This window comes from Thermaurantimonas aggregans (assembly GCF_003851885.1).
Taxonomy (GTDB): Bacteria; Bacteroidota; Bacteroidia; order Flavobacteriales; family Schleiferiaceae; genus Thermaurantimonas; species Thermaurantimonas aggregans.
Genome location: NZ_BHZE01000019.1, coordinates 1 through 54,687 on the forward strand (window position 1 = coordinate 1; position 54,687 = coordinate 54,687).

Annotated in this window: 47 protein-coding genes and 2 tRNA genes; 18 read left to right on the forward strand and 31 right to left on the reverse strand. The window is 44.7% G+C overall.

Going from position 1 to position 54,687, the window contains the following annotated elements; genetic code table 11:
* Positions 1-147: 147 nt before the first annotated feature.
* From efp to EIP89_RS08800, 15 genes are all read right to left on the reverse strand, one after another.
* The gene (efp, locus tag EIP89_RS08730; protein WP_124398298.1) at positions 148-711 is read right to left on the reverse strand and encodes an elongation factor P; all 564 of its coding nucleotides are present in this window, start codon (positions 709-711) and stop codon (positions 148-150) included.
* Between the two features lie 56 nt (positions 712-767).
* Positions 768-3,563 (reverse strand): M16 family metallopeptidase, encoded by a 2,796-nt coding sequence (locus EIP89_RS08735; RefSeq protein ID WP_124398299.1) that lies wholly within the window; start codon positions 3,561-3,563, stop codon positions 768-770.
* 108 nt (positions 3,564-3,671) lie between these two features.
* On the reverse strand, positions 3,672-4,064 hold the full coding sequence (gene mnhG / locus EIP89_RS08740) for a monovalent cation/H(+) antiporter subunit G (protein ID WP_124398300.1): 393 nt from the start codon (positions 4,062-4,064) through the stop codon (positions 3,672-3,674).
* Positions 4,061-4,336: a monovalent cation/H+ antiporter complex subunit F gene (locus EIP89_RS08745; protein ID WP_124398301.1), complete on the reverse strand. Its 276-nt coding sequence runs from the start codon at positions 4,334-4,336 to the stop codon at positions 4,061-4,063. The genes mnhG and EIP89_RS08745 overlap by 4 nt, the downstream gene beginning before the upstream one ends.
* A complete protein-coding gene (locus EIP89_RS08750) occupies positions 4,333-4,797 on the reverse strand; it encodes a Na+/H+ antiporter subunit E (protein WP_307718670.1) in 465 nt (154 codons plus the stop codon). Before EIP89_RS08750 ends, EIP89_RS08745 begins: the two co-directional genes overlap by 4 nt.
* Positions 4,798-4,820: 23 nt before the next feature.
* The gene (locus EIP89_RS08755) at positions 4,821-6,347 is read right to left on the reverse strand and encodes a proton-conducting transporter transmembrane domain-containing protein (protein WP_124398303.1); all 1,527 of its coding nucleotides are present in this window, start codon (positions 6,345-6,347) and stop codon (positions 4,821-4,823) included.
* Positions 6,344-6,697 (reverse strand): Na+/H+ antiporter subunit C, encoded by a 354-nt coding sequence (locus EIP89_RS08760; protein ID WP_124398304.1) that lies wholly within the window; start codon positions 6,695-6,697, stop codon positions 6,344-6,346. Before EIP89_RS08760 ends, EIP89_RS08755 begins: the two co-directional genes overlap by 4 nt.
* Before the next feature lie 3 nt (positions 6,698-6,700).
* Positions 6,701-7,114, reverse strand: coding sequence for a Na+/H+ antiporter subunit B (locus EIP89_RS08765; RefSeq protein WP_124398305.1), 414 nt, complete (start codon positions 7,112-7,114; stop codon positions 6,701-6,703).
* A gap of 4 nt (positions 7,115-7,118) precedes the next feature.
* Entirely contained in the window at positions 7,119-9,419 is a 2,301-nt protein-coding gene (gene mbhE, locus EIP89_RS08770) for a hydrogen gas-evolving membrane-bound hydrogenase subunit E (protein WP_124398306.1), read from the reverse strand.
* A 66-nt stretch (positions 9,420-9,485) separates the two neighbouring features.
* The gene (locus tag EIP89_RS08775) at positions 9,486-10,976 is read right to left on the reverse strand and encodes an oligosaccharide flippase family protein (protein WP_124398307.1); all 1,491 of its coding nucleotides are present in this window, start codon (positions 10,974-10,976) and stop codon (positions 9,486-9,488) included.
* A gap of 21 nt (positions 10,977-10,997) precedes the next feature.
* On the reverse strand, positions 10,998-11,768 hold the full coding sequence (locus tag EIP89_RS08780) for an AMP nucleosidase (RefSeq protein ID WP_124398308.1): 771 nt from the start codon (positions 11,766-11,768) through the stop codon (positions 10,998-11,000).
* Between the two features lie 2 nt (positions 11,769-11,770).
* Entirely contained in the window at positions 11,771-12,622 is an 852-nt protein-coding gene (locus EIP89_RS08785; protein WP_124398309.1) for an MORN repeat-containing protein, read from the reverse strand.
* Positions 12,622-13,419, reverse strand: a complete 798-nt coding sequence (locus tag EIP89_RS08790) for a DUF2490 domain-containing protein (RefSeq protein WP_218019358.1) — start codon at positions 13,417-13,419, stop codon at positions 12,622-12,624. Before EIP89_RS08790 ends, EIP89_RS08785 begins: the two co-directional genes overlap by 1 nt.
* A 4-nt stretch (positions 13,420-13,423) precedes the next feature.
* Positions 13,424-14,104: a toxin-antitoxin system YwqK family antitoxin gene (locus EIP89_RS08795; RefSeq protein WP_124398310.1), complete on the reverse strand. Its 681-nt coding sequence runs from the start codon at positions 14,102-14,104 to the stop codon at positions 13,424-13,426.
* A gap of 135 nt (positions 14,105-14,239) precedes the next feature.
* The gene (locus tag EIP89_RS08800) at positions 14,240-16,792 is read right to left on the reverse strand and encodes an ATP-dependent Clp protease ATP-binding subunit (RefSeq protein WP_124398311.1); all 2,553 of its coding nucleotides are present in this window, start codon (positions 16,790-16,792) and stop codon (positions 14,240-14,242) included.
* Between the two features lie 221 nt (positions 16,793-17,013).
* Between EIP89_RS08800 and gyrA the strand changes: the two genes are divergently transcribed.
* Entirely contained in the window at positions 17,014-19,527 is a 2,514-nt protein-coding gene (gyrA, locus tag EIP89_RS08805; protein WP_124398312.1) for a DNA gyrase subunit A, read from the forward strand.
* A gap of 67 nt (positions 19,528-19,594) precedes the next feature.
* The gene (locus EIP89_RS08810) at positions 19,595-20,911 is read left to right on the forward strand and encodes a tetratricopeptide repeat protein (protein WP_124398313.1); all 1,317 of its coding nucleotides are present in this window, start codon (positions 19,595-19,597) and stop codon (positions 20,909-20,911) included.
* 60 nt (positions 20,912-20,971) lie between these two features.
* Here EIP89_RS08810 and EIP89_RS08815 read toward each other — a convergent pair whose 3' ends face one another.
* From EIP89_RS08815 to EIP89_RS08830, 4 genes are all read right to left on the reverse strand, one after another.
* Positions 20,972-21,340 (reverse strand): translation initiation factor, encoded by a 369-nt coding sequence (locus tag EIP89_RS08815; protein WP_124398314.1) that lies wholly within the window; start codon positions 21,338-21,340, stop codon positions 20,972-20,974.
* A 77-nt stretch (positions 21,341-21,417) separates the two neighbouring features.
* Complete coding sequence (gene rpsT, locus EIP89_RS08820; RefSeq protein WP_124398315.1) at positions 21,418-21,684, reverse strand: 30S ribosomal protein S20; 267 nt, start codon at positions 21,682-21,684, stop codon at positions 21,418-21,420.
* 25 nt (positions 21,685-21,709) lie between these two features.
* A tRNA-Glu gene (locus EIP89_RS08825) sits at positions 21,710-21,781 on the reverse strand.
* Positions 21,782-21,789: 8 nt separating this feature from the next.
* Positions 21,790-21,864: transfer RNA gene (locus tag EIP89_RS08830), tRNA-Glu, on the reverse strand.
* 251 nt (positions 21,865-22,115) lie between these two features.
* On the opposite strand from EIP89_RS08830, the gene mfd reads away from it, so the two are divergent.
* The 5 genes from mfd to purS all read left to right on the forward strand — a co-directional run bounded on the left by mfd (position 22,116) and on the right by purS (position 29,289).
* A complete protein-coding gene (gene mfd / locus EIP89_RS08835; RefSeq protein WP_124398316.1) occupies positions 22,116-25,490 on the forward strand; it encodes a transcription-repair coupling factor in 3,375 nt (1,124 codons plus the stop codon).
* A gap of 193 nt (positions 25,491-25,683) precedes the next feature.
* On the forward strand, positions 25,684-26,670 hold the full coding sequence (locus tag EIP89_RS08840; RefSeq protein WP_124398317.1) for a PorP/SprF family type IX secretion system membrane protein: 987 nt from the start codon (positions 25,684-25,686) through the stop codon (positions 26,668-26,670).
* A 27-nt stretch (positions 26,671-26,697) separates the two neighbouring features.
* A complete protein-coding gene (gldJ, locus tag EIP89_RS08845; protein ID WP_124398318.1) occupies positions 26,698-28,272 on the forward strand; it encodes a gliding motility lipoprotein GldJ in 1,575 nt (524 codons plus the stop codon).
* A 68-nt stretch (positions 28,273-28,340) separates the two neighbouring features.
* Positions 28,341-29,051, forward strand: a complete 711-nt coding sequence (locus EIP89_RS08850; protein ID WP_124398319.1) for a CDP-alcohol phosphatidyltransferase family protein — start codon at positions 28,341-28,343, stop codon at positions 29,049-29,051.
* Positions 29,035-29,289: a phosphoribosylformylglycinamidine synthase subunit PurS gene (gene purS / locus EIP89_RS08855; RefSeq protein WP_124398320.1), complete on the forward strand. Its 255-nt coding sequence runs from the start codon at positions 29,035-29,037 to the stop codon at positions 29,287-29,289. Before EIP89_RS08850 ends, purS begins: the two co-directional genes overlap by 17 nt.
* A 173-nt stretch (positions 29,290-29,462) precedes the next feature.
* Here the strand turns inward: purS and porD are convergent, their stop codons facing one another.
* From porD to EIP89_RS08890, 7 genes are all read right to left on the reverse strand, one after another.
* Complete coding sequence (gene porD, locus EIP89_RS08860) at positions 29,463-30,380, reverse strand: type IX secretion system protein PorD (protein WP_124398321.1); 918 nt, start codon at positions 30,378-30,380, stop codon at positions 29,463-29,465.
* On the reverse strand, positions 30,347-31,546 hold the full coding sequence (gene coaBC, locus EIP89_RS08865) for a bifunctional phosphopantothenoylcysteine decarboxylase/phosphopantothenate--cysteine ligase CoaBC (RefSeq protein ID WP_124398322.1): 1,200 nt from the start codon (positions 31,544-31,546) through the stop codon (positions 30,347-30,349). Before coaBC ends, porD begins: the two co-directional genes overlap by 34 nt.
* On the reverse strand, positions 31,546-31,881 hold the full coding sequence (locus tag EIP89_RS08870) for a DNA-directed RNA polymerase subunit omega (protein WP_124398323.1): 336 nt from the start codon (positions 31,879-31,881) through the stop codon (positions 31,546-31,548). The genes coaBC and EIP89_RS08870 overlap by 1 nt, the downstream gene beginning before the upstream one ends.
* Positions 31,871-32,695: an outer membrane protein assembly factor BamD gene (locus tag EIP89_RS08875; RefSeq protein WP_124398324.1), complete on the reverse strand. Its 825-nt coding sequence runs from the start codon at positions 32,693-32,695 to the stop codon at positions 31,871-31,873. The genes EIP89_RS08870 and EIP89_RS08875 overlap by 11 nt, the downstream gene beginning before the upstream one ends.
* Before the next feature lie 109 nt (positions 32,696-32,804).
* Positions 32,805-34,001 carry a thioredoxin family protein gene (locus tag EIP89_RS08880; RefSeq protein WP_124398325.1) on the reverse strand — a complete coding sequence of 399 codons (1,197 nt, stop codon included), beginning with the start codon at positions 33,999-34,001 and terminating at the stop codon, positions 32,805-32,807.
* 8 nt (positions 34,002-34,009) lie between these two features.
* A complete protein-coding gene (locus tag EIP89_RS08885; protein WP_124398326.1) occupies positions 34,010-34,240 on the reverse strand; it encodes a PspC domain-containing protein in 231 nt (76 codons plus the stop codon).
* Positions 34,237-35,508, reverse strand: a complete 1,272-nt coding sequence (locus tag EIP89_RS08890; protein ID WP_124398327.1) for a DUF2851 family protein — start codon at positions 35,506-35,508, stop codon at positions 34,237-34,239. The genes EIP89_RS08885 and EIP89_RS08890 overlap by 4 nt, the downstream gene beginning before the upstream one ends.
* A gap of 130 nt (positions 35,509-35,638) precedes the next feature.
* Here EIP89_RS08890 and EIP89_RS08895 point away from each other — a divergent pair, with 130 nt between their 5' ends.
* On the forward strand, positions 35,639-36,412 hold the full coding sequence (locus EIP89_RS08895) for a prohibitin family protein (RefSeq protein WP_124398328.1): 774 nt from the start codon (positions 35,639-35,641) through the stop codon (positions 36,410-36,412).
* Between the two features lie 55 nt (positions 36,413-36,467).
* Here EIP89_RS08895 and EIP89_RS08900 read toward each other — a convergent pair whose 3' ends face one another.
* From EIP89_RS08900 to EIP89_RS08910, 3 genes are read right to left on the reverse strand one after another with little or no spacing between them, the layout of a single operon-like run.
* Complete coding sequence (locus EIP89_RS08900; RefSeq protein WP_245966132.1) at positions 36,468-37,415, reverse strand: NAD(P)-dependent oxidoreductase; 948 nt, start codon at positions 37,413-37,415, stop codon at positions 36,468-36,470.
* A complete protein-coding gene (locus EIP89_RS08905; protein WP_262607432.1) occupies positions 37,412-37,720 on the reverse strand; it encodes a TIGR03643 family protein in 309 nt (102 codons plus the stop codon). Before EIP89_RS08905 ends, EIP89_RS08900 begins: the two co-directional genes overlap by 4 nt.
* Positions 37,698-40,151: a glycosyltransferase family protein gene (locus tag EIP89_RS08910; protein ID WP_124398330.1), complete on the reverse strand. Its 2,454-nt coding sequence runs from the start codon at positions 40,149-40,151 to the stop codon at positions 37,698-37,700. The genes EIP89_RS08905 and EIP89_RS08910 overlap by 23 nt, the downstream gene beginning before the upstream one ends.
* A 451-nt stretch (positions 40,152-40,602) precedes the next feature.
* Between EIP89_RS08910 and porZ the strand changes: the two genes are divergently transcribed.
* The 3 genes from porZ (at position 40,603) to EIP89_RS08925 (ending at position 44,343) form a co-directional block, all read left to right on the forward strand.
* Positions 40,603-42,942 (forward strand): type IX secretion system anionic LPS delivery protein PorZ, encoded by a 2,340-nt coding sequence (gene porZ / locus EIP89_RS08915; RefSeq protein ID WP_124398331.1) that lies wholly within the window; start codon positions 40,603-40,605, stop codon positions 42,940-42,942.
* Positions 42,943-43,018: 76 nt separating this feature from the next.
* Positions 43,019-43,342 (forward strand): DUF8820 family protein, encoded by a 324-nt coding sequence (locus tag EIP89_RS08920; protein ID WP_124398332.1) that lies wholly within the window; start codon positions 43,019-43,021, stop codon positions 43,340-43,342.
* A gap of 8 nt (positions 43,343-43,350) precedes the next feature.
* Positions 43,351-44,343: a DUF6745 domain-containing protein gene (locus EIP89_RS08925; RefSeq protein ID WP_124398333.1), complete on the forward strand. Its 993-nt coding sequence runs from the start codon at positions 43,351-43,353 to the stop codon at positions 44,341-44,343.
* A 28-nt stretch (positions 44,344-44,371) separates the two neighbouring features.
* On the opposite strand, the gene EIP89_RS08930 is transcribed toward EIP89_RS08925, so the two are convergent.
* Together EIP89_RS08930 and EIP89_RS08935 are read right to left on the reverse strand one after the other, a co-directional pair.
* Positions 44,372-45,622: an ABC transporter permease gene (locus tag EIP89_RS08930; RefSeq protein ID WP_245966133.1), complete on the reverse strand. Its 1,251-nt coding sequence runs from the start codon at positions 45,620-45,622 to the stop codon at positions 44,372-44,374.
* Between the two features lie 12 nt (positions 45,623-45,634).
* Positions 45,635-47,500, reverse strand: coding sequence for an alpha-amylase family glycosyl hydrolase (locus EIP89_RS08935; protein ID WP_124398334.1), 1,866 nt, complete (start codon positions 47,498-47,500; stop codon positions 45,635-45,637).
* Between the two features lie 199 nt (positions 47,501-47,699).
* Between EIP89_RS08935 and purL the strand changes: the two genes are divergently transcribed.
* From purL to EIP89_RS08970, 7 genes are all read left to right on the forward strand, one after another.
* The gene (gene purL, locus EIP89_RS08940) at positions 47,700-49,937 is read left to right on the forward strand and encodes a phosphoribosylformylglycinamidine synthase subunit PurL (RefSeq protein WP_124398335.1); all 2,238 of its coding nucleotides are present in this window, start codon (positions 47,700-47,702) and stop codon (positions 49,935-49,937) included.
* 10 nt (positions 49,938-49,947) lie between these two features.
* Positions 49,948-50,352 (forward strand): DUF3299 domain-containing protein, encoded by a 405-nt coding sequence (locus EIP89_RS08945; protein WP_160160572.1) that lies wholly within the window; start codon positions 49,948-49,950, stop codon positions 50,350-50,352.
* Entirely contained in the window at positions 50,345-50,824 is a 480-nt protein-coding gene (locus EIP89_RS08950) for a DUF3299 domain-containing protein (protein ID WP_124398337.1), read from the forward strand. Before EIP89_RS08945 ends, EIP89_RS08950 begins: the two co-directional genes overlap by 8 nt.
* Positions 50,825-50,830: 6 nt before the next feature.
* Complete coding sequence (locus EIP89_RS08955; protein ID WP_245966134.1) at positions 50,831-52,075, forward strand: RsmB/NOP family class I SAM-dependent RNA methyltransferase; 1,245 nt, start codon at positions 50,831-50,833, stop codon at positions 52,073-52,075.
* Complete coding sequence (gene murQ / locus EIP89_RS08960) at positions 52,068-52,892, forward strand: N-acetylmuramic acid 6-phosphate etherase (RefSeq protein ID WP_124398338.1); 825 nt, start codon at positions 52,068-52,070, stop codon at positions 52,890-52,892. The genes EIP89_RS08955 and murQ overlap by 8 nt, the downstream gene beginning before the upstream one ends.
* Positions 52,889-53,137: a DUF6095 family protein gene (locus EIP89_RS08965; RefSeq protein ID WP_124398339.1), complete on the forward strand. Its 249-nt coding sequence runs from the start codon at positions 52,889-52,891 to the stop codon at positions 53,135-53,137. The genes murQ and EIP89_RS08965 overlap by 4 nt, the downstream gene beginning before the upstream one ends.
* A 291-nt stretch (positions 53,138-53,428) precedes the next feature.
* Positions 53,429-54,502 carry a class I fructose-bisphosphate aldolase gene (locus EIP89_RS08970; protein WP_124398340.1) on the forward strand — a complete coding sequence of 358 codons (1,074 nt, stop codon included), beginning with the start codon at positions 53,429-53,431 and terminating at the stop codon, positions 54,500-54,502.
* Positions 54,503-54,687 lie beyond the last annotated feature (185 nt).

The following is a 54,687-nucleotide window of genomic DNA, read 5'->3' on the forward strand; positions in this document are numbered from 1 at the left end:
TGCCGGGTTGCTGTTTAAAGACTACTCGCCTCACTTAAAATGTCTATGATGGCTCTAATTTACTTCAATTAAGGGTTTTATCAAAATAAAAAAGAAGGCGTCCTTTACTTTTTGGACACCTTCTTTTAAGGGTTATTATGGATAGTATTAGTTTGCTCGTCCTTTGTATTCGCCGGTTTCAGGGTTGATGATGATGCGTTCGCCTTGTTCGATGAAAAGGGGCACTTTCACCTCGGCGCCTGATTCTACTTTCACGATTTTTGTGGCGTTGGTGGCGGTGTTTCCTTTTACAGCAGGTTCTGCATAGATTACCTCCATTGTGACACTCGAAGGCAGATTGCACGCAAGAGGGCGATCTTCGTCGGCGTGGTACATCACGATACACTCCATGCCATCCATCAAGAACTCAGGGGCGTTGATCACTTCTTTGGGGAGGGTGATTTGATTAAAATCATTCATATCCATGAAGTGATAGCCATCGGCGTCTTGATAGAGAAACTGGAAGTTTCTGTATTCGATGCGAATTACATCGATCTTAGCTCCTGAAGGGAAAGTGTGTTCCAAAATGCGGCCATTGTTGAGGTTGCGCAGTTTGGTGCGCACAAAGGCGTTGCCTTTTCCGGGTTTTACATGAAGGAATTCGATGATTTGGAAGGGTTCGCCATTAAGGTCAATACAAAGACCATTTTTGATATCAGCAGTTGTAGCCATTTGATATTGAATGAATTAAGTTGTTTTAAAATTTGGCGCAAATATAGACATAGCTGTTATTGCGATGCAGTTTCAGGGTCGAGCACCAAAACGATAGGACGCCCCCCAGCATATCGCATAATCCATAGGCTTACTTGATCGGCCGTAAGAGCATCAATTTGAGTTCGTTGGTAAGCAATATCTGCTGAAGATTCCGGCTTTGAGAATTTGATATACCCTTGCATGAGGTTGTGCCAAAATTGAGCTGTAGTACGGCCTTTTTCAATGTCTTGGCGAAGGAGCTCTTGCACTTTGCGAAGGGTTTCCGCGTCGATTTGCTGGGCGTTTCTCGCTAAAACCTCTTTCGCTGCGAGGGTGAGCTCTTTGCGACGAGCTGGTTCAGTGTTAAAGGCGATAACGATGGTGTATTCGTCGTTGAAGGGGCTATTGACGTTGTAAAATACACTAACGCCATACACACCGCTTTTTTCTTCGCGCAGCTCCTCACGTAGTTTAATTTTCAAAACTTCAATAGCAGCTTTGAGTTGAAATTCGTCAGCTGGACTATCAAGTTTACCGTGATAGACGAGTCGCACTTGCGAACGAGGATTCTCCCCTTTGCGAAGCTCATATAATGTATCGCGCGCGCTGATGCGAAGATTTCGATCGACTAGCTCCACAGGGGAAGTTTTGTTATTAAGATCAGATAAATATTTAATGGCAAGTGCTTTTACCTTTTCTTCGTCCACATCGCCTGTGATGATCCAACGCAGGCGTGCCGGTGCTCCGAAAAGCGCTTGCCACAGCTGGCGTTGAGCAGCGATTGTTATTTTTTCTACTTGTTCCACAGTTGGGGTAGTCGCTCGGGGATTATTGTTGTAGAGGATTCTGTTCAGTTCGCGGCCAAAGTAGGTGTCTGGATTGTTGTATAGACCCTTTAAAAGATTGATCTCACGTGTCTTGACACGGCCGAGGGCTTCTTCATCGATGCGCGTTTCGGTGAGGTAAAGGCGAGCCAATTGAAAGGCAGTTTCGAGCTCATCGGGTGAGCAGAATCCGTTGATACCGTGATAATAGTTGCTCAAATAGGGATAAATATTTACGCGTTTGCCAGCCAGCAGCTTGCGCAATTCTGTGATGTCGTGCTGACCTACGCCAGACTCATAAACCGTCTGCATCAAGTAATTAGCTGCAGGCAATAGCGAGTCAGCAAAAGGTGAGTTACCACCAAATAGAAATCCGTCGATGATGATGCGGTCTTTCTCTTCAGGCACACGGCGTATGTAGAATTCAATACCATTGGCCAGTGCAAATCCCTTATAACCCGCCCGATTTTCTGGAAGGATTGTAATCGTCTCATCGGGATACGTAGCAGAGGTAACTTGCAGCTTAGGAGCAGGGGGCGTAAAGATGTAAGGGAAAGTCTTGTTTGAAAGAAAATAATATACAGCCGACATCAACTGGGCATTGTTAGGCACGTGTTCTTTGTCAGATTCAGGTGCTACGGCTGTGGCTGCCCAGGTTTCGGAATAGAAATAATGAGCGATTAGTTTGCGAATAGATTCAGCACTAAGCGACTGAGCCCAACTGTCAAAACGCTTTAATCGCTCTTCTGGGTCAATAAAAGGCGATTGACGAAGCGCGTGACTTACCAAGTTGGCAGTCCATTCGCTTGAGGGAGTTTTTTCCTTGACCTTTACAGCAGATTCTAATCGCTGGCGATATATGCGCTTTACGTGTTCGAGCTCAGCATCGTTGGCCTGATGGTCAGCAGCTGTTTTTACAATGTTGAAAATCTGTGCTGATGCCTCGTACCATTGTTGATTTTTAGGCAATACTGAAAATGTAAGCGCTGAAGCCGTGCCAAGTGTATTTCCAATAAAAGCATTGGCATTGATAACCTTGCTCTGGGAATTGGCTAAAAAATCCTGAATCCGCGTTCCCATCAGCACATTAGCTACGCCAATGAGAAAATTTTGTTCCACTCCCCCATCGGCAAAGTAGTCGATTTCAGGCTTCATGAAGCGAAAAGAGAGATTGTAGGTCTGAATTTCAGGATCTGTAGCTGTAGTAACGCGCGCTCCGGGAGTAAGAGGAACCTCTTGTGAATAGTGTGGTCGCGGACGCTTTACGCGTTTTAGTTTAGAAAAACGACGTCGGATGATCTTTTCAACTTTCTGCACATCCACATCACCTACCACCACTACGGTCATAAGATCGGGTCGGTACCAATCGCGGTAATAGCGGGTAAAAGCTTCATAGGGAGCATTTTGGATGACATCCGTCTTCCCGATTGGGAAACGTTCGGGATATCTACTACCTTTAAACACCACAGGAAAAGTAAGCTTGCTGATGCGCTCACTGCCACCCGTACGCGTGCGCCATTCACTCAATATGACACCTCTTTCTTTGTCAATTTCTTCGGGCTCAAAAGTCACGTAACCGGCCCAATCTTCCAGTATAAGTAATCCCCTCTCGAGCAAGCCGGCTGTATCGGTGCGTACTTGCAATATATACACAGTCTCGTCAAACGAAGTATAGGCATTTAGATCAGGGCCAAATCGCGTACCTGTGCTTTCGAGAAAATCGACGAGCGAGGTTTTGCTAAAATTTCTGGTGCCATTAAAGCACATATGCTCCACAAAGTGCGCAAGGCCCTGCTGATCGTCGTCCTCATTTAAGCTGCCGGATCGCACTACTAAACGAAGTTCGGCGCGATTTTCCGGGGTCTTGTTTTGCATGATTAAGTAGGAAAGGCCATTGCGCAGCTTACCTGACTTTACATACGGGGGTAACTCAATAGAATTTTTCTGTTTTTGAGCGTGTAAAACACCAATAAAAAGGCATAAAAATGCGGAGAGCGTGAATCTCATACAGTTTTTTACGTGCGAATGTAAAGGATGGGACTTAAAAATCCTTATTAGTTTCAGAGATCGTAACCGCTTTTCAACAAGGTACGCTCAATACCGCAACCTGAAAGATTACTTCTGTTTTGACTCTTGAGCCTCTTCTGAAGGAATTTCTTGACCTTTAAGCTTATGTGAGATGGGGTTGTACTTGCCTTTTAAATCGTCATAAAGGGAATTTTTCCATAGAGGTATTCCAATGAAGTACGAAACTCTACCAATCAGATGTGCTCCTACAGGCGAAGTGAGAAATACAAAAAATATGATAGCTAAAACCCTGGAGGCGATTGACTCAGTGCCGAAGTGCACCGCAGCCGAAGCAAGCATCAAGCCAATGCCGAGCGTTACAGCTTTAGTCGTAACCGAAATGCGCAGATATATATCAGGCATTTTAACAAAGCCTATTGCAGCTAGAAGAATAAATGTAGCACCAAGCGTAGCCAACGCTGCTATTATGAAATTGGTCATTCGTTTTTGTTTTTCTTTTCCAGATAATAACTAAATGCTACAGTACTCAAAAAGGCTATGAGCGCCAAAATCATAGCAATGTCGAGAAAGGGCGCCCTGCTGCTCACAATGCTGTAGATGGCAATAATCCCAATGGCGATGGTAATGAGCAAATCGACAGAAACAATGCGATCGGGCATATCAGGCCCTTTTAAAAACCGATAAAAAACCAGCAGCATGCTGATTACCAATATCGGTAGAATGATGTAATACAAATAGTCCTGTAATGTCATCGGGTAAGTTCTAACAATCGACGTTCGAAACCATTTTTTATGGAATGCACAAAAGCTTCTTTGTCTTTGATAAACATGCCGTGCACATAGAGCACACTTCGGTCGTCACTCACATCGAGGCTCAAAGTACCGGGCGTTAGAGAAATAAGATTAGCCAAAAGGGTGATTTCTAAATTGGTTTTAGCATCTAAAGGAATCATTACAATGCCAGGTGCCATGTGATTTTTAAGCGTGATCACATCGTAGGCGACCTGAATGTTTGCTTTTAAAAGTTCATACAAAAAGTAAAAAATAAATCCGATTACCTTCGGAACTATGATAAAGTACTTTCGACTTGGATCTCCTTTGCTACCAATACCCCGGCTTATCAACCAAAGAATAAAGTAGCTCAGTGCAAAGCCAAAGAGGAAGTTTTTTAAAGCAAAGGTACCGGTGAGTGCAATCCATATGAATGCGAGCATGTTATTCATCAAAAACTGCGATCTCATGGGCGTGCTACGAGTTTATCGGGTAGTACTGTGTGAATGTAATCAACAGGATTCATTAGTTCGGAAGCAATTTTTTGAGAAATGGTGTGGATGTCGCCGGCTCTGAAGGCTATAGCCAGTGAGATGATGGATAACAGAGCAATAGGCAGTACGTATTGAATCTTTTCAGCCCGATCAAGCAAATGCCAAAAACGGAAGTTCGGTCTGTCCGGCAAATTTTCAGCCGGCCTCCAAAAGACCTCAGCCCAAACTCGCGCAATCACTAAAAGGGTAATAATGGTGCCAAAAGCCAAGCTGAAAGTAATGAAGGTTCCGCCTTCGTCCCAAGCAGAGCGAAATAGATCAATTTTTGGCCAAAATCCAGACAACGGAGGCACTCCAACCAACGAAAAGAGTGGAATTGACAGTAAAAGTGAAAGTCGAGGAAAATTTTTAAAAAATCCACCCAACCGATCGATGTGATGTGTGCCCTGAACGCGGTAGAGCAAGCCACTGACCATAAAGAGATTGGTTTTTACAATAATATCGTGAATCATGTAAAAAACCGCACCAGTGATGGCGAGCTCTGAGTGAATGCCCAGTGCAATAACCATATATCCAATATGGCTAATAATGAGATAACTAAAAATTTTGCGGATATTCGTTTGCACCATAGCTCCCAGTGAACCAGTAATGATGGTGATACCTGCCAGCACAATCATGATGCGGTCAATGATGGGATCTTCAAAAAAGACCAATGTAAACACCCTCAGCAGAGCATAGACACCCAGCTTGGTAAGCAACCCGCCGAAGATGGCCGCAATAGCAGCTGGTGGAGTGTGATACGAAGCCGGTAGCCAGAAGTACAGCGGAAAAATGGCTGATTTAATCCCAAAACCCACCAAAAACAAAATTGCCGTGACTTCTACTAAGCCTTTGTTTGGAAGATTTTTAACATGAATAGCCAAATCTGCCATGTTAAGTGTACCTGCTAAGCCATAGAGGACTCCGATGGCCGTCAAGAAAATAGTAGATGCTAAAATATTGAGCGTAAAGTACTTCACTGCACCTTCAAGTTGAGGCTTTTCACCACCAATGGTGAGCAGCACAAAGGAGGAGATAATGATGATCTCAAACCACACATATAGGTTGAAAATATCGCCAGTGAGAAAAGCTCCATTTAAACCAGCAAACAAAAGATGCATGATCGGGAAATAACCAAAGCGCATGCGCGCCTCCACAATGTTTGCTAAAGAAAAAAGCGTAACAGCAAAGCCTGAAATAGAAGTAGCAATAACCAATACGGTGGCAAAAGTGTCAGCCACAAACACAATCCCAAAGGGAGCCGGCCATTTGCCAGCACTCATAGTAAGAATCCCTTTTTGCTGAACTTCGTGAAAGAGAAAAATGGCAAGACCTATTTGTATCGAGTTGCCCACGATGCTGATTACTCGCTGAATTCGCGGCTGAAACCAAGAAAACATTTGGGCAATGGCTATGATAAACTGCCAAACGACAGGTAAAATGACTACATTAGAACTCATAAATCGTCGTCGATGGTATTTACGGTGTCGAGATCGTCGGTATGAATGGTTTGATATACGCGCTTAAAAAGAACAATAGCAAATGCTTGTAAGCCAAAACTGATCACTATTGCGGTCAAAATCAACGCCTGTGGAACTGGATCAGCATAAATATCTGTCAATACCTTAGCATCAGCCGGTATTATGGGGGGTTTTCCTTTTGCTACTCGCCCAAGCAAAAAAATGAGAATATTGGCACCATTGCCCAATAAGATCAGTCCGATGATCAACTTCACCATGCTTCGGCGCAGCATCATAAACAACCCTGCACCATAAAGCAATCCAGTAACTATTGCAAGAAGTATTTCCATCTTTTATGCAGCTTCAGCTAGAGTAAAAATGATTGTAAGACTCACCCCCACTACCACGAGATACACACCAATATCGAAAAAAAGCGGTGTGCCTACCATACCAACCACATCCAAGGGTTCTTTGTGCCATTTAGCCGTCATAAAGGGTTCACCACTTACAAGCATAGGGAACAATCCACTGCCTAAAGAAGTTAGAAGCCCAATGGGCATAAGAAATCCCGGATGTATGCGCAGCAAGTCGCGCGTTTGCTGAAGTCCATTGGCAAAGCTGTGCAACACAAATGCGATGGAAGCGATTAATCCACCCACAAACCCCCCTCCCGGCAAATAGTGCCCTCTGAACAAAATGAAAACCGAAAACAGCAGCAACAATGGCAGCAGATAATCAGAAGCTTTTTTTAAGATGATACTTTTCATAAGCTTATTCCCAAGTTTTTTCGTTGTCCTTTAGTCTCAACTTCATCAGGCCAAATACACCAAGAGCGGCAATCGTCAGAACAGTGATCTCTACCATGGTATCCGCTCCTCTGAAGTCCACAAGTATTACATTCACCACATTCTTTCCCTTAGCGAGCAAGTAAGAGTTTTGCACGTAGTACTCTGATGTTTCGCGATTTACAGGTTCATTTAATACTTCTAAGGCCAGCATGGTAATCATCACCCCAAAAAGGGCAGAAACAATTACATCGCGCACCTTAATAGCTATCGATGAAGCATTGATGTACTTCGGAAGTTTATATAAAACTAAAACAAAGAGAATTACAGTTAGCGTATCTATTGAAAACTGAGTCATGGCCAAATCGGGAGCACTGTAAAAAACAAACATCAAACTGATCGATATACCTAGCACTCCCATAGCAGCCACAGCTGCCAGTCTCGACTTGGCCAACAAAATAAACAATGTACTGAATATTAAGAGAAAAACGATGGTAGCTTCATAAAAAGTAACTTCAGAAATTTTTCGAAAATCAATGTAAATGTGCACGCCCCTAAAAAGTGAATAACCTACCAGCATCATCAAGAATATCATGATCATAAGTACGTACAAGCGCAGATAACCATTCTGTAACAGATTCGTATACAGCTGACTTAAAAATTTGATGGTTTTTTGGATTTTATCGTAGATCGAAACCGATGAAAAGGAGAGGCTCTCAACCGACTTGCGATAGAGCTCACCGGGTTTCGTTAAGAAAAAGATTGCCCCCCCTAAAGCCACCGTAGCTAGTGATAAGAAAAACACAGGAGTAAATCCATGCCAAAGCGCAACATGAAAGTGTTCACTCTCAAATCCATTGACCCTCAAAACTCCCTCTATTAGTTTCGTCATTAATCCCGGAAACAAACCAAAAACCATAGAAAGCGCGGCCAGAATGTAAACTGGCAAAGACATCCACAAGGAAACGTGAAATCTATCTGTTGCCATTGAACTTTGAGTTCCAAAAAACGGCTTTACTCCAACCCATAATCCCGCAACAAACAAAAAACAGCCTGCAACAAATGCAGATAAAATCGGCAAATAGGATTGCGATATCCATCCGTAAGCAGCCTCGTACAAAAATTCTTTTCCCACGAAACCAAAAGTGAGTGGAACCCCTCCATGACTAAGCGCAGCGATTAATGCTGCCACGCCAATTCCAGGCATCGACCTAATTAGCCCACTGAGTTGAGTAATGTCGCGCGTGTGCGTTTCGTGATCTACAATACCAGTTACGAGAAATAATGCTGCCTTGTAAAAGGCATGAACCGCAATAAATACAATGGCTGCTGAAATGCCCTGCTCACCGCCAATGCCCGTTAAAAACACCAAAATTCCCAATGCGCTCAAAGTCGTGTAAGCTAAAATGCTCTTCATATCGCGAAACAGAAGAGCCTGTACAGCGCTGTACAGCATCGTAATCCCGCCAACACTCATTAAAACAGGTTGCCAGTAGGCATAATGAGCATAAACCGGATAAAATCTCAACAATAAAAAAACGCCTGCTTTTACCATAGTGGCCGAGTGCAAATACGTACTTACAGGTGTGGGTGCCTTCATAGCCCCAGGAAGCCAAAAGTGAAAAGGAAATTGAGCGGACTTTGTGAATGCAGCAATTAAAATCAACCAAAAAGCAATCTGCCCTGCTTTCGACTCAAGAAGCATATCTCTGTTAGCTAATAATGCTGAAAACGAAAAATTACCAGTAACTGAAGATATCAGTATGGCTGCCAGCAACAGAGCAACCCCCCCCATGCCAGTGATGGTGAGCGCTCTCAAAGCAGCATCTCTTGAAGCTTTTTCCTCGTAATGAAACCCGATGAGAAAAAACGAAGATATGCTTGTAAGCTCCCAAAACATAAACATCATCGCCAAATTGTCGCTCACCACCAAGCCAAGCATGGCAGTCATAAAAAGCGAGAGAAAACCGTAAAAACGAAACTTTTCTGGATGACCTTTTAAATAATAATGTGAATAAGCAAAAACCAACGTTCCTATACCGCTTATTAAGAGCAAAAACAAAAGCGATAATCCATCAATCCTCCACTCAAAGTGAACTCCCAGTCCATCTTGCCAGCGGATAACACCTGTAAATGGCTCTTTTACATTTAAATACGTTGTGAAATAAATAAAAATAGCTACCGGTACAACGAAGAAAACCGCCGAAAAGTGTTCTTTCAAATAATCCCTAAAAAGCACTAATAGACTCGAAAGCAGTACCCCTGCTAGTACAAAAAAAAGTACCATCCCCCAGTTTTCCGTTTAATAAGGGCAATACTAAAAAAAGATTTTGTGAAACTTAAATATTCTAGGTTACTTTTTGGTGAAATTCCTAAAAATCTCTAAACTGCTTTTCACAAGAAGCCATAAATCAGGTGATAACCGATAATAAATAATACCAATCAGGAGTAAAGCCGAAGCGAGTATCACTTTTAAAATTGAAAGCAAAAGAACAGGTATGTCAATACGGAAAAATTGTATTACTAAAAATACGATCACCAAAAGGACCATGGCCTTAGCCGAGGCAGACGTAAAGGGTGTAATTCCGTAATCTCTCTTCAATAAATAATATGACAGTATATTGTATACCAAATACGATATAAAAGTGGCTAAACCTGCACCCGTGATGCCGTAGAGCGGAATCAGGAAGTAATTTGTAATTACTGCTATACCCGCGAGAAAGAGCAATAAATATAGATTGTATCGGTACTTAGGTGAAAAGGAGATGATCTCAGCCGTTAATCCAAAGGTCAGATCCGTGAGTTTTGCTAAGCCAATAAAAAGTACCACCCATTTGCCAACGGCATAGGTTTCACCATTGGGCATGATGTAAAAAATGCCATCAATTCCTGCCCATATCAACAAGAGCATTCCTCCGCCAAACAAAAGTTGATTGATTGAGCTACGAGCATGCAACTCATTAATTTTCTGTATGTCTTGATTTTTCCAACTTTCTGATAATACTGGTCCGGCTATGGCATTCAGCGAACGCTTTGGCATCTCTATTACTAAGCCTATGTACGAGGCTATTACATAAATACCCGCGTTGCCAAGGTTTATCATCCCGCCAATCATTAAACTATCAATTGTCGTTACTAGGATACTGGCCGTAGAGGTAAGCACCGAAAAAAGTCCAAACGAAACCACACCTTTTAAAAAAGGTTTTAATCGCTCAAACCGGATAGAAGGACGAAAGGGAGCCAAACGATGATTATACCACAATACGCCAAGCAAAGCCAGTCCGTAAATTACAATTTGTAAATTGAGAAAAATTGTAAAATCAAACCAATGAAAAATAATCCCCAAGAAAAACAGAATAGTTAATATCCGTATTCCAACATCCTTAATGGCTGAGGGTACGACAATGCGATTGTTCATCCGTGCATACGAGGCTGCAGCGAGGTACAGAGTGTTAAGCAGAGTAATGCTCCATACGAGATAATAATATTGAGTAAGCTCTTTAGCGTTTTGAGAATAAAAATCGGTTATCTGCTGTTTAAAAGCCAAAAAAATCAAGTAGCAGAGCAACACTCCACCTAAGGGAACTACGTAAAGCAAAGTAGCATAGGCTCTGTACTCTTCACCCCCATGCACATATGGATAGTATTTTACAGAAATTTGAGGAATGCCTAAAACAGCCAAAGTTGAAAACATGCCTGCTGCATTCGTCACTATGCGCAGCAGGCCTATCTGGTCTTGACTTAAAAAAGCAGGAAATAAAAACAGAAGGGTGAACGTGCCGAGTACAACGCCTACATATGATGCTACGCTACCCTTAATGGTTTGACGAGCAATGAGTCCCAAAGACTTTCTACAATTTTTAGGTTAGAATCTTAGGTGTTTTACAGTCAGTCCATTGTTGATAAGCTCAAGGAGCGATTCTACGCCAATTTTAACATGCAGATTGACAAAATTGGCAGTTACTACTTTGTCGCTTTCTTCGGTTTTCACGCCTTCGGGCACCATAGGCTGATCGCTTATGAGCAAAAGTGCACCTGTAGGAATTTTATTTCGAAAACCAGCGGTGAAAAGCGTAGCCGTTTCCATATCGATAGCAATGGCGCGCGTCACCTTCAGATATTTTTTGAATTCCATGTCGTGCTCCCATACACGGCGGTTGGTGGTGTAAACGGTACCTGTCCAGTAGTCGCGTTCGTTGTTTCGAATGGTGGTTGATACTGCTTTTTGCAAAGCGAAGGAAGGTAGCGATGGCACTTCAGGCGGCATATAGCTGTTTGAAGTTCCTTCACCTCGAATTGCACCTATAGGAAGGATAAGGTCGCCGATGGTGTTTTTCTTTTTCAATCCACCACATTTGCCGAGAAACAGCACTGCCTTGGGCTGAATGGCGGTGAGCAGGTCCATGATGGTAGCTGCATTAGGGCTGCCCATTCCAAAGTTGATAAACGATACTCCGTTAGCATGTATACTGGGCATAGACCGGTTTGTTCCCATAATCTCCCCACCATACATTTCCCGAAATACTTCCAAGTAATTATTGAAATTGGTAAGCAAAATGTATTTGCTAAACATGTCAAGGGGCACACCCGTGTAACGCGGCAACCAATTGTTTACAATTTCTTCTTTCGTTTTCATTTCTATTGTTTTTCTGTGAGTTTGTCGTTTTTCCAAATGCCTTTAGCTACTCTTTTATTTTCATCATTAAAAAGTTCGCCATATCCGTCTCGCAAATCGTCACGCCATCCTCCTCTGTATCTGTATCCATTGCTGTAAATGTACTCTCCGTAGCCCTGGCGTTTGTCGTTTACGAATTCACCTTTGTAGCGATCGCCGTTTTTCCATACATATTCGCCCAGTCCATGACGTACCCCATCTTTCCATTGACCAATGTAATATCCGCCGGTGCTGTAGAAGCCGACTCCTAACCCATCAGGTCTTCTAGCATCAACCTCTCCGATGTAGCGTAGTTGAATATTGTCTTTTAAATTTAGAGTAATTTCTGCTACTCTATTCAGCAGTTGATTTGCCTGGCGTTTGGATAATTCCAGTTCTTTTTTCAATAGCTCTAACTCAGCGCTTTGTAATAGATATTTTTCTCTGAGTTCCTTGACTGATAACTGAGTCTGGTTTTGCATTTTTTCAGCAGCCCCAATTATACTTCTAAACCGCCGAAACATTTCATTCATTACCAGGATAGAGTCCGAATTCTTTCGAATATTTTGATGTAAAATTCGCATTTTTTGTAGTAATGAATCCGGCATTATAGAATGTAAACTGTCTTCTTGAAAATCAAACAATGCATCTTCCTCAGTAAGGGCTTTACTTATAGTATTGATGAGTATTTCATTGCGATGCGAAAAAATATCAATTTCACGTTTTAAAAATTCAACGTTTCTTGAAATATTTTCATACTCAATATATTGATAAACATTAAATGAAAGAGATACTACAAAAAGTGTAACAAGTAGGTAGGCTGTTCTCTTGTTCATTAAAATCCAAGATTAATATTTGGCAGTCTGTTTTCAATACTACGAACGTCTAACCCGATCATGATATTAAATCGCAATACATGGGAAGTTTTATATTCAAAGCCAGTTGATTTTTGACCGAGGGTGTACATGTGTCCAACAAAGAAAGTTAAGTTGTTATTATAAACATAGCCAATTCCATTATATGTTCTGAAATCTTCAAATGGATTGAAAGCAATCGATCGACCTGACTGCATAAATATTTCAAACGAAGGAGAGATAAACCATGTTTTTTTCTCAATTTTTTCCTTGTTTATTGGGATGTACGCAAAAAATTTATATCGATATCTATCGGTGTATTCGTATTCAGAATTTTTTACATTACTTCTTTTCCATCGGTGTTCAAAGCGGAACTGATGGTAAATTTTTACTCTCCCCATCGATGGCATGGAAAAGAGCCATTGATGCCAAATTCGAGGCTCAAAAGTTATGTTATCAAAGGCTGTATCGCCAAGCCGGGGCGAGTAATTAAGTACTAAGGTGGGGCCGATTACTGCTTCAAAGTAAGGATTGAATAAAATATTTATTCCGGCTCTGTTGTACCATTGCTTTGGCCTTCCGTAAAATGACCAAAGATTGTCTTCTTGATTTCGTGTGCGGTAATGATGCTCGCCATAATAGCCGAAATATTTTGAAAAACGCACTTTTATATACAATCCATTCCAAATTCCAGTTTCTTCCATCTGAATGCTTGGCTGCTGACCATTAAGCACCAGTGTGACACTAAATAATATCGGTATTAAAATTTTAAATCTCAACAAATCAATATTTTAAAGGCTTTTTCTTTCCATTTTCATCATAGGTAAACCACTTTCCAACTTTCTCACCCATTTTGTACAGGCCTTCTACTTTTATTTTTCCGTCTGGATAGAATTCTTTATACGGTCCATCGAGTTCGTTTGCGCGGTAGGTAGATATGGCTGCTATTCCTCCTTCTTTGTAGTATTCTATGGCTTCTCCTTCTATCACGCCCATTTTGTACGTGTAAGCCACAGCCGGATTGCCGTTGTCGTAATACCAAATGTATTTTCCGTGTTTTTGGTTGTTTACATAAGTGCCTTCTTCACTGATTTTACCAGTGTTAGGATTAAATTTTTTGTAAGCGCCCGAAAGTACTCCTTCGGTAAATTCTTTTAACTCCATAAGTCGAGCAAATCCGTCGTAAATCTTTTGCTCGCCGTGCAATTTTCCCATTCTGTAATATTCCTCTATGTTGAGGTATCCGCGTTCATTTAGCGTAATGCGGATGCCATCCAGCACATTGTCTACATAATTTTCAATGGTTTTCAGATTTCCGCTTGGATGGTAATACACCCATATCCCTTGCCTTTTTCCGTTTTCGTCTGTCTTGTTGGGATGGTATTTACCTTGAGCTTTTATAGGTGTAATTCCAAGATTTATCGTAAAGGCTATGATGAGAAACTTATTTAGATATTGTACCATCGAGTTGATTTTTTGCAAAAATAGAATTTTAGCTTATCAATAGCCGTCAATACAATGTTATCAAATCCTTCCGCTGTAAAAAAGAAAAAGCCACCTCTTTTTAAGGAGCTGGCTTTTTCCTTCAGTTTTTTAGATTTAAGCTTGCTCTTCAGGGACGGCTGATTCTTCGGTGATCAAAAGAGCATCTTTACCTTCATTGACTTCTACTACCAAAGTAGAACCTTCCTTAAAGCGATTGTTGATAATGTCTTCTGCTAAAGGATCTTCCACGTACTTCTGGATTGCCCGTGCCAATGGACGAGCTCCAAACTGTGGGTCGAAGCCTTTCTCAGCGAGAAACTCAATGGCTGCGTGGCTCATCTTGAGCTTGTAGCCGATCTTCTCAATTCGCTGAAGGAGTTTATTGATTTCAATGTGAATAATTTTGAGAATGTCCTCTTTCTTGAGGGTATTGAAGAGTACAATGTCGTCGATGCGGTTTAAGAATTCTGGAGCAAAGGCTTTCTTGAGGGCGTTTTCGATTACGCTCTTTGCCAACGCATCCATATTTTCTTCCTTCGCCTTGGTGACAAAACCAACACCGGTTCCGAAATCTTTGAGCTGACGCGTACCGATGTTTGACGTCATGATGATGATGGTGTTTTTAAAGTCAATTTTACGACCAAGCGAATCGGTCATCTGTCCATCGTCGAGTGCCTGCAGCAAGAGGTTGAAAACATCGGGGTGAGCTTTCTCGATTTCGTCGAGCAACACTACAGAGTAGGGTTTGCGACGAACTTTTTCGGTCAGTTGACCACCTTCTTCATATCCTACATAACCCGGAGGCGCACCTATGAGGCGCGAAACAGAGAACTTCTCCATATATTCGCTCATATCGATGCGTATGAGTGCATCCTCTGAGTCAAACAGCGCTTTAGCGAGTTCTTTGGCCAATTGAGTTTTACCCACTCCGGTAGGACCGAGGAAGATAAAGGAGCCAATTGGTTTTTTGGGATCTTTCAATCCTGCTCTGTTGCGCTGTATTGCTTTTACGACCTTTTTTACTGCCTCGTCCTGACCGATTACTTTGCCCTGAAGCTCGTCAGCCAGTTTGGCAAGCCTGCTGCTTTCGGCCTGAGCGATGCGTTGCACAGGTATACCGGTCATCATCGATACCACTTCGGCCACATGGTCAGCAGTAACGATTTCTTTGTTTCGTTTTACCTCCTCTTCCCACTCGCGCTGAGCCTCTAGTAGCTGATTTTCCAGGCGCTTTTCATCGTCGCGCAGACGTGCTGCATCTTCGTATTTTTGACGTTTTACTACTTTAATTTTCTGTTCGCGTATTTCCTCAAGCTGCTTTTCTAGATCGAGTATAGCTTGGGGAACTTTAATGGAGGTGATGTGTACTCTTGAACCAGTCTCGTCGAGGGCATCGATGGCTTTATCAGGCAAGTGCCTATCTGTCACATATCGCTGAGTGAGATACACGCAGGCTTCGATGGCCTCGTCGGTGTACACTACATTGTGGTGCTCTTCGTACTTGTCTTTTATGTTTTTGAGTATCTGGATGGTTTCCTCAGGAGTAGTGGGCTCTACCATTACTTTTTGGAAGCGACGTTCTAGAGCACCATCTTTTTCGATGTACTGGCGGTACTCGTCGAGTGTAGTAGCACCAATGCACTGAATTTCTCCTCTCGCCAGTGCCGGCTTAAACATGTTGGAAGCATCGAGCGAACCTGTGGCACCGCCAGCACCAACGATCGTATGAATTTCGTCGATAAAGAGTATGATGTCTTTGTTGCGCTCTAGCTCGTTCATGAGCGACTTCATACGCTCTTCAAACTGGCCCCGGTACTTAGTACCTGCCACCATCGATGCTAAGTCTAAAGCTACAACGCGCTTGTCAAACAGTACACGACTCACTTTCTTTTTTACAATGCGCAGTGCAAGCCCTTCAGCAATGGCTGATTTACCAACACCCGGCTCTCCGATGAGCAAGGGATTATTTTTCTTTCGGCGCGAAAGTATTTGAGATACGCGCTCAATTTCTTTTTCCCTACCTACGACAGGATCGAGTTTGCCTTCTTCAGCTAGTTGAGTTAGGTCTCGACCAAAGTTGTCGATGACTGGGGTTTTTGATTTTGTTTCCATTTTTCCTCCGGGTCTGTTCATACTGCCGAAGCGCTCTCTGCGCTCAAAATCATCATCGTCTTCGTACGCACTCATGGAGATTTCTTCTTTTAACTTAAAATCTTCTTCTGAGGTGGGATCCTGAATTTTGAGGAAAGCCTGACGAGCATTTTCGTAAGTGACTCCAAAATTTTTGAGAATGCGCACAACAGGGTCATCAGGGTGTTTCAATATACACAGCAGTAGGTGGGCAGTACGAATCTCAGGGCTATGGAGCAACTTAGCCTCTAACAAGGTGACCTTGAGCACCTTCTCTGCTTGTCGAGTAAGAGGAATGTTTTTCTTTATATTGATATTGCTTGAGTAATTCGCAGGAATTAATGCCTCTATCCTCTGGCGTAGTGCCTGAATATCTACGCCGAGATCATGTAAAATCTGGATGGCACTACCCTCCCCCTCACGAATAATTCCAAGCATCAGGTGCTCGGTACCTATCACATCGTGCCCCAGCCTGAGTGCCTCCTCCTTGCTGTAGCTGATTACGTCTTTTACTCTGGGTGAAAAATTCTCTTCCATTGAAATATTGAACTATTTAAATAACGAAATTCAGACAAAATCTGTTTATCAAATGTAATACATGAAAGAATCATGCAATTTTTACACAGGTCATATTTTTAACAAAAATCTGTGTAAAATTCGAAAAAGTGTGTGATGGTTCAAAAAGATTATAGATACCAAAGTAGCTATTTTTGCCACTTTGACGAAAAAGCTCTTCTATTTGAGACACATTTGACATTATGGTAGAAAACGAAAGAATTATTCAGGTCAACATAGAGGAAGAAATGAAATCTTCCTACATCGACTATTCGATGTCGGTGATTGTATCTAGGGCCTTACCTGATGTGCGCGACGGTCTTAAGCCAGTACACAGGCGGGTACTTTACGGAATGTATGAATTAGGCGTTTTATCCAATCGCCCCTATAAAAAGTCGGCCAGAATCGTGGGTGAAGTACTTGGTAAATATCACCCGCACGGCGATAGCTCAGTATACGACACCATGGTGCGCATGGCTCAAGACTGGTCGATGCGCTACACTCTGGTAGATGGACAAGGAAACTTCGGCTCTATCGATGGCGATAGCCCAGCTGCTATGCGTTACACCGAAGCGCGCCTTCGCAAGATCGCCGAAGAAATGCTTTCTGATATTGAAAAAGATACCGTCGATTTTCAACTGAATTTTGACGATTCACTCCAGGAGCCTACTGTTCTTCCCACCAGAATACCCAACTTACTCATCAACGGAGCATCGGGCATAGCTGTGGGTATGGCTACCAACATGCCACCCCACAACCTTAAAGATGCTATCGACGCCATAGTGGCATGCATCGATCAGCCAGATATTAGCATCGATGAGATCATTAAATACATCAAAGCCCCTGACTTTCCTACTGGGGGTATTATATATGGCTATGACGGTGTGAAAGAAGCCTATCACACCGGTCGCGGAAAAATTGTGCTTCGCGGAAAGGCTAACATGGAAGAGATAGATGGTCGCACGTGTATCATCGTGACTGAAATTCCATATCAAGTCAATAAAGCGGAGATGATTAAAAAAACCGCTGACTTGGTGAACGAAAAGAAAATTGATGGCATATCAGACATTCGAGATGAAAGCGACCGCGATGGGCTCCGCGTAGTGTTTGTTCTAAAACGCGATGCTATTCCGAATGTAGTGCTCAACCACCTCTACAAATACACCCCCCTTCAGAGCACCTTCTCGGTAAACAACATCGCCTTAGTAAATGGCCGGCCGATGCTCGTAAACATCAAAGAACTCATCCAGCACTTCATCGACTTCAGGCACAGCGTCATCATGCGTCGCGCGCGCTACGAGCTCGACCAGGCTGAGAAGAAGGCTCACATTCTCGAAGGGCTACTCAAAGTCATCTCTACAAAAGACGACCTCGACCGCGCCATTGACCTCATTCGAAATTCGAAGAACGTAGACGAGGCTAAAGCCAGCCTAATGACGGCATTTGAGCTGTCAGAAATTCAAGCCAAAGCGATACTTGAGCTGCGCCTACAGCGCCTCACCGGTCTGGAGCGCGAAAAAATAAAAGAGGATTACGATGCCCTGATGAAGACCATCGCCTACCTTAAGGAAGTGCTCGAAAACCGTGAGCTTCAGATGAAAATCATCAAAGACGAACTGCTCGAAATCAAAGAAAAATACGGCGACGACCGCAAAACCACCATCGACTACTCTGGAGGTGACCTCTCCATAGAAGATATGATCGCCGATGAAGAGGTGGTAATCACCATATCACATGCCGGCTACATCAAGCGCACCTCTCTCAGCGAATACCGCACACAGAGCCGTGGAGGCGTTGGGCAGAAAGGCGTAGCTACGCGTGATGAGGACTTCGTCGAACACATTTTTATGGCGACCAATCACAACTATCTTCTCCTTTTTACCGAGGCAGGTCGCTGTTTCTGGCTGAAAGTATACGAAATTCCCGAAGGCGGTAAAACCTCAAAAGGTCGCGCTATTCAAAACCTGATCAATTTGCCGCCCGACGACAAAGTATTGGCTTATATTAATGTAGATAACCTATCTGATCAGGAATACCTCGATAAGCACTACATAACTCTCGTTACTAAAAAAGGCGTAATCAAAAAAACCACATTGGAAGCATACTCTCGCCCAAGAGCTAATGGCATCAATGCCATCACCATTCGCGAAGGCGACCAGCTGCTCGAAGCATCGCTCTCTGATGGTAATTCCGAAATCATCATCGCTGTAAAATCCGGAAAAGCCATTCGCTTCCATGAGAATACGGTGCGACCGATGGGTAGAAATGCCGCCGGCGTAAAAGCCGTAACCCTAGCCGATGAATCGGATGAAGTGGTGGGTATGGTGTGCGTGAGCGACCCCAACCGCGACATCCTCGTCGTTTCAGAAAACGGCTACGGCAAACGTACCTCTATCGACGAATACCGCATCACCAACCGTGGAGCAAAAGGGGTGAAAACCATCAATATCACCGAAAAAACCGGCAAACTCGTGGCCATAAAAGACGTAACCAATGACGACGACCTGATTATTATCAACAAAAAAGGTGTAGCTATACGCTTCTCAGTGGCCGACCTTCGCGTAATGGGTCGCAATACCCAAGGTGTTAAGTTGATTAATCTTAAAAACGGGGATATGATTGCCTCAGTGTGTAGAGTGCCCAGATCTGAGGAAGAACCATCAGAGCCTAACGACGAGACTTCAACCTCAGAAAGCACTTCAGAGAGTGCTGAGTAAAAGCATTCGTCCGTACCTTTGGCATGATTTTAAAAATTTTTAATTGAAATTCAAGCATATAACCATCATGAGAAAAACAATCATCCTTCTTTTTGTGGCAGCTGGCTTTGCTTCTGTAGCCCAAATTGGTCCTACAGTAAGCTCAGCAGTTATTGCTCTCGAGCGAAGAAATGACCTGGCCGATGCCAAGCGAAACATCGACAATGCTACTGCTAAGCTCAAAGAAGTAGGTACTTCCGGCATCAAACCCAAAGATTTAGCCAAGTACTATTACTACAATGGAAAGATTCACCTTGAAATCTATCAATCACAAAATCAGGCAATTTCTAGCTTAGAACCCAATGCTCTCGACATTGCAGCCGAAAATCTGAAAAACAACCTTGAGTACGAAAAATCTATCAACAAGAAGTTTTTCTCAGAGCAGGCTGTAGCCGATATGTACACCGTCATTAACCTCATTCAGCGCAGAGGTGAAAAGAATGCCAGAAACGAAAAGCTTGAAGAAGCTTACAAAGACTTCATGCTCTCTTTTGAGCTTGGAAAATCCCCTGGCATTAACATTATAGATACTGTGATGCTATACAACGCTGCGCTGATGAAATTCAACGCAAAAGACTTCCCCGAGGCAATCCGACTATTCAATCAACTGCTCCAGCTCAACTACAAAGGAGTGCAATATTTTGCCTACGACAACGAGCAAAAGCGCGAAGTTCAGTTTGGCTCTCCCAAGGAATTGCAGCGCAATATCAAGTTGAGACCCGATCGCTTCACCAACCCTCGCGAAGAGGGAGACATTCGTCCTGACCTCTACATCATGCTGGCTGTTGCATACAAGAGCATAAACGACCAAGAAAATTACGTCGCCATTTTGAAGAAAGCTCGTGCCGAATACCCGAATGAAGAGCGATTCATCCGCGAAGAGCTCGACAGCTACATTAAAACAAAACAATATGACAAGGCAGTGGCTAACCTTAAGCTGTCGCTCCAAAACGAACCCAACAACAAGCTTTTCTGGTTTATCCTCGGTACGATTTATCACACCGAAATGAACGACCTGAAACAAGCTGAAGAAGCCTATGACAAGGCTCTAGCCATTGATGAAAATTACGCCGACGTGCTCTACATGAAAGGTCTCATTTACATTACTAAAGCTAATGACTTGGTAGAGCAAATGAACAAGCTAAGCTTTAATGAAACTAAAAAGTTTGAAAAGCTAAAGAGCCAGCAATTGGACCTCTTCCGCCAGGCGTTGCCCCTGTTTGAAAAAGCGCATCAAATCAATCCAAAAGACAAAGACACTATCAAGGCTCTGCGCGAAGTGTACTATAAGCTTGGCAATACCCAAAAGGCTTTGGAAATGGATAAACTCCTTCAACAAGGATAACATAAAGTAATCACAAAAAGAAAAAAGCGCTAAAGCCGTGATAGCTTAAGCGCTTTTTTTTTATCCTCCTATATTTTTTGTTTTGATTTTTTTAGCTGCAAACCAATTTGCTACCTCCTTTCGACAATTCCCTTGAAGCACAATTTCGCCATCTTTGACACTGCCTCCGGTGCTTAGTGCTTTTTTAAGCTCCGAAGCAGTTTGCTCAATATCTATTGAGGCTGGTAAATTTCGAACGATGGTTACTGGCTTTCCATTTCTACCTTTTATTTCGTAGTGAAGCTCTACTACACTTTTGTTATTTGTATCATTTCCATCCTCCATTGAATCTGCTAAGGCAGCTAGGGCTTCAAAAGGATTATACCTGGCATTGGTGCTGTAAGAAAAAGAATAATCCTCACTGACGTCTTTTGATTTTGACTTTTTCACGTGCGTAAAAAATTCTGTACAAAAATAAAAAGCGCCATCGGTATAGCCGTGGCGCTTTAAAGTCTTAGAAAACTAATTTATGCTGTAGCAGCCTTAAGCTTATTGACGTGTCTCATCAGCTTTGACTTCAGGTTAGCTGACTTATTCTTGTGGATGATGCCTCTTTTTACAAGTTTATCGACCATTGAAATAACTTTCGGAAGCACTTGAGCTGCTTCGTTAGAATCGGTCATAGCTCTTAATCTCTTAACAGCATTTCTGGCTGTTTTGTAATAATATCTATTGTGAAGACGTCTTTTTTCGTTTTGACGAATTCTTTTGAGTGCTGATTTGTGATTTGCCATTTTATCTAATCCAGTTTTTTGGTTGTAGCCCATAGGGGAATCGAACCCCTCTTTTCAGAATGAAAATCTGACGTCCTAACCGATAGACGAATGGGCCGAAAGGCTTGGTAGCCCATAGGGGAATCGAACCCCTCTTTTCAGAATGAAAATCTGACGTCCTAACCGATAGACGAATGGGCCTTCCTGCAATCGGGCTGCAAAAATATATCACTTTTATTTTCTACCAAAAGTTACCTTAAAATATTACAATGATTCTTTCTTTTGATTTTCAGCACTTTATTGTTATCAATTACCACTTACAACGCGTATTAATTCTTCATTAAGACTCTAAGGTGGTGCGAAACTTTGGTACCTTTGCTTCAGAGAATCAAACTTGTGGTAAACCATACTGCCACATCTTTGTCTATTCATTGATTTAGGAAAAACGAGAAATGTTCAGTCAATCAAAAACTGTTTCAGCACTTTTAAAGGATTACGAAGCAGCTGATTTGTCAATTCATTTAAAAGAACTTTTAAAAAATCCCACAACAATTAACGTTCACCTTCACGGTGTGCAAGGCTCACTTATCTCAATCATTACTGCGCTTACGCATAAATTTTCAGCTAAAAACTGTTTGTTGCTCTCTCCTTTTAACGATGAGTCGTCGTATTTTTTCAACGACTTGCAGGAGCTGTTAGGTCAAGAGAGCGTATTTTACTTTCCTCCATCGCATAAGCAACCTTACGAAATAGAGGAAACTGATAATGCCAATGTGCTTTTGCGTGCCGAAACACTGAGCCGCATCGCTACCAATCCCCAACCTTGCGTAGTAGTAACCTCAGCCGATGCCTTGTTTGAAAAGGTGATTTCTCAGAAATCACTTGCCCGACAAATGATTGAGGTAAACGTGGGGATGGTATTGAGTATTGACTTTTTGAATGAAACCTTATTTGAATACGGCTTTGAACGCGTTGATTTTGTAACAGAACCTGGTCAGTTTAGCATACGCGGTGGCGTAGTCGATGTATTCTCATACGTAAACGAACATCCATACAGATTGGAATTCTTTGGAGATGAAGTAGAGAGCATTCGACTGTTTCAGATCGATACGCAACTGTCGTTCTCCAAGGTCGATAAAGCTCTCCTGCTGCCCAACATCGAAAACAAGCTGGTTGAGGACCAGCGTTTGTCGCTCGCAGAAGCTATGGGCGATGACAAAACCATAGTGCTCTTGGTAGATAGTCCTCAGATTTTGGCCAGGATGAACCAACTAATGGAAAAAGCCCAGCAAAAATTCCAATTACTCACCTCTCCAATTCGCCATTTGGCGCCTGAGAATTTATTTATCTCGGGAGATGATTTTTTTGAATGGTTAAAATCAAAAAATTCAAAATCAATTGAATTAGGAAATTCAACCGCCTTCAAAGAGGTAGCTTCATTAGACTTTTCTTGCAGTCCTCATCCTGTTTTTCACAAGAATTTTGAAACGCTCTCTGAATATCTACATCAGAAAAATGCGGAAGGATACGAAGTAACCATCAGCTGCAGTAGCGCTCGGCAAATGGAGCGTCTGCACTCTGCATTGAGCGAACACGGTTGCTCGGCAGAATTTTTCACTGCTCTGCTCACCTTACACGAAGGTTTTGAAGATCACACCCACCGAAAAGTACTACTTACTGACCATCAGATTTTTGAGCGTTTTCACCGTTTTAAAATCAAGAATTTTTATGAGCAGAAACAGGCCATCACTCTTAAAGAGCTTACATCGCTGCAATACGGCGATTATGTGGCACACATCGATTACGGCATTGGGAAGTTTGCTGGCCTACAGAAAATCGAAAACGACGGCAAGGTTCAAGAAGCCATCAAGCTCATCTACAAAGACAACGATGTACTCTATGTAAGCATCCATGCTCTGCACAAGATATCAAAGTACAATGGCAAGGAAGGCACCGAGCCCACCCTGAGTAAGCTCGGAACCAATACATGGACTAAGAAAAAAGAAGCTGCCAAACGAAAGGTAAAAGAACTCGCCTTCGACCTCATACAACTCTATGCAAAACGCAAAGCCAGCAAAGGCTTTGCGTTTTCACCCGACAGCTATCTACAAGCTGAGCTCGAGGCATCTTTTATCTATGAAGATACACCCGACCAGCTCAAAGCCACTGCCGACATCAAGGCCGATATGGAAAGCGATACACCAATGGACCGCCTTGTATGTGGCGATGTGGGCTTCGGAAAGACAGAAGTAGCGATACGCGCTGCCTTTAAAGCGGCTGTAGATGGCAAACAAACTGCCGTGTTGGTGCCTACGACCATTCTTGCCTTTCAGCATTACAAGACCTTCTCTAACCGCTTGAAAAACTTCCCCGTCAAAGTAGAATATTTATCGCGCTTTAAGACCCCGAAACAGCAGAAAGAAATACTTGAAAAACTGGAAAAAGGAGAAATCGACATCATCATCGGAACCAATGTGTTGGTGAGCGACCGCGTAAAGTTCAAAGACCTTGGGCTGCTAATCATTGATGAAGAACAGAAATTTGGCGTAGCAGTAAAAGAAAAACTCAAAACCCTGCGAGTAAATATCGATACCCTTACACTCACTGCAACTCCCATACCTCGTACCCTACAATTTAGCTTGATGGCAGCACGCGACCTTTCGGTGATGACCACTCCCCCGCCCAATCGCCAACCGGTCGATACACAAATAATTACTTGGAATGAAGAAGTGATCCGCGATACCATCATTCAGGAATTGCAGCGAGACGGTCAAGTGTACTTTATCCATAACCGAATTGAAAACATTTATGAAATCGCTGGCCTACTTCAGCGACTTGTACCAGGTGCAAACATAGCTGTAGCCCACGGACGGATGGAAGGCACTAAATTGGAAGAAATCCTCCTGGGATTTATGGAAGGCGACTACGATATATTGGTTAGTACTTCTATCGCCGAAAATGGTCTCGACATCCCGAATGCTAATACAATCATCATCAATCAAGCTCACAACTTTGGTCTGAGCGACCTACACCAGCTTCGCGGGCGCGTAGGACGCAGCAATAAAAAGGCTTATTGTAAGCTTATAGCTCCTCCGCTCTCAAGCCTTCCGGAGTTCTCGCGAAAGCGCCTTAAAGCCATCGAACAATTCAACGACCTCGGAAGCGGCTTTCAAATTGCTCTTAAAGACCTTGAAATCAGAGGAGCAGGTAACCTGCTCGGCGGGGAGCAAAGCGGATTTATTACCGACATTGGTTTTGAAACGTACCAAAAAATTCTTGAGGAAGCTATACAAGAACTGAAAGAAAACGAATTCAAAGAGCTCTACGAAACCGAACTCTCCAAAAACATTACTCCGAAAGAATGCAGCATTGAAACCGATATCGAAGTACTCTTTCCGGACGAGTATATCAACAAAACGGAAGAACGCTTCAGGCTATATCAACAACTCGACCAGGTACAAAATGAAGAAGAACTGGCAAAATTCGAAGAAGAACTCGTGGATCGATTTGGTCCATTACCTCAACCAGCCTCAGAACTACTCAACAGTATTAAGCTTAGATTGCTCGCTCGCGAATGCGGTTTTGAAAAAATTACCATTAAACAAGGAGTATTTCTTGGATATTTTCCTCAAAATCCGAAACACCCCTTCTACCAAAGCGAAAAATTCAAACAAATGTTACAAAATATTTCTATGTTTAAACACATTCAATTAAAGGAGAAAAACGAAAAACTCTTCTTGCGCATTGATAATATAAACAGTATTAAAAGTGCTATGGATTGGATAGTGAAAATAGCTCGGCACCCTATGCCTGCATCACTAACGTAATAAAAATTTGACAATATTCTGATTGGAAAACTTTAAAAACAATTTCCAAAAATTTTCAATTAACGAAATGCAATAATTTTTTTTATCGAATGTTAAATGATTTAGTAATATTGTCGCCCGAAAAATAGTTATTCAATACTTCAAATGACTATTTTTGTAAAAACGAATGACAATCTTGTAAAACCTTGTATAAATGTCGATCAGAGGTAAAACTCTATTTCAAATTATTGTACTTTTTTCCTTTTTATCGGGTGTAAATGCACAAGACGCCCATTTTTCACAATACTACGCCAATCCCCTTTATCTGAACCCAGCATTTGCCGGTGTGGCTCGCTGTCCTAAAGTGCATTTGAACTACCGCTCACAGTATCCCATCGGAAATGTTTATCAAACCTTTTCAGCGTCATACGACCAATATTTCGATAATTTAAAAGGCGGAATAGGGTTTTTGGTTCTGCGCGATGAAGCCGGAGACGGTACGCTCAGTACCACTGAAATCGGTGCCATCTATTCGTACCATTTGCAGGTATCGAGAAAATTTTCAGTGCTGGCCGGATTCCAAGCCAACTTCAGACAAAGAACGCTCGAATGGGGCAACTTCCGCTTTCCGGATATGATTGACCCCTTCTACGGATTTGTAAAACCAACAGAAGAAGTAGGTCCCGATCGCGTTCAAAACAATCATGTTGATTTATCTGTCGGCTTCATTGGTTATTCAAAAGATTTTTACATCGGCGTTGCTGGTCATCATCTCACCCAGCCTGATGAGAGTTTTTTCGTAGAAAGCAAGCTTCCGTTTAAGCTCACCATTCACTCAGGCGCCAATATTCCCATAAGCCGTAGAAGATTGTACGGCGAATATCAAAGCGTCTTAATCCCAAACGTTGTAATCCAAAATCAAGGGTCATTCTGGTCATTTTTTGGTGGCCTATCGTTTAACTATGCAGCTATCACTGGTGGTTTAGGTCTGAGACATGGCAATACCAACCCAGATGCCCTCGTTATACTACTCGGATTAGCACCCTCTGAAATGCCTTGGAGAATCGGATACAGCTACGACTATACTGTTAGCAAGCTCACCAATGCGCTGGGTGGAGCACACGAAATTTCAATAATGTATCAGTTTGCTTGTCCGAAAAAAGTCAAAAAAATTGAACCTTTGCGTTGTCCAAAATTTTAATCTTTGCAAAATCGTATAATAGAGCATATGAGAAACCTTTTGCCACTTGCCTCATTAGCCCTTGTAGCTCTCATAAGCAGCTGTGGAAAGCCCAAGTCAAGCACCACAGGCTGGCGAATCAACGACACAAAACACGGGGGCTTTATGGCCAATCTGAAATTTAAAGGCCAAATGACCGGCCCGGGTCTCGTGTTTATTGAAGGTGGTACATTTACCATGGGTCGCGTAGAGGAAGACGTGATTAAGGATTGGAACAACATACCTCGCCAGGTTACAGTGTCGTCTTTCTACATGGATGAGCACGAGGTAACCAATCTGGCCTATCGCGAATACCTCTACTGGCTGCAGAGAGTTTTTGACCTCGATTATTTTCCTGAAATATATCGCTCTGCTTTACCAGACACGCTCGTTTGGAGAGATAAGCTCGCTTACAACGAGGCTTTAGTGGAAAACTACTTACGCTATCCGGCATACAACTTCTATCCGGTAGTGGGCGTAAACTGGGAGCAAGCCATGAAGTACTGTGCTTGGCGTACCGACCGTGTGAATGAAATGATCTTGATCGAAAAAGGTGTTCTTTCACCACTAAACGATCAAAAAGATGCTGATCACTTCGATACTGAAGTTTACCTCTATCTGCCTGGTGAATATACTCAGCAAAACAAAAAAGGTTTAAAAGACTACCGTCCAAATAGTCCCTATGGAAAAGAAGGACGTCCTGTAACCATTGAAGATGGCATCCTGCTTCCGAAATACCGTCTGCCAACCGAAGCTGAGTGGGAATATGCTGCTTACGGTAACATTGGCAACCGTCAATTCGACAGATTGTACGAAGGCAATAAATTTACTTGGGCGGGTAATTCGATGAGAAACTCTGATAGCCGTTCGCGTGGGGATATGCTCGGAAACTTCAAGAGAGGCCGTGGCGACAATATGGGTCTTGGTGGCTGGCTCAACGACCAGGCTGACATTACCATGCAAGTAAAATTCTATCCGCCAAACGATTTCGGACTCTACGATATGGAAGGCAATGTGGCTGAATGGGTATTGGACGTGTACAGACCTTTGAGCTTTGAAGATATTACCGACTTCCGACCCTTCAGAGGTAATGAATTTACAACCTTCGACACAGATTATCAGGGAGCCGGTGAGCTTACCGTGCTTCAGGAAGCTCAGGTCGATCAAAACGGAAAAATCATCAGACTACCGGGTCAGCTCCCTATCCGCCCTGTAACAGAGCAAGAAAATCTAAACCGTAGAAACTATCAATACAGCGACTACCGCGACTACCTCGATGGAGATGTTGAGTCGAGCATTTACTACAGCAAAGATGTGCCTCAAGGCGAGTCTCCCATGTATGACTACAACAAAACAACCCTCGTTGGCAATACTGTGCGCGTAGTAAAAGGAGCCTCCTGGAAAGACAGGCAATACTGGGTAAGCCCGGGTACGCGCAGATTTATGGAACAGACGGTGGCTACTGACTGGATTGGCTTCCGCTGTGCCATGGATCGCCTGGGTATGCAAAACGATCTGAAGCGTAAAAAGACTTCTAAGAAGCCCAAGCGCCAGAAGTTTAGACCCTACCGTATGAGTAGATAAATTTTTTATGTAAAAGGATTTAAACCTCCGTCCGAAAGCACGGAGGTTTTTTATTTCTTTGCACAGCGATGAAATGCCATTTGCCAAACCTCCTGACCCTTCTTAACCTTCTCTGTGCTTTACCAGCCATAGAATCAGCTTTAGCTTACAACTTTTACGAAACTGCCTTTTGGTTGGGTTTGAGTTTGGTTTTTGACTTTTTAGATGGATTTGCTGCCAGGGCGCTAGGATGTACTTCTCCACTGGGAGCACAATTAGACTCTTTAGCTGATGTGGTGAGCTTTGGGGTAGTGCCCTCTCTGGTGCTGTATAAAGTGCTTCAAACCTATATTCCGCCTGAAATACCAGAATTAAACTTGCTGTCCTATTTGGCCTTTGGAATTGCAGGCGGAGCAGCTTTTCGACTTGGAAGATTTAATTTGGATGCAAGTCAAACATCAGATTTTAAAGGATTACCCACCCCTTCTATGGCCATTTTTGTTTTAGGTATTCCCTTTTTTATAGAAAAAAACGGTCGCGAGGTTTTAAACCTTCAGCTGCTTGCACTACTTCCTATCGTACTCATTTGGACAATGAATTCAAACATCCGTCTGTTTGCCTTGAAATTCAAAAAGATGGATCACTATCTCTGGCTAAAAGCAATCTTTTTACTCCTCTCAGCACTATCACTATTCTTTTGGAAATTGGCTGCACTCAGTTTTGTGATACTTTTGTATGTCTTTTTGTCTTTAGTTTTTTATCGACCTATCAAAATAAAAGAAAATGAAATTTCGAGTTGAAGTCAATGTAATGCCGCACCGCTCTCTTCATGATCCTCAAGGAAAAGCTGTGTGCAGGAATCTACCAAATCTTGGAATCACCGGCGTAGAAGATGTACGCATCGGTAAACACATTCAACTCGAACTCGAAGCATCCTCAGAAGATGAAGCACGGCAAAAAGCAGAAATGTCTTGCAAAAAGATTTTAGCGAATCCGATTACGGAGTATTACGAATTCACAATTCATCCTGTGAGCTAAAATGCCAAACGCAGCACCTCACCGATTGCATGTATGGCTCCTTTTTTTAAGAGGTTAAAGGTGTAGGTTAAAACAAGTAAATATCAGCACCTTTTATTACTGATATTCAGAGCCTTTCTTAAAAAAATTAAAAGTTGTTTTAAACTGAACGGCTCTTACGAAACAATGAAAATTTATTTCAGTTGAGCGTATTTAGCGCTATTCAAGGGGTCGATTTCGTTGAGAACGTTTCGCAGGTTCACTGTATTGATGGGTTCGCCTCCTGAAAAGATACCAGCGATTTCATCAGCTTTTGCCTGAAAGAAGATCTGAAGCAGAATGCTTTGTGGACGCTTTTTGTACACCGGTTGAAGAGACATCAGTGCTTCGCTGATTTTCTCTTTGCCTTCTTTAACGCGACTATTGGAATGTAACACGTCGATGCCAAGCCTGTGATAGGTGTAAAGAGCCTGAAGGAAATCGCCAGTTGTACTGTGATTGAGGTGTTCGGCAATCCAAAATCGGTTTCGAAAGCCGCGGCCATCGTCGCGCCAGCCTGGAAATCTACCCTGGCTTTGCATGAAATTCACAATGTTTTGCATCATTTCAAATTGTTCCTTACCAGCGCCAGGGGCAAAAGTGGCATTGTCGAAGCCGATAATCATGTAGGCATAAAATGCCATGATAGCTACCAAATTGTTATCGACGTTTTGTGGATTGAACTCAAGGCGCTCAAACTCTGTGTATGGAAAGTAAATATCGACGTCTTGATAGTTGATGACGGGTGAATTGTAGGAGGTTCCGAAAGCCGGTCGGCTGTATTGGATTTGCAGCTTGCCCTGAAATTCGTTGGGCGAGGGTTCAAGCTCAAGAATGAGGGTAAAGTTGCACTCTATGCGCTCTTGTGGTGCATAGCGCGCTCCCGTCCAGCGCGTATTGTTGAGAAATTCGTAAAGCGAGTTTTCAAGAGTTTTAAAAATACTAACATTGCTGCGCTGAATCTGCTGATGATTTACTGTGACCCGTGCATTTAGCTCTTGGGAAAAGAGCGCATGGAGGCCAAAAAGTATTTGAAATATTACAAGTGCAATGTATTTATAAAAGTATCCCATAGCCAAGACGCTAACTTTTCTTTTAAAACGAGCTGACTGGCAGCTGTAGTGCCATCTCTAAAAATTACGGTCACTTGATTAGTAGGTGTGGAAAAACCGGTGGTTTGACTAGGCGAGTTCAAAACTATGGCATCTGCATTTTTATCAAGGAGCTTTTTTCGAGCATTTTCGAACTGATTTTCGGTTTCCAAGGCGAATCCGATCAGCAGTTGCTGCTCTCTTTTGCTCTGTCCAAGGATAGCAAGAATATCGGGGTTTTTTTCCAGTTCTATGACAAGGTTCTGATCGCTTTTTTTAATTTTTTGGTCATAAGTCACCTTCGGTCTGTAGTCGGCTACAGCAGCAGAACAGATGACGACATTTGCATTTACCGACAGTTGCAGACACTCATCGAGCATTTCGCGTGCGCTTGTCACATGTTTTACAGCAAAAGGAAAATTTTCATTTTTATACTTGGTCGGGCCGAGAACAAGAGTAACCTCAGCGCCTCTATTATGCGCTTCCCAAGCAAGATAGACTGCCGTATCGCCTGACGAGTGATTACCGATAAAGCGCACTGGATCAATGTATTCATAGGTAGGTCCGCCGTTTATAAGCACTTTTTTCTCAGCTAGACTTGATTTAATTGCAAAAAATTGTTCAATGTGCTGTAAGATATGCTCAGGCTCAGCCATTCGCCCCTTGCCCTCAAGGCCGCTAGCCAGGGGACCGACTTCAGAATCGATTAAGTAATTACCAAAAGATTGAAGACGAGCGATGTTTTGCTGTACTGCGGGATGTGCATACATGTCAAGATCCATCGCCGGTGCGAAGAATACAGGGCACCGGGCACTCAAATAGGTGGCCAACAGTAAGTTGTCGCAGAGCCCGTTAGCCATCTTTGCAAGAGTATTGGCTGTGGCAGGGGCTATGATCATTAAATCTGCCCACAGGCCCAACTCTACGTGATTGTTCCAATGCCCCGTCTTAGGTTCGAAGGTATCGGTATAGACTGGTCTGCCAGTAAGGGCGGAGAGTGAAAGAGGCGTTACGAAATCGCGAGCTGAAGGCGTCAATATGACTTGCACTTCAGCTCCAGCTTTTACAATGAGCCTTGCAAGGTGAATAGATTTATACGCGGCTATTCCACCTGTGATGCCCAGCAGAATTTTTTTACCTGCCCACATTAGGCATTTTTAGCTTCAGCTTCGGCGTAGCGGTAGTAAATTTCTCCGTCGAGCCACTCTTGAAGGGCCATCAGATGTGGTTTTGGCAGACTCTCGTAATAGCGCGAAAGTTCTATCTGCTCTCTATTTTCAAACACCTCTTCCAAAATTTCGGAAACAGATTCGAATTCTTTCATTTTATTATTGATCTCAGCCTTGAGCTCATCAGCGATCTGAGCTGCTCGTTTTGATATGATGATGATGGCTTCATAAATGTTACCAGTGGGTGCTGCTACTTTTTCTATGTCAACAGTAGCAGTGATTCGAGGGGCATTCAGCTTCTTTTTAGATTCCATACTCTGATTGATTCTCTTTTAAAAATTGAATTTGTGATAAGGCTCTTTCTTTGATTTCGTGTGCCTCTTTGGCGAATTTACTTTCAGGATAGCGCTCCAAAAAGTCGTCACAGGCAGTTTTCGTCTCAATGAAGCGCTGAAGTTTTTTGCTTTCGACCGAAAACCGTGCTAATTCGTAATTGCTTCTTAAGAGCAATAAGAGGATTTCTTCTCGAAATTGGGTTTCCGGAAAGTCGTTTAACACATTTTTAAGCGCTACTACTGCAGCTTGGTATTGCATGGTAGTGTAGTATTGCTTGGCGCGTTCAAAGTTTTTTCGTTCCAGTTTTCGACGCAATTCAATGATCAATTCATTGCATTGGTCGATTCTGCTGCTGCGCGGATGGGTATTGATAAAGAGCTGCAGTTCGTTGATGGCTTTAAGCGTATAAGCTTGATCGAGGGAATAAACAGGCGACTCAAGATAGTAACAATATCCTGTCATAAAGGCCGCCTCTTCAGCGTATTTACTCTGAGGAAAGGTTTTGTAAAAATTTTTAAAGTGATATGCCGCCAAAAGGTTATCCTCCATTTTATAGAGGTTCATGCTGTAGTAATAGTACACCTCTTCTGCCTGGGCAGTACCTCGGTAGAGGTTTAGCAGCTCGTCAAAGAGTGGATATGCTTTGTTGAATTTTTTGCGCTCGTAATACTTTTTGGCCATGTCAAACTTGTAGTTCAAGTCGTTTGACTTGAGCACTTTGTTGTACTCGCTGCACGATGTACTGACCAAAGAAAGTAATGCGAACAGAATGAGGAATTTACTAACTTTCATAAAGCCCGCAAAAATAGGTATGTTTTAGATAATGTAACCACAGCTCTAAGTGCTTTATTGGCTGCAAGTTGCCTTTTTAGGGAATGTTTTATGGATTAGCGGCAATCTGTTAATTTCTTGCATTTTGAATTTTTGAGAGCAGTATTTCAGTGAGGGTCACATCTTCGCCTGTTTCACGACCTAAGGCTATTGACCGCTCAGCCCATAGTCGTGCCTCTTGCATGTTGCCTAACCGGTAAAGCAAATGAGCTAACGTATCGGTATTGTGGTATGCTTCGCGTATTTGCACTGACTTTCGCGCCCATGAGAGGGCATATTTGAGTTCTTTTTTTGAAGCGTCCGGATTTTCATAAATCTCCCACGCGGCATTGTTGAGCTGGTCAGCATTTTCTATGTATTTTTCATACAAAACGTTGTCGATTTCAAGCAACTTTTTGTGCTTGTTTTTGTTCTTTTCGGCATATCGCTGTGCCATAAGCATTACTCGATCTCTGGCAAACACGTTTTCATTGGCTTTCAAAAATTTTTCGGCTACTGAATTGTCGTACTTTTTATCGTCAATTTTTCGCGCAAACGATTTGGCGAGTTTCACGTAAAAAAATTCTTTCAGCGAGCGCTGATAGACGGGATACATCGCTAAGGCAGTGACTACTGTATTGTAGTTATCTAAAATACCTTTAGTGTATGAGTCGCTGCAATCTTCAGTCCTGCCAGAATAGTCGAGCAATACTGAAAGGAATTCTACATCTTTCCAGTCTTCGGGCGTCATCAAATCCATATATTGCTTCAATCGCGTTTCATCGCTCTCACCTTGTTCGTTCAATAGCACCAAATATTTTCTGAGTACGTTTTTATCGACTTGTTCCGACGATTCTACCAATTTTTTAATCGTGCTGAAGCGATTGTCTTCGTTCATGAGTTCTTTGGTCTCCTGAAGAAGCCGAGAGGCCTCTCTTGCGCCTAAAAGACGGTGAATCTCATTTCCTTCAGCATCAAAATAGAGCAACGTGGGATAAGCTTGAACGTTGTATTTTCTGGCGAAGTCGATGCCTTCGCCCTTTTCCATATCGATTTGGATGCTTACAAAGTTTTCGTTGTAAAACTTCCCAAGCTCGCTGTCTGGAAAAACTTCGCGAGCCAGCCATTTACACGGGCCGCACCAAGTGGTGTAGGCATCTACAAAAACGAGTTTGCCTTCGTTTTTGGCCTTGACCAGGGCATCGGCAAAGGTGCCGCTTTCAAATCGAATCCCTTGAGAAAATAATTGAAAAACAATAAAATAAAAGAAAAGAAATAAATGTTTCATGCGAATGTTTATAAATCAAAAACGGACGTTTTCCGCTTTCTGATATAATACCTGATTTCTTTTATGAACAGCAAGATCATGTAGAGTATAACCGGCGAGCCCATGGTTAGAAAGGCTGCATAAATGAAAAATAAACGGATACGGGCTGCCTGAATCCCTAAGTAATCACCCAATCGCTCACAGACTTCGAAACCAAACTTTTCAAAGAAGCTTCTAAGGTGTTCGATTTCTCTGTTCATGATTTGATGATTTTATACCCAATGGAACAAAATAAACACTTTTTCTTGACACAGTAGAAATTTCTTAATTGCAATAGTCCTTGACTTTCTAAAGCACTTTTGTTCGGAAATCCATAGGTGGTCATTGACCGAATCACGCGGTTGTTTTCAGAGGGAAGATGCTCCAGCCACTCCAAGGCAATGTTTTGATAATCTAAATTATCCATGTTTTTGCCGAAACCTATCATCAGAGGAATGATAGCGTTGATGAGAATGCGATGAATCAAGTCATTTCCAACCTTTTTCGGAAATTCCCTTTCAGAAGGCACACCAAATCGATAGTGCCTATTCCAATAGGATGAAGCTTCTACAGACAAAAGTTTTTTCAAGTGCTCTAAATTGGGTTTTTTAAAAACTGTGTGTACTAGCTCATCCCATCGCATCAAAAGGGCTGCTACTTGCGAAAGCCGTATCGTGGGAAAACTCACCGGCTGTATGCGATGAAACTTCCACATGTGGGCTGGCAGACAATCATCTATTTGGAATTTTGCTTTGAGGTAGTAGAATTCACGAATGAGTTTTTCCGTATAGTCATCTACCTGTTTATCAGGCAATAGGGATGCCAGGCCATACAAAAGAGCTTCGATACTCAGCCTTTCATCAGCAAGTTGCACAACCTTATAAAGAGGAACACGCATAGCTAAAGACTGCATGGGCTGTGTATTTGCTTTAAGGCCAAAGGCATTAAACACCTCCACCAAAAGCCATTTGTGATAATCATAATCTATCGCTTCTAGCACTTTTGCTTTTTCTTGGTATTTGTGCTCCAGTCGCTCAATGGCTGCGCGGCTTATCATTGCCCTTTTGGTTTCGGTATCTACATTTTTAATTTGGTTTGAACAGGCAATTTCATCGGCTGAGCTAAGCAAGTTTTCTGCTTTGTTTACGATCTCTGGTTCCAAGTAGCCTTTTAGCTCTAAGATAGGTGGTTCATTGGGATCGGTAGGTGGAATATCAACTGTATGCACCACGTGCAACACTACGTTTTTGTACGCTTGGTCGAGGTGATGGCCGTGCAGACGCCACTGGGAGGCATGTACGTGAATTTCAATATTTCCTGCCCATAACTGTCCGTCGATTCTGATGCGAGCATTTTGAAAATCAGGTCCAGAGTCGTGATTTTGATACCCTGGATGGAGTATTTCTATCGGTTTTCCGTCAAACGTCTTTAACAACAGTGGTTTAAACAAGCGGTTTTTCCACACAAAGTGCAAAACAGATTCGCGCATAGATACATTTGTGAATTTTCTTACTTTTAGGTATAGGAATAACAAAAATGTTAAAAAATTTTAAATAAAGTGCCCAGGTGTGCGTCATGGCGTAATTTTTTCTTTCTCAGCTCCGGATAATTTCATGAATATGAGAAAGATAAGATTATTCCTTTTATTAGCAGTCGCTGTTTCGCTCACCGGCTGTGCAGTTATCAGACAGGGCGATGTAGGTGTAAAAAGAACTTTTGGTAAAATTTCAAAAAGAGAACTTCAGCCCGGTCTGGTTTTTTACAATCCACTGGTCAGCACTATACTGCGTGTACCTACTCGTACTACAAACATCGAAATTAGACTCGACCTGCCCAGCAAAGAAGGTCTCAACGTAAAATCAGACATCTCCATCCTCTACCACGTAAACGAACGAAAAGCCACTGAAGTGATCGGTACTATTGGTAAAGACTACGAAACCAGCATGATCCTTCCAGTGTTTCGGGCAGCAGCTGCTGATGTAACAGCGAAGTTTATGGCCAAAGACATGCACTCAGGCAACCGTTTGGGCATCGAAAACGAAATCCGCAGCAAAATGGCCGAAATTCTTGAACCACGGGGATTTGTAATCGAAGCCGTATTACTCAAAACTATCATGCTGCCGCCCGGACTGTATCGAGCCATCGAAGAAAAGCTCGAAGCCGAACAGGAAGCTCAGCGCATGGAATTCGTTCTACAACGTGAAAAACTCGAGGCCGAACGCAAACTCGTAGAAGCTCAAGGTATCAGAGATGCCAATCGTGTGATTTCCGAAGGATTAACACCCATCATTATCCAGTACAAGACCATCGAAGCCTATCGCGAACTCTCAAAATCGCCCAACACTAAAATCATCATCGGCAGCGGAAGCCAGCCGATCATCCTTCAGCCGTAGTGGTGGTGAGGGTTTTTGGTTAGCAGAAGGTCGGCTTTCCTTCAGCCGGCCTTTTTTACTTTAACACATCTACTATGCGCTGAGCCAATATTTCAGCCAATTTCACATGGCTCTGAAAACTCCATCCGGCTATGTGAGGAGTAATCATCACTTTGGGATGCTGAACTAAGTACTGAAAATCAGCCGGTAAGTGTTCCATTTCCAGACCCTCAAACGAAGTTTTTTCATATTCCAGCACATCCAGGCAAGCACCGAGCACTTTTTTACTCTTTAATCCTTCTACCAAACTGTGTGTATCTACACATTGACCGCGCGAAGTATTGATCAGATAAAACGGCTTATGCATGCGATCGATCCATCGCGTGTCGATCAGGTGATACGTTTCTGACGTCAATGGTATATGTAGCGAAACTACGTCAGCCTCTTCCTGTATTCGATATTCATTGGTTTCAACGATGTTGCCATGCGAAAATCCGGTTTTGTATTTGTCGTATACCAGCACTTTCACATCAGGAAAAGCGTTCAACAGACGGGCAAAGGCTGAACCCGTGTTTCCGTATCCGATGATGCCGACTGTCTTGCCTGCTAATTCCTCTCCTCTATTTTCTTCGCGTTTCCATTGATTGAACTTGACCTCAGCCGATGCTTTGCAAAGGTTATTGAATACCGAAAGCAACATGCCGAGAGCGTGTTCAGCTACTGCCTGTCGATTGCCTTCAGGTGCGTGAACACATCGAATGCCTTTTTCCGTCGCATATGCCACGTCAATATTTTCCATGCCACTGCCGTAGCGTCCAATTACCCGTAGTGTTGAGGGCATTCGATCGATAAAATCCTTATCTATCCGGAATCTGCTCCGTATTGCCAAAGCGTGAACTCCGTCTAATTTACTTAAAACTTCTTCTCTGGCAAGTGAGGTAAAATCCTCTACTTGATATCCTTGCTGAATCAGCACCTCTGCAAAACGCGGATGTACGGTATCTAAGAGCGCTATGGTTTTCACTTTTTGTATTTATTGCCTGAGATGTGTCGCTGCCTGTCGCATTTGTGGGTACCCACGGCAAAGCCCCTTAAACTTCGGTGCTTGGTGGCACGTCCGGTTACTCGCTCTCGCCACATTCTGAAAGAAGAAGGCTTCATATTCCGGCGCATGATGTCGATTACATCCTTCTCAGCCAGACCAAACTGCGCCTGAATGGCTTCAAAAGGCGTTCGGTCTTCCCACGCCATTTCGATTACGCGATCCAAAATCTTAGGATCGGCCTCTACCCACTTAATGCGATCGCTACAGTTGGTCTTTTGAGTCAAATTCACCGTTTTTGTACGATAAAAACAAACTTGCACCAAAAAGGATTAGAAAACCGATGGACGCAAAGCGCGCGTATTTCTCACCTTTCAAGTAACTCTCCGGCTCAAAGCGAAACTCCACTTCGTATTGGCCTGCAGGCAGCTCCATACCGCGCAAAGCGTAGTTTACTCGGATGTGTGGGGTCTCTTTGCCATCGATGTAGGCCTTCCAATCGCTGCCCGAGCCCTCGTAATAAATTTCTGAAAATACGGCAAACTGGCTACCTGAAGGAATGCTTACTGAGTACGTCAGTACATTTGGTGTATAGGAAGTGAGTTTGATTGCTGCGCCTTCAGGACTGTAATCGCCTCTCGTTACGCGGCCTTTATAGCGCTCGTCGATTACAGCAGTCGTTTTTGGATCAAAGGGTGCATTGAGCGCCTCGATTTCTTCATCGGCATTTTTCACCCAGCGTATTTCTCTTACAAACCAGGCATTGCCACAAGCATTTGGATTAAACTGTGGCTGGTCGTTTGAAATGATGTACTTCGTATTCAGCATGTTGAATACAGCCTCGTTACCCTTGCTCAAGTGAGCATCGATCAGGTCCTGATATCTGCCCAGTTTCGCACCGTGATAGCCGGCGATCGAATGGTGGTGATAGCTCGTAAATGCATCGCTGGTAAGACCTCGTTGCGCATTGAACACCCTAAAGTGCGGATCGGGATCTTGGCTTATCTGAATATTGGCTTGTGAAGGTCTGAGGGGTTTTTCAAACTCCTGTTGCGACACAAAGTCCTTCCAGTTAAGGTGCTGAAGGGTAAAAGACCACTGATCTGCCAATACTAGTGCTCCCAGAATCAAGGGCAAAACCTGAGCTTTCACAAATCCTTTCAAATGCGCCCAAAGCGCGCCAGCTGCCAGCAGCACAAAGAGCAGCGTTCTGCCAGCACTGCTTCTCAGGAGTCCGATTCGGTCTTCTACCAACTGATCCACATTCAACCCGTTTTGGCGAAGCATCTCATCGTTATTGCCGGTAAAGTCAAACAAAGCACCGCCCAATACGATGAAAAACAAACACAAACCACCAGCAATGTAAACGGCTTTAAGCAGCTTTTTCTCAGCTTCTTTTTTGTTTTGAATATTAAAAAAGCGCTGAAGGGCCATAAATCCAAGCATTGGCACAGCTACAAATAGTATGGTGAAAGCCATCGAGGGCACCCTAAATTTTTTAAACAGCGGCAGGTAGTCAAACAACATTCGATTGAAGCCCTCCAGATGCTTGCCCCACGCCATTGCTACTGACAGCACAATTAATGTCCCAAGAGCTACAAGCCAATGGCGCTCAACTACAAAAAACGCCAATACAAACAAGAAAAAAACCACCGCACCGATGTAATACCCCCCATTTACCAGGCTTTGCTCTCCCCAGTAGAAGAAGGAAGCTATCGTTCTATTGGCCTGCTCTTCAGCCATTTTTTTATTCATACCTTGCTCCATGTACATCTGCCTGAAACGCAGGAAGTAAGCATCGTGCGTGCGCGTACCCTCATAATTCTGAGCTATTCCCCCACCTGTGGCGTTCGGAATCACCAAATTAAACGTCTCTACCGGGCTGTAGCTCCACATCATGGCGTAGTCAAAATCGAGTCCGCCCTTAAACTCTTGATTCTTCGAAAGCTCTGAAATACCCCCTCGCATTGTCTCCTTCTGATATACGTAGTTCGTCCAAAGATGGCTTACATTGGGCAGTATGCCGATCGCAGCTGCCACGAGCAGTCCGGCTGAAGCAATAAACCACTCTTTTACCTTTCTTGCTCTCACCATAAGCACAGCGTATAACACGACCAGTCCTAAAATCATAAAAGCTTGATAATATGTGATTTGAATGTGATTGGAATTAATCGCCATGCCAATGAAGAAAGCCGTCAGTGCCCAGCCCAACCACTTTTTGCCCTGATAGGCTAGTATGATCGAAGCCAGCGTTGGCGCTATAAGCGCAGCGGTACGGACTTTCGCCACGTGACCTGCCCCAAACGAAATGATAAAAAACGCCGAAAATGCAAAAGCCAGTCCGCCCACTGCAGCCAGCCGGTACTCAACCCCCAGCACCACCAGCAGAAAGTACATGCCCACCATCAGCCAGGCAATGGTGTATATTTCCGCATTGATCACAAAGACCCTTGCCAGCACCTGTTGCAAGTAGTGGTACACATTGTTCCAGTAAATCACACCGCACTGAAAACCCGGCATACCCGAAAACAAGGCATTTGTCCACAGGGCCTCCTCTCCGGTTTTTTCACGCCAGTCGCGTATCTCTTTGCTGATGCCCAACCCATGCAGAATATCGTCTTGTGGAATGAGCTTTCCGCTTAAAGCCGGAGCGAAATAGACCACATTCAGCACTACGAGTACCAGCGCCGGTAGTACTACGTTTTTTAAAGATTTCATCACCTCTATCGGAATTTGGACAAACGTACAATCGAAATCCAAAAATCAGCAGCCTTTCAATGCCGTTCGTGGTTTGGTAGAAGTTTATATTTTTCTCTATTTGGGCGTGCCCCTCGCAGCACTGCCTGTTAAGGCAGCTGCTCGGGTCGGGCTACTCTGGGGTACGCTTCGCTCCCGTGCTTCGGCTCAGCAAGGCTTCGCCTCCGCACCGCGCTATCGCGCGCCCGCCGTATCCCTCACGCGGCAGCGGCTTAGAGCCGCTTAAAATTTATAATGCACATCTTCTGTCTCTCACTCTTGCAGATTATTTATACTCAACCCAAGCGAAAGAAGTTATAAGCTTTGCTGAAGCACATTACCCGACCTGCTCCTTAACAATCGAAAGCAAATCTGCACTTTCATCGCCCTATATCTATGCGAATCCACATCGCCTTTACGTTACATTTGAGGCATGAGAATACTAAGGTCGTTCCAATTAACGTGTTTTGTATCATTACTAATAGCTCATTCAGCCTCTTTCGGTCAGAATCAATCCATTCCCTTAGGCGGTTGGATCGAGCACGTGTCCTTTCGCTCCACTTCAGCAGTAGTGGAAACCGGTGCTGACGTAGTAGCCGCCTCTGAAAAAGGCCTCATCATCGTAAACAAAGCCGACAGAACCGAAATCCAAACCCTCACTAAGAGCCGTGGTCTCAGCGACATCGACATACAGCACCTGGCCTGGTACGCTCCTGAAGACCTCCTGATCGTAGGCTATCGCAATGGTAACCTCGACCTGATCAGCTCTGCCTACACCGTGCGAAACATAAGCGACATCGCACGTTCCAACATTTTCCTCGGTCGCCGTCGGCTCAATAAGATCCGCATTTACCGCGATCGCGCCTACATCTGTACGGGCTTCGGTATTGTCGTCTTCGACATAGGTCAGCGGCTTTTTCCTGAAACATTGATCATCGGACCAAACGGCTCACAGATCGAAGTCTTCGACCTGGCCTTCGACGAGGCAGGAGGCCGCGTTTATGCCGCCACCGAGCTTGGTGTCTTCTCAGCGTCACTGAATAGCTCGCTGAGCTTTTTTCTCAATTGGACACCCGAACCAGGCATGGCTAACAAACCTTTTAATCACATTGTCAACTGGCAAGGAAAAATCGTAGCTAATCGCCTTACCGGCACCAACGACGATAGCCTCTTCATCCGTGAAAACGGCACTTGGAGCTGGATGTACGACGTATTCATCTCCAAGAATTTCGACGTCGAAGTCTGTGGCGATGAACTGGTCATTACCAACGACTTTTCAGTCGTAAGCTATCGGCCCAATCGCTCCAAACGCCTTAACATCGAGCCTGGCAATGTCTTTAATCCGCGCTTCAAGCCCAAAGCAGCTGTTCTGGCCAGAGACGGCAATTGGTATTGGATTGCCTCTGAGCTTGAAGGCATGTATGGCTATTTCTATCCCGAAGGTTGGCTTTTTACCTTCCTCCCCGACGGCCCCTTCGACGAAGACGTCTTTCGAATGCGCTACCACAACGGCCGGCTCTGGGTAGCACCGGGAGCGCTCAACAGCGTTTGGGGACCGACCTTCAATAACAAAGGCATCTACTATTACGAAAACTTCGACTGGCAACACCTCACCGCCTCTCAGCTCAACAACCGCACTGACATTCTCTCCATCACTCCATCGCCCGTAGAGCCAGGCACTGTGTACGCCACCGCCTGGGGTCAGGGCATTGTACAAATCACTAACGGCCAATACGTCACCACCTTCAATGCTTCTAACACCGATGGTGGTCTCTCACCCGTAGCTGGTGCACCCGATCAGGTGCGCGCCTACGATATAGTCTTCGATTCTAAAGGCAATCTCTGGACTGCCACTTCTTTGAGCGAAAGGCCACTGACGCGTCGCACCCCAAACGGTCAGTGGGTCAACTATGCCATGGGCACAGTAGCAGGTACCACTACCAATATAGGCCGTATGCTCGTGACCCGCGAAGACCAAATATGGATGACCCTTCAAAACCGGGGAATCGCCGTTGCGCGACTCGACCCGAACGGCACCCTGCAAGTACGACAGCTTACCCAGCTCGAAGGCAGTGGAAACCTGCCCTCGGCCGACGTGCGCGCCTTTGCCGAAGACCTCGATGGAGCCGTTTGGATAGGCACTTCAGCAGGCGTAGCCGTGCTCTACACCCCGCGTTTTATCTTTGAACCCAACCGAAGCTACGACGTTCGTCGTATCACTTTCGAAGAAAACGGCATCGTGCAAGCCCTTCTCGCACAAGAGGTGGTAACTGCCGTAGCTGTGGACGGAGCCAACAAAAAGTGGTTTGGCACCCAAAACTCAGGCGTATTCTACACCTCAGCCGATGGGCGCGAACAAATTTTCAACTTCAACCGAAACAACTCGCCCTTGCCCTCTAACAACATCCTCGACATCGAAATCGACCGCCGTACCGGACTAGTGTACATCGCCACCGATCGCGGCATCGTAGCCTACCAAGGAGCTGCCACCGAAGGCAATGAGACCTTCACCGACGTATTTGCCTACCCCAACCCCGTAAGGCCTGACTACGACGGTCCCATCTTTATCCGCGGTCTGGTAACCGGAGCCTATGTGAAAATAACCGATGTGGCCGGCAACCTCGTCTTTGAAACACGGGCCGAAGGCGGACAAGCCATTTGGGATGGAAAAGACTTCAAAGGCCGCAAAGTACAGTCGGGCGTTTATCTTGCTTACATGAGCGATGAGCTGGGCTTCAATACCCATGTGGCCAAAATTCTCATTGTCCGATAGCTACACCTACTTTTTTATCAAAGGCAGCGAGAACAATTTTTCGGTATTTTTGATATCCTATTAAAAAAGGATTGAAATGCAGTGGAGACAAGGAGATGTGCTCATTGAGCGCATCGACGACAACATCGAGTTGTCACAAAAATCAGAAGAAACGCTGCTGGTGCGCGGTGAGGGACGCTATCACGGACACTTTGCCACCGGCGACGTAACAGTGTACACCGAAAATGGCAATTTGTACCTCGAAGTACACTCTCAAGCTCAAGTGGAACACCTCCATACCGAAACGCGCTCCTTTACCGGCGAACACCACCCTATCAGCCTACCGCGAGGCAAATACCGCATCATTCGCCAGCGCGAATACAATCCCTACGAAAAAACCATAGCTTTTGTCCAAGATTAATCCAACACTTGGAGAGCTACATAAGCGACATCATCAGCTACTATTACAACCTTGGCGACTTTCAGCCACCTGCTGAAATTGCGTTTGCACAAACTCCTGCCGAATTCTCCAAACATCTGGCTGTGCTTGCTGCTAAGGATGGGTGTGATTCGCTGCACTCTAAGATACTCGACGGCTTTCGGCAAAAAATTTTGGCTCCATTGAGCACCTGGCTTCAGCGACATAACCTCACGTCAGCATACCATTCTGTGTTCAATGCACACTACCGCACGCGCTTCTTAAACCTAAAACACCAACGCGATTCACTTATCACTGCTCTCTTGCCATCGGCCGTTGTGGCTGAAAAAATCCGCAAAATCCCCCAACACGACTTCCTGGCCGCTACCTACATCGAAGCCGTATTTATTGATTTTCTCAAAAATTTTTCACAGCTGCATCCCTTCGAAGGTCAAACCGGCCTCTTCTTAGAGCTCTATCGTCGCCCCATCGGTTTTTTAAGCTTCTTTACCCCTGATACAGCCCTTGTATTGCGCTGGCCTGATGCCTTCGAAACTATGGTCGACGGCACGCTGCATTCTGCAGTTGGCCCAGCACTACAGTGGGTTGAAGAGAAGCATTACTTCTACTCCGGCTGGAAGATTCCTCCTGAATTTTACGAAAATCCCAAACTGGTAAAGCCTAGTACCGTGCTGGGCGAAGCAAATGTAGAGAAACGACGTGCCTACATGGAGATACTTGGCAGCAGCCGCTATGCCGAACTACTCGACCTCGAAATCAAAGACCAATCCATCGACCGCTATGGCAATCTGATCGAGCTCTACCGAACTCGAACTGTTGACGAGCTGGCGCGCGAACACTTGCAATTCGTAAAAGTGACCTGCCCTAGTACTGGTCGCAACTATATGCTCTGCGTACCTCCCACCATTGCCACTGCTCGCGAAGCCGTAGCCTGGACCTTCGGCAAGCACCCTGACGACTACAACCCCCTGCTTGAGACTTGATTTTAAATAAATCTCTGAGGTTTATATCTTACTCATACCTCAGCGCTTCTACAGGGTCGAGGTTGGCGGCTTTGTTGGCAGGATAGTACCCGGCAGCTACGCCGGTGATGAAGCAGAGGACAAAGGCCAGCAATATCCATTGCCAGGGAGCGACGAACTTGCCGCCGATGAAATATGCCGTCAGGTTTCCTATGGCTAGGCCGAGAATTATTCCTGCGATGCCGCCTAATTGTGTAAGCACCACAGCCTCTGTGAGAAATTGCTGGCGAATAGTTGCCTTACGAGCACCAAGGGCTTTGAGAATGCCGATTTCGCGGGTGCGCTCAGTCACCGACACAAGCATGATGTTGAGCAAGGCAATGGCCGCGCCCAGTAGCGTGATGAGGCCGATGCCTGTTGCAGCCAAAGTAACATAACGCAGGTTACTGATGAGGATTTGGGCAAAAGAGTCACTTTTTACAATCTCGAAATTGTCAGGTTGATTGGGCTTAAGCTTTTTGATGGCTCGCATAGTAGCGGTTACCTCACCGATAAGAGCATCGAGTGCTTCGGTCGAAGGGGCCATTACATTTACCGAATAGGTTTCAGAGCGACGCTTGTAAATAGCGCGCGCATTGGTAAGAGGAATGATGACCGTGCGATCGCCTCCAAAACCCGAGGCCGCCCCTTTAAAGGCCAGCACGCCCACTACCCGGTATCGATTTGGCCCGATGGAAAAGGTTTGATTCAGTGCACTTTCCACACCAGGAAAGAGCAGTTCCTTTACATCATGACCTATAACGGCCGAAAAACTTCCTCGGCTCAATTCCTGGTCAGTAAAAAAACGTCCCTCCTCCAGGTCATACCCCGAAGTAACCAAATAGTCACCTTCGGCCGCCCAAATACCCACATTAGGATTGGACTTGATAGAACCGCGCTTTACTTCAGCGACCCCGGTAGCCAGATAAGAGATAGAGTTTACTACACCTTTCTCCTTTAAAAAAGCTGCCAACTTGCGCGCCTGCGCCAGCGTGATGGGCGGGAAGGTGCGCACAGGCTCGCGCCTCCGACCAATTTGAATCGAAAGTGCTCTGTTTTGTACGGTAAAGGTGGTTGCCCCCAATCGGCTGAATTGTCCGCTGATGGTCTGCTCAATTGCTGACGTAGAAGTAAGTATGCCCACCAGAGCCGTGATGCCAAAGGCAATGATCAATAGGGTAATAACGGTGCGAAGCCGTTGATTAAAGATGTTGCGCACTGACTGCACCAAATTCTCCCGAAAGACGATCCAACGCTCCAAAGCTCGAAGAAATTAAAATTCAATAATGGCACTTTGAAAGGGCTCCAAGTGCACTGATACTCGACCTGACTGACCTCTGACTTCGATGGTAAAGCCGTTGTTTCGACCTAAAATGTCTTTGCCTGGGAACTTGCCCTGTGCCAGTTGGAGCCGCTTCACAGCCTCAGGCGAAAGTTTTAAAATGAAGTCTGAATTTTTATCTGAAAAGTTCACGACCACAAGCAATCGGTTTAATCCCTTATGGCGAATATAGCTGAAGAGCTTGTTGTGGTATTCCAAGGGGTTCTCAGCACGGTTGAAGAGGTGCAGATCGATGTAGTCGCCACGCAATGCCGGATGGCTGCGGGCTATGTTGAGCAAAGTTTTGTAGTAGTTGCGAAGTTCTTTTTCGCGCTCCGTAAGTGCACCGCCGTCAAATTTGCCGCCATTCATCCAACGCTGATGAGCAGGCACTCCTATGTAGTCGAAGATGCTCGTGCGCGTCGGTTTGCCAAAGCCTGCATCTTCTGCTCCCTGTTCGCCTACCTCTTGGCCGAAGTAGATCATGGTAGCCCCCTTGTCCACCGTAGCCGAAACGACCATAGCCGGCAGGGCTTTAAAAGGATCGCCCGCAAAGGCCGGACTGGCGATTCGCTGCTCGTCGTGGTTCTCCAGAAAATGCAACAGCTTTGGATGTATGTCGGCATTGCGCTCTATGATGGCAGGCAGATGATCGGCATTGCCACGCCCCTCTACGATGTGGCGCAGAGTGTCGTACATCTCCACTTTGTCGTAGAGGTAGTCCATTTTGCCCAAATAAATATAGTCGCGGTAAATCGAAGGGTTGTAAATTTCAGCTAATAGAAAGGCGTCAGGCTTTTTCATTTTAATGGCTGAATTCATGTAGCTCCAAAATTCAACTGGTACCATTTCGGCCATATCGTAGCGAAAGCCATCGACGCCAAAGTCGATCCAGTACTCGGCAATTTGCCGAAACTTTACCCATGTATCGGGCACAGTCTTACCTTTCCAGAATTCAAAGTGTGCTCTGTAATCCTTGTTTCGATAGTCAGCCGGAAGCTGGGGAAAGTGCTTTGTGCCATCAGGCGCCACGCCGTAGTTCACTTTTACGGTTTCATACCAGTCGTAAAAGTCGGGGCGAGGTGAGCGGCTACCGTTACCTGTCCACTTGGCCGGATATTCCTCAAATTTCCCATCTGCCAGCGGATGCAGCTCCCCGCCTAAAGGGCGATAACCATCACGCCATTCAGGCACTTGAAAAGCCTTGCCGGGGATGTAGTAAAAGTTGTTGTTCACATGAAATTCGACCGAGACGTCGTCGTCTTCGCCTAAATCTTTTACACCGGCAGGACGGCTAATGCTGTTGTAACGGCGAGCCACATGGTTTGGCACTAGGTCGATGATTACCTTGAGCCCCAGGCTATGCGTGCGATCAATCAAAGCTTTAAACTCCTGTAGGCGTTGGGTTACATCAACCGCTAAATCTGGATTGACGTTGTAGTAATCTTTGACTGCATAGGGGCTACCTGCTCGCCCCTTGACCACATCGGGGTCGTCGAGGCTTATTCCATATTTGGTGTAATCGCCCACAAGAGCATGATGAGGTACACCGGTGTACCAAAGGTGAGTAGCCCCAAGTGCTTTGAGCTCCATCAGCGCTTCGGTCGTTATGTCGTTAAACTTACCTACACCGTTTTCTTCCTTTGTTCCCCAAGGCTTGTTAGTGGTCACTTTATTGCCAAAAAGGCGCGTCATCATTTGGTACACCACAGGTTTTTGTTCTACAGCTGATATTTCACTCATTTCATTTGATTCATTTGAGGTAGTACACCCATGCCAAAGCATCGCACCTGCCAGTAGGCTGAAAATTCGTTTCATGGCACCGCCAGATTATTCGCTACGAAGTAAGGGCATTTTGCCCATCTGTTGAAAAAGATATTGGGATGATTTTTTTTAAATCCAAACGAAAAAAACAATTAAAACCTCTCATCAAATTTGAAGGAGCCGCAAAATAAGACAGTGGCCGGGCAGTGGGCGTGTATCTTTGTGCCTTGAACTGGAAAAATCCCATTCGTACATGAATACCGCACTATATCCGCCGGTAAACGCGGCCACAGCTAAGGAGCTCGGCCTGCTGGAAGAGGAATTTGAACGCATCAAAGAATTACTCGGGCGCGAACCAAACTTCACTGAGCTGTGTGCCTACTCAGGCATGTGGTCGGAGCACTGCTCGTACAAAAATTCGATCGTATGGCTCAAAACGCTGCCCAAAGACGGTCCACATATGCTGGTAAAGGCTGGTGAAGAAAATGCCGGACTTGTGGATATAGGTGATGGTTACGGATGTGCCTTTAAAATCGAATCACACAATCACCCCTCAGCGCTGGAGCCCTATCAAGGGGCTGCCACCGGAGTAGGTGGCATTAATCGCGACATCTTTACGATGGGTGCGCGACCCATTGCGCTGCTGAACAGCTTGCGCTTTGGCGACCCCACCTTAGAGCGAACCAAATGGCTTGTTAAAGGTGTAGTAAAAGGCATCGGAGACTATGGCAATGCTTTCGGAATACCAACCGTGGGCGGTGAAACGTACTTCGACAAGTGCTATAACCAAAATCCGCTGGTAAACGCTTTTTCAGCAGGAATTGTACGCACTGATCGCATCATTCACGCTAAAGCTGAAGGCGTTGGCAATCCGGTCTTTATAGTAGGTTCCAGCACGGGTAAGGACGGAATTCACGGTGCTTCATTTGCTTCAAAAGATTTGACTGAAGATTCAGCTGACGATATACCGGCCGTACAGGTGGGCGACCCCTTTATGGAAAAATTACTGCTCGAAGCCACTATGGAACTGGCCGAAACCAATTACGTAGTAGGTATGCAGGATATGGGTGCGGCCGGCATCATCTGCTCCACCTCTGAGATGAGTGCTGCCGGCAAACACGGCATGAAGATTCACTTAGACCGCGTGCCACTGCGCCAAAAAAACATGGAGCCTTGGGAAATACTGCTATCTGAGAGCCAGGAACGCATGCTGGTAGTGGTGAAAAAGGGCTACGAGGAGCAAGTGAAAGCCATTTACGACAAGTGGGACATCCACTGCGAACAAATTGGCGAAGTAATTTCAGGCGACAGGCTGTACTTCTACTGGCACGGAGAGCTGGTAGCCGACCTGCCGGCCAGTTCGCTGGTGCTCGGTGGCGGTGCGCCGGTGTACTATCGCGAGTTTCGCCAGGCTGCCTATTACAGCGAATTGCAAAATTTCGACATCCACCAAGTACCCGAACCTGCAGACCTAAAAGAAGTGGCCAAAAAGATACTCGCTCTGCCCAATGTGGCAAGCAAACGCTTTATCTACGAGCAATACGACTCAATGGTCGGCACGGTAAACATGAGCACTAATCGCCCCACCGATGCTGCTATAGTTAACTTGAAAGGCACGCCCAAGGCGCTAGCCATGACGGTTGACTGCAATCCGCGCTTTGTATGGGCCGATCCTTATGTAGGCACCATGATGGCCGTGAGCGAAGCCGCGCGCAATATCGTGGTATCTGGCGGGCAACCTTCAGCCGTAACCAACTGTTTGAACTTTGGCAATCCGTACAATCCGGAGGTCTATTGGCAGTTTGTAGAAGCAATCAAGGGTATGGGCAAGGCGTGCGAAGCGTTTAAAACACCTGTAACGGGAGGAAATGTGAGCTTTTATAACCAAACTGTAACCAAAGAAGGTGTAGAGCCAGTATTTCCTACCCCTACGATTGGTATGATCGGCATCGTAGAAAACAAAAATTATATCACTTCGATTCCTTTTAAGCAAAAAGGTGATTTGATCTACCTGATCGGTACGGTGCGCGAAGACATCAATCAGTCGCAGTATCTGGTGCACATACACGGCATCGAAAAATCTCCTGTGCCCCTGTTTAGCCTCGAAGAAGAATTTGCTCTACAAGAGCAACTAAAAATGACCATTCGCCAAGGGCTGATTCAGAGCGCACACGACATTTCAGAAGGTGGTCTTTGGGTGTGCTTAATGGAAAAGGCTTTGACCAGCGGATTAGGCTTTGACATCACTTTACCTGCTGAAATTCGGAAAGATGCTTACCTCTTTGGCGAAGGTCCCTCTCGCGTAGTAGTAACTGTAAAGCAAGAAGACGAAACTGCCTTTATCGACTCCATGATGCTCAATGGCGTAGATTTTGATTTGCTCGGCCATGTGACCAAAGGCAGCATCCGCATCGACGACGAAGACTGGGGACATGTGGACGACTACCGCAAACTATATGAAGATTCCCTTACTGATACCATACTTTCGTAATGCGTTGACTGTGCTCGCACTACTTATTGTGCAACTCGGACACAGCCAAAAGATATTGACCTGGTTTACACTGGGTACCACCCTCAGTGGCGAAGACCCGGCTAGACCAGGCTTTTACCAGCCCATCTTTTCTCCTGAATTGGAAAAATACAACGGTCAGGAGGTGATTTTGACAGGCTACGTGATACCAGTGGACTTTTCAAACAACACATATGCGCTGTCGAAAACCCCCTTTGCCAATTGCTTTTTCTGCGGAAAAGCAGGAATTGAAACGGTAGTAGGCCTGAGGTTTAAAAACCGACAGAGCAAGTTTTTGGTCGATCAATTCATTGTCGTAAAAGGCATCTTAAGGCTCAATAAGCACCCAAACGGTGATTTCATTTACTATTTAGAAAATGCAGAGTTGCATGGTTAAAAATTTTCTCTTTCCTAGAATGAGTGCTTTTCTGTTCATTTTAACTTGTGGTCTAACAGCACCGCATAGCACAATTGCACAAAATCAAGATATAATAAAAATCACTTGGAAAACCCTTCAAGATGTAAAATTTACAGAGAAGTATTACAAAGAAGCCGAAGCGTGGTTTCTCTTCCCCAACTTTGGGCAATCGCTCAAGCAACTCAATGGTAAAACGGTAGAAATCAAGGGGTATGTGATACCTATTGATGCCGAAAACGGGATGTATGCTCTCTCGGCCTTTCCTTTCAGCTCGTGTTACTTCTGTGGTGGAGCTGGTCCGGAGTCCGTATTGTCACTAAAGCTGAAAAAAGGCCATCGGCGCTACAAAACAGATGAGGTGCTCACCTTCAGAGGCACTTTTCAGCTCAACGACAAAGACATCAACGACTTTAATTACATCCTCCGAAATGCAGAGGAGGTAAAACAGTAAAATCCATTGGCAGCGAGTAATAAAAGCACTTTAGCTACTCCTGAGAGGCTGTATCCCAATCTGGTCGGAGGAGTCATTGAGGCCTTGGAGACCATTTTCGGTATGGATGTGTATGCTGACAAGGCGATAGAGCGCCTTTTTAAAGCTAATCGAAAATGGGGCGCCAGAGACAGAGCCTTTGTAGCTGAAAGTGTGTATGAAATCGTACGACACTGGCGACTGCTCTGGTATCTGCTGGGCGAAAACCCATCGCTCAAGCGCAAAAAGCTCTACAAAATCTTCGCACTTTACCGATTGTTCTCAGGTAAATGGCTTCCAGGCGATGACCCCAAATGGTCTGATATTGCTTCGGAATGGCCATTGATACAAAAAAGGTTAGATCAGATAAATGACCCCAACATTCGGGAGTCATTCCCAGACTGGCTGGCTGAGTTAATCTCACCCAATAAAGAATGGACCACCCTTGCGCATACTTTAAATCAACCCGCCGGCTTACACCTGCGCGTAAATACACTACTCACTACCCGCGAAGCTGTCATAGAGCGATTGAAGGCTGAGGGAGTAGAAGCTACTCTCCTGCCCTACAGCAATGTAGGCTTACAATTGAGTGAGCGCGTAAACGTGTTTAGGCTGGAGAGCTTTCACGAAGGGCTGTATGAGGTACAAGACGGAGGTTCACAACTCATAGCGCCCTTTTTAAACCCTAAACCGGGCGAGCGCGTGATCGATGCCTGTGCCGGTGCAGGAGGCAAGTCGCTGCATATGGCTGCCCTAATGCGCAACAAGGGACAAATCATCGCTATGGACGTAGAAGAACACAAACTCAGCGAACTGCGCCGTAGAGCAGCGCGCAATCGTGTGGACAACATCGAAACCCGACCCATAGAAGGCAGTAAAACCATAAAACGCCTGCACCACAGCGCCGACAAGCTGCTGCTCGATGTACCCTGTACCGGAACCGGTGTGATTCGCAGAAATCCGGATACAAAGTGGAAGTTGAGAGACGAATACTTTCAACGTGTACTTAGCATACAGCGCGAAATACTCGACACCTACACCGATATGCTCAAGCCCGGCGGAACCCTCGTATATGCGACCTGTTCGCTCATTGACGACGAAAACCGCCGACAAGTAGAAGCCTTCCTGGAGCGAAAGAAAGGCGAATACACCTTGATCACTGACAAGCAAATACTGCCCACCGAACTCGACGCTGACGGATTTTACATGGCATTACTTCAGAAAAATGGCTGAATTCCAACGCATCACAGAGCAAGACTCGCCTTACCGACATCTGGAAAAAAGATCTACCCGCGAACTGCTGGAAATCATCAATCGCGAAGACCAGACTGTGCCTCTGGCAGTGCATAAGGCTCTACCAGAAATTGAAGCTCTTGCAGAAGCAATTTACCAAAAACTCGCTAACGGCGGTCGTCTTTTTTACATCGGTGCAGGTACAAGCGGAAGGCTCGGCATTGTAGATGCCAGCGAATGTCCTCCGACCTATGGAGTACCCCACGGCATGGTCATAGGCCTGATAGCCGGTGGCGATGGAGCCATACGAAAAGCCGTGGAATTTGCCGAAGACGACTACGAAGGCGCCTGGCGCGACTTGCAAGAACATGGAGTAAACGCGGCCGATATTGTAGTAGGAATAGCTGCCTCTGGCACTACTCCTTATGTGGTGGGAGGTCTCGACCACTGTCGCCGGGCAGGAATAGCTACGGGCTGCATCACTTGCAATCCCGGTGCGCCGGTGACTCAGTTTGCCGACTATCCGGTAGTAGTCGTCACAGGACCTGAAGTGGTTACCGGCAGCACGCGAATGAAAGCCGGCACAGCCCAAAAACTCGTACTCAATATGCTCACTACCACAGCCATGATCCGCTTGGGTCGGGTAGAAGACAATAAAATGGTACGCATGCAGCTGGCTAACTACAAACTGATCGACCGCGCTGCCCGCATAGTTGCCGAAAAGGCCTCCATTTCTTACGATATAGCTCTTGATTTGGTACGCCGAACCGGTGATGTAAAATCTGCGTTAGCTTTGTATGAAAATCAGAAAAAATGAAGTTTGAGTACAAACCTCGCCCTCATTCTGACAAAGAGTTACTGGCAAAAGGCGCTACCCTGATGTTTGGCTCTATGCCTTTCATCTTCAGTGGTCCGGTTTTGTTTTATTACATTGGTTTTCCGCTGCTCGACGAGGGCAAAGTGTGGGGCATCGTTCTATCGGCTGCCTTCAGCATTACAGCAATTGTGTTGTTTGTCTTAGGCTTGAGAAAAGTCCTTAAGGGATTTTTTTCAGCGAAATAATTACACTTTATATCCAAATTTGACTGAAGCAATCCTTCACTGCCGGTTTATTGATTCATATTCCTTTCGATAACAAGGACTTTTAACAAAATCAGGTTGATATCCTTTGTCAAAACACTTTTTACAGCCAAACATACTCTGGCCGGATGCTCTCAGTGTATGTTTCGCATTTAGATTTGATCGAATGAATTTTCGTAGTAAAGAATCATGCGAAAATTCTCTAAATGAAAAAGATATTCAACAAAGTGACATGTTAACTTTGTCGGCAACAGAACACAAATACCAAAATGTATGACCCACGCTGAAATCGTTTCGCTGCTCGGTGACCAGGCAGAATCGCTGCTAACGCATACCTGTACAACCATTCCCAAAGAACAACTCCACTTGCCGGGACCCGACTTTGTAGATCGCATTTACGGACCTAGCAACCGCAACATTCCTACCCTGCGAAGCCTCCATGCACTTTACAATCACGGACGTTTGGCCAGAACAGGCTACCTGAGCATTTTGCCTGTAGATCAAGGCATAGAGCACAGTGCAGGCGCATCCTTTGCAAAAAATCCCATTTACTTCGATCCAGAAAACATTGTAAAGCTCGCCATCGAAGGGGGCTGTAATGCCGTAGCCTCTACTTTCGGCGTTTTGGCTGCCACAGCGCGCAAGTATGCACACAAAATACCCTTTATCGTTAAAATCAATCACAACGAACTGTTGACCTATCCCAATAAGTTCGACCAAATCATGTTTGGCACCATCGAAGATGCCTGGAACATGGGAGCAGTAGCCGTGGGAGCTACCATCTACTTTGGCAGCGAAGAATCTAGCCGCCAGATCGTAGAGGTAGCTGAAGCATTTGCATATGCTCATGAACTCGGCATGGCAACCATCTTGTGGTGTTATACTCGAAACAGCGCTTTCAAACGCGACGGAAAAGATTACCACACCGCTGCTGACCTCACTGGTCAAGCAAACCACTTGGGTGTAACCATTCAAGCCGATATCGTAAAGCAAAAACTACCCACCCTCAATGGAGGATACAAAGCGCTCAACACTGGAGGATCATCTTACGGCAAGCTCGACGAGCGCATTTATACTCACCTCACTACCGATCACCCCATCGACTTAACCCGCTATCAAGTAGCCAACAGCTATATGGGCCGTGCTGGTTTGATCAACTCTGGTGGCGAATCAAAAGGCGCCAGCGACTTGGCTGATGCCGTATTTACTGCAGTGGTGAATAAGCGTGCCGGTGGGCAGGGATTGATCTCCGGCCGCAAAGCCTTCCAGAAGCCTATGAACGAAGGTGTTGCTCTGCTGCACGCCATTCAGGATGTTTATCTGGACGCTGAAATCACTGTGGCGTAAGGTTCGTTGATAGTTTAAAATTCTTTCAAACGGTTTTTAAAAAACGAATCTTTAAAACAAAGAAGGTGTCCAAAAAGTAAAGGACGCCTTCTTTTTTATTTTGATAAAACCCTTAATTGAAGTAAATTAGAGCCATCATAGACATTTTAAGTGAGGCGAGTAGTCTTTAAACAGCAACCCGGCAA

Coding starts and splice junctions, on each gene's coding strand:
- EIP89_RS08765 (WP_124398305.1), bottom strand. CDS start 7,114: ATGAAAAGTATCATCTTAAAAAAAGCTTCTGATTATCTGCTGCCATTG.
- purS (WP_124398320.1), top strand. CDS start 29,035: ATGAAATTTCGAGTTGAAGTCAATGTAATGCCGCACCGCTCTCTTCAT.
- gldJ (WP_124398318.1), top strand. CDS start 26,698: ATGAGAAACCTTTTGCCACTTGCCTCATTAGCCCTTGTAGCTCTCATA.
- rpsT (WP_124398315.1), bottom strand. CDS start 21,684: ATGGCAAATCACAAATCAGCACTCAAAAGAATTCGTCAAAACGAAAAA.
- porZ (WP_124398331.1), top strand. CDS start 40,603: ATGAGAATACTAAGGTCGTTCCAATTAACGTGTTTTGTATCATTACTA.
- EIP89_RS08920 (WP_124398332.1), top strand. CDS start 43,019: ATGCAGTGGAGACAAGGAGATGTGCTCATTGAGCGCATCGACGACAAC.
- EIP89_RS08970 (WP_124398340.1), top strand. CDS start 53,429: ATGACCCACGCTGAAATCGTTTCGCTGCTCGGTGACCAGGCAGAATCG.
- EIP89_RS08935 (WP_124398334.1), bottom strand. CDS start 47,500: ATGAAACGAATTTTCAGCCTACTGGCAGGTGCGATGCTTTGGCATGGG.
- EIP89_RS08750 (WP_307718670.1), bottom strand. CDS start 4,797: ATGCTCGCATTCATATGGATTGCACTCACCGGTACCTTTGCTTTAAAA.
- porD (WP_124398321.1), bottom strand. CDS start 30,380: ATGGGATACTTTTATAAATACATTGCACTTGTAATATTTCAAATACTT.
- gyrA (WP_124398312.1), top strand. CDS start 17,014: ATGGTAGAAAACGAAAGAATTATTCAGGTCAACATAGAGGAAGAAATG.
- EIP89_RS08755 (WP_124398303.1), bottom strand. CDS start 6,347: ATGAGTTCTAATGTAGTCATTTTACCTGTCGTTTGGCAGTTTATCATA.
- efp (WP_124398298.1), bottom strand. CDS start 711: ATGGCTACAACTGCTGATATCAAAAATGGTCTTTGTATTGACCTTAAT.
- murQ (WP_124398338.1), top strand. CDS start 52,068: ATGGCTGAATTCCAACGCATCACAGAGCAAGACTCGCCTTACCGACAT.
- EIP89_RS08760 (WP_124398304.1), bottom strand. CDS start 6,697: ATGGAAATACTTCTTGCAATAGTTACTGGATTGCTTTATGGTGCAGGG.
- purL (WP_124398335.1), top strand. CDS start 47,700: ATGAATACCGCACTATATCCGCCGGTAAACGCGGCCACAGCTAAGGAG.
- EIP89_RS08875 (WP_124398324.1), bottom strand. CDS start 32,695: ATGAAAGTTAGTAAATTCCTCATTCTGTTCGCATTACTTTCTTTGGTC.
- EIP89_RS08800 (WP_124398311.1), bottom strand. CDS start 16,792: ATGGAAGAGAATTTTTCACCCAGAGTAAAAGACGTAATCAGCTACAGC.
- EIP89_RS08840 (WP_124398317.1), top strand. CDS start 25,684: ATGTCGATCAGAGGTAAAACTCTATTTCAAATTATTGTACTTTTTTCC.
- EIP89_RS08950 (WP_124398337.1), top strand. CDS start 50,345: ATGGTTAAAAATTTTCTCTTTCCTAGAATGAGTGCTTTTCTGTTCATT.
- EIP89_RS08850 (WP_124398319.1), top strand. CDS start 28,341: ATGAAATGCCATTTGCCAAACCTCCTGACCCTTCTTAACCTTCTCTGT.
- EIP89_RS08885 (WP_124398326.1), bottom strand. CDS start 34,240: ATGAACAGAGAAATCGAACACCTTAGAAGCTTCTTTGAAAAGTTTGGT.
- EIP89_RS08965 (WP_124398339.1), top strand. CDS start 52,889: ATGAAGTTTGAGTACAAACCTCGCCCTCATTCTGACAAAGAGTTACTG.
- mnhG (WP_124398300.1), bottom strand. CDS start 4,064: ATGACCAATTTCATAATAGCAGCGTTGGCTACGCTTGGTGCTACATTT.
- EIP89_RS08810 (WP_124398313.1), top strand. CDS start 19,595: ATGAGAAAAACAATCATCCTTCTTTTTGTGGCAGCTGGCTTTGCTTCT.
- EIP89_RS08785 (WP_124398309.1), bottom strand. CDS start 12,622: ATGAACAAGAGAACAGCCTACCTACTTGTTACACTTTTTGTAGTATCT.
- mbhE (WP_124398306.1), bottom strand. CDS start 9,419: ATGGTACTTTTTTTTGTACTAGCAGGGGTACTGCTTTCGAGTCTATTA.
- EIP89_RS08890 (WP_124398327.1), bottom strand. CDS start 35,508: ATGCGCGAATCTGTTTTGCACTTTGTGTGGAAAAACCGCTTGTTTAAA.
- EIP89_RS08895 (WP_124398328.1), top strand. CDS start 35,639: ATGAGAAAGATAAGATTATTCCTTTTATTAGCAGTCGCTGTTTCGCTC.
- EIP89_RS08780 (WP_124398308.1), bottom strand. CDS start 11,768: ATGAAAACGAAAGAAGAAATTGTAAACAATTGGTTGCCGCGTTACACG.
- EIP89_RS08910 (WP_124398330.1), bottom strand. CDS start 40,151: ATGAAATCTTTAAAAAACGTAGTACTACCGGCGCTGGTACTCGTAGTG.
- EIP89_RS08735 (WP_124398299.1), bottom strand. CDS start 3,563: ATGAGATTCACGCTCTCCGCATTTTTATGCCTTTTTATTGGTGTTTTA.
- coaBC (WP_124398322.1), bottom strand. CDS start 31,546: ATGTGGGCAGGTAAAAAAATTCTGCTGGGCATCACAGGTGGAATAGCC.
- mfd (WP_124398316.1), top strand. CDS start 22,116: ATGTTCAGTCAATCAAAAACTGTTTCAGCACTTTTAAAGGATTACGAA.
- EIP89_RS08745 (WP_124398301.1), bottom strand. CDS start 4,336: ATGACATTACAGGACTATTTGTATTACATCATTCTACCGATATTGGTA.
- EIP89_RS08795 (WP_124398310.1), bottom strand. CDS start 14,104: ATGGTACAATATCTAAATAAGTTTCTCATCATAGCCTTTACGATAAAT.
- EIP89_RS08880 (WP_124398325.1), bottom strand. CDS start 34,001: ATGAAACATTTATTTCTTTTCTTTTATTTTATTGTTTTTCAATTATTT.
- EIP89_RS08870 (WP_124398323.1), bottom strand. CDS start 31,881: ATGGAATCTAAAAAGAAGCTGAATGCCCCTCGAATCACTGCTACTGTT.